The sequence below is a fragment of the Silvimonas sp. JCM 19000 genome (genome assembly GCF_054652575.1).
In genome coordinates this window covers 57,672-103,583 of record NZ_BAAIHC010000017.1, presented here as the reverse complement: position 1 = coordinate 103,583, position 45,912 = coordinate 57,672, and the positions used below count along the sequence as shown (strand labels likewise).

The following is a 45,912-nucleotide window of genomic DNA, read 5'->3' as shown; positions in this document are numbered from 1 at the left end:
CAAGCGGTTAAAGGTTCGTTTAGCGCAAGCTGAACATCAAAACATGCGCCGCAGGCTAAGCGGTAAAAGGTTTGTTCAGCGCAAGCTGAACATCAAAACATGCGCCGCAGGCTAAGCGTTTAAATGGTTTAAAAGTTTGCCCCCCAACATCCAAACCCCCGCCCCAATAAAAAAGCCCTCCCTGGGGGTAGGGAGGGCCAAATCTCACTGCCTTGTCAAAACATTGCTCAGTTGCGGATCGCGCCCATCGCCTTGGTCAGCGTTGCGGTGCTGTCATCGCCATCCAGAGACCACGAGAACATGCCGCCCATACCCTTGGTCTTGGCGTAGTTCACCTTGGTCGCGATGATGGTCGCGTCGTCATAGCTCCACCAGTTGCTGCCGTCGTACTTGTACAGGCCCACCACGGTGTTGTTGTAGTAGACGTTACCGGCTGCGTTCTTCAACACGTTGTAGTTGTTGATGCCCGCTTCCGATGCGCCTGCTGCCGGGCCGGTGGCGGTCTGGTACAGACCGTTGTTGACGTTCTTCACGCCGGTCCAGCCACGGCCGTAGTACGGAATGCCCAGGTTGAGCTTGTTAACCGGGAAGCCGCCTGCGACCAGTTCCTTGACCGCATCATCGGTATCGTAAGTGGCCATCACGCCGCCGCCTGCGATATTCGGACTAGCCGGGTCTTTGTACAGATTGGCATGGAAGTCAGTCGGGCCTTGCGCTTCCCAACCGCCGTGATAGTCGTACGTCATCACGTTCATCCAGTCCATATACGGCGCCAGAGAGCCCAGTTCTTCCTGCGCAATCTTGTCCGAACCCGCACCGGTAGTGGCCGTCAGCAGATAATGCTGGCCCAGCGCATCCATCTGCTTGCGGAACTCAGCCATCAACAGCGTGTAGTTATGCTTGTCGTTGACCGCATCTACCGTGTTGTAGCCGACGCCCTGGATACCCGGGTATTCCCAGTCAATGTCGATCCCGTCAAAGATGCCTGCCAGCACGCCGGTACCACCGGTGGCCGAGCCGGAATCAACCGGGTAGTTGCCCTTCAGGTACATATCCACGCAGCTGGATACCAGGGCCTTGCGATTGGCATCGGTGGCAGCCGCTGCCGAGAAGTACTTGGACCATGTCCAGCCACCCAGCGAAACCAGTACCTTGATGTTCGGGTATTTGGCTTTCAGTTCTTTCAGCTGGTTGAAGTTGCCTTTGACCTTCTGGTCCCAGGCATCGGCCACGCCGCTGACCGAAGTGGCAGCGTCAAAGCCTTTCTGGATATCCGCCCAGGCATCGCCACCGAGACCGGCGCTGGGGCTGGAGGCATCGGTCGAGCCAGGCTCGAGCGCAGTCACCTGACCCTGGCACTTGTAGGTACCGTCGGCTTGCTTGTAGATGTTGTTGAATGCGTAGTTGATGAAGGTCAACTTGGCGGCCGCGCCGCTGGTGTCGATGGTCTTCACGTAATACGCGGTGCTGTAGATACCCCACTGGGCGAAGTACGAACCGACTTGATAGCCGCTGGTGGGCGTCGGCGCCGGGGTGGGCGCAGGCGTCGGAGCGGGAGTCGGCGTTGGTGCCGGGGTCGGCGCAGGCGTTGGAGCCGGAGTCGGTGCGGGCGTCGGCGCCGGTGTGGGGGCCGGAGTCGGTGCAGGCGTCGGAGCTGGCGTCGGCGTGCTGCCGCTACAGTTGCCGGTGGCAGTCCACGGTTGGCCGCTGCCGACCGGGCCAGATGCGGTGGCCGGGCTATTGCCTTGCGTCCACCAGTTGGCCTTGTAATTGATGCCGTTGAGGCTGACTACCGCGCCAGTGCTATACGCAGTGGTCGCGCTCCATACGGCTGCGCAGCCGCTGCTCGGCGTGGGCGCAGGCGTGGGTGCCGGGGTGGGCGCCGGCGTTGCAACCGGTGTCGGCGCCGGAGTGGGTGTTGGGTTAGGCGTCGGCGCCGGTGTGGGGGCTGGCGTCGGTGCGGGGGTGGGGGTCGGCGTAGCGGTGCCCGACGTATCTACGCCCAGATCCTTCCACAGGCTGGGCGTAGAGGCCGGGTTCCAGTTTGCGCCGACGTAATCGGTCTGGGTTACCAGTGCCTGGTAATCATGACCGTTGTAATAAACGATGGTACCTGCGGAATAGGTACCGCCGTCCTGCCAGGCCGGATAAGCAGCAAAAGAATGGGCCGCCACGAGGGCGGCCGGTATCGCCGCGAGTACAAAACGATTGATACGCATAAAAGAAGGGTCTCCATCCTGTCTTGTGCATTGGCGTTATTCACGCGCATGTAATGGTCTGGTCCACCGGCTTGTATGTGTCAGTCGACTGCAAGCAATCGCTGCTATTCCTGGCGGCCAACGGGTGCGTGTTCTGCCCCGCTTTCGACGTGGTGCATTAACCCTCTAATGGCGAATTTGTGTCAACCCCTGGTACTTTTACACAGAAATTGCGTAGTAGTAGTTTTACTTACTACAACTTTTGCGCTTACAGAAACGCACCAAGGTGGATTTGTTGCGATGCAATATATGGCACGCGGATTGGCGATATAGCTAGCAATATTGCGGCGCAGCACCATGTTGCGTCGCATCATTATCATTGCCTGATGTACTTTGCCCGTTTCTTGCGCAGTAATCTCGCACCAGAAAAATACTGAAACGACCCTTGGTCCCCGACAAAAAGCAGACAAACGGCGGACACATATTGAATCAACCGCGCCACACGCAGTCGGGTGGCAGGCGCGGCTATCTGCGCGCATGGGGCGCGCGGTCTCATGAAAGATCGGGTCAGCGTGGGTAGGTGGTTTCTGACATGCAGCAGTGGCAACTGGTATTACGTTGTCATACGCAGCGGTCGTGAATTGGGTTACGTGGTATTGGGTGAACGAGCCCGTACGCATAGGGTGGGTCAAGACCCACCACCCAAAGTGCTATGCCAGGAACAGCGAGGCGAGACATGGTTTTGAATGGTGGGTCTTGACCCACCCTACGGCCGGTTGCCGAGGTTCCAGCGGGCGCAGTACCACTTGGTCTGGTTGTTGGACAAGCCGACCAGCACGCTGCCCGAGAACGACAGATAGCGTGGATACGGCCCGGCGATGGGTTCGAAGTGGGTCGACAGCGTGGTCTCGATGGTTTGTTTGACCTTGTCCACCGGCTGCGCAATCAGCACGCCCACCATCAAGGCGCTGCTAGTCGGCACGTTAACAAACGCTTCGGTGGTGGCAACGCCGCCCAGTTGCGCGTTCTGGCTGCTGAACCACTCGGCATCACCCCAAGTGCGCAGCGGTGCGCCGAGGTAGGAACGGAAATAGCCCCGCCACCACGCCGTCGACCATTCCGAGCGGCAGGTCAGCGCGGCTTCCATTTGCTCGCCAAAGTGGCTGGGCACGGCGGCGGACGCCGTGGCCGCCAATAACAACGCCGCCACAAGCGTCCCCGCCTTGATGTGTACAAGTCGGAGGCTCATGGCGGCGTAGTGTGCCAGCGGCACGGGCCGATCGGCAATCAGCGGTCGCTCAACCCGAGTTGCGCAAGCCGGCGGCGATGCCGTTGATGGTCAAATGCACCGCGTGTTGCAGGTCTTCGCTTTCATCGCCCGCACGCAGGCGCTTGAGCAGTTCTACCTGCAGATGGTTCAGCGGGTCCAGATACGGCAGACGGTTATCCAGGCTGCGCGCCAGCAACGGGTTGTCGCCCAGCAGCGTGGAATGCTCGGTAATGGCCATCACCGCATCCACCGCACGTTGCCATTCTTCTTTGATGCGGCCAAAGATGCGGCGCGCCAGATCCTGGTCGCGCACCAGTTCCGAGTAACGCGCAGCAATCGCGATATCGGATTTGGCCAGCACCATTTCCATATTCGAAATGGTCACCTGGAAGAACGGCCACTCTTTATATTGCTCGCGCAGCACCGCCAGACCAGCTTCGCCGGTTTCGGCCAGATATTCAGCGATGGCAGTGCCAAAGCCAAACCAGCCCGGCAGCATCAGACGACATTGCGACCAGCTGAACACCCACGGAATCGCGCGCAGATCGGCAATCGAATTGGTGTTTTTACGTGCAGCCGGACGCGAACCGATATTCAGGTTCGGGATTTCGTTGATCGGCGTCGCTTCGCGGAAATAGGTGATGAAATCGGGCGTGGCGTAGACCAGATCGCGATAGGCCTGATACGCGCGCAGCGACAGGCGTTCGGCCAGCTTGTGGCGTTCCGGTGTGTCGACGGTGGCTTGCGCTTCGGTCGGGAAGCTGGCTTCCAGCGTGGCGGCAATCATGATTTCCAGATTGCGACGACCCACTTCGCGGTCGGCAAACTTGGAGGCAATGACTTCGCCCTGCTCGGTAATGCGGATCTGGCCAGCAACCGAACCCACCGGCTGCGCCACGATGGCGTCGAACGCCGGGCCACCACCACGACCGACCGTGCCGCCACGGCCGTGGAACAGGCGCATTTTGACGCCGGCCGCTTCAAACACTTTGACCAGATTCAGCTCGGCCTTGTACAGCTCCCAGTTGGAGGTCAGATAGCCGCCGTCCTTGTTGGAGTCGGAATAGCCCAGCATCACTTCTTGCACCATATCGCGGCCCGCCACGATCTGACGCCACTGCGGCAGCGCAAACAGCTCGGACATGATCTGGCCGCAAGCGCGCAAGTCGCCGATGGTTTCAAACAGCGGAATGATGTTGATGCGGGCTTTGACCGCCGGCGCCAGCTGGATCAGGCCGACTTCGTTCATCAGCAAGGCCACTTCGAGCAAATCGGAGGCCGATTCGCAGTTGCTGATGATGTAGTTGGGCAGCACCGATTCGCCATAGCGCGATTGCAGTTCTGCGGCCGCGCTAAAGATATCCAGTTCTTTCTGCACTTCCGGCGAATATTCCAGATACGGGCAGATCAGCGGACGCGGGCTGGCCAGTTCGCGCAGCAGCACCACGCGGCGTGACGCCTCGTCCAGGCGCATATAGTTTTCGAGGCCAGCTTTTTCGAACAGCTCGGCCACGGCCTTCTCATGCATATTGGCGTGCTGACGCATATCCACCGGCGCCAGGTAGAAACCAAACACCGACAGCGCGCGTTGCAGACGACGCAAACGGCCGTTGGCCAGCTTGGCCGCGCCGTGCGATTTCAGCGAATTGGAGATCACTTCCAGATCGTGGGCCAGTTCTTCGGCGCTTTCGTATTCCGGCGCGCGCGCCACGTCGTGCAATTGATGGTGGAACTTGCCGATCTTGACGGCGGTGGCAAAAATCCGCGCGCGCACATGGCCCACGGCCAGACGATACGGCTCTTCGGATTTGCGCTGATCTTCGTTGGCTTGCTCGGCCAGCGCCTGCAACGATTGATCCACTTGCACCAGGCGCGTGGACATCGACAGTTCGCTTTCCAGCTTGGAACACTGTTGATAGTAGTAATCGAGCGCGATACCCGACTGGCGCGACACCGCATAACGCAGCACATCACCGGTCACAAACGGGTTGCCGTCGCGGTCGCCGCCAATCCAGGAACCCACATGATAGAAGTTGGGCAGCTCGACTTTGGTGTTGGTCAGTTCGCTCAGGCGATCTTCCAGGTCCAGATACAGGCGCGGCACTTCGTGCAGGAAGGTATTACGGAAATACGCCGAGCCATTTTCGATTTCATCCTGCACCGTCAGTTTGAAGGTACGGATTTCGCGCGTTTGCCACAGCGTCAGCACCACGCGTTCCAGCGCTTCGTGGTTGGCGCGCAGTTCTTCAGTGGTCAGCGGATAACGGTCGCGCGCTTGCAGCAGATCCGAAATCGCGCGATGGCATTCGAGGATGGTTTTGCGTTTGACTTCGGTCGGGTGCGCGGTCAGGACCGGCGCAATGAGTGTTTCACCCAACAAAGCGAGGATTTCTGCGGGTTTAACGTCACGGGCCAACAAGGCATCAATGGCAGCGGCTATACTTCCGCGCTGAGCGGTGGAACCTTGCATCTTGTGTACGCGACGACGCCGGTTGTGATGCAAGTCTTCTGCAATATTGGATAAATGCGAGAAATAGCTGAACGCACGCACCAACGCCATGGCGCTGGTCAGGTCCAGAGAAGACAAGGTACGTGCCAGCGTGGCGCTGGCTTCGGGATCGCGCCCTTCGACGTAGCGGATGGCCAGGTCACGAATTGCCCCGATCTGGTCCGCTGCGGCATTACCGGTTTGTTCGCGGATGGTGCTGGCTAAGACTTCTGCCAGGGTATCGAGGTCTCGTGCCAGGGGCTGGTCTTTATTCACGGCTATGGGTTCTAGTACAGAAGACATGGCGTTCGCTATCGTGTGACGTTAATCGGGCAGGCGGGACAAACCCGAGCATTGTAACAAATAACAACCTCCATTCGCCGCCGTATTGGCGTAAATGGCAATTGAAAAATGGTAAAAATTCCTTTTCACCTATTGAATGTCTTTGGCGAACGTCGTATGGGCGGTTGCCCCATCGTCGTGTGCGAAGTGCCGCGCTTGCCTGATGCGGCGGTCAGCCAACGCCTGGCGTACCAGTTCAGTGCGCCCGAAACCGTGTTCCTGGAAACCCGCACGCAAGCATGGTCGGCATGGACGCCGCAAATGCCGCTGCCCTATTCCGCCATGGGCGCATTGGGTGCTTCGAGCATTGCGGCGGCCACCTCGATCGGCGCGCCCACCATTGGTTATCGGCGCGACGATTTGTGGTGGGTGCATGCGCCCGCCGCGCATGCCCGCACGGTGCAGATAGATCCGCTGGCCTTTGCCGCTGCGCTGGGCCTGAACCCGGCCGACCTGGGCGGCCCGCTGCTATGGATAGATAGTGATTTCACGCAGTTGGTGGTGCCGCTACGCGCGCGCCAACATGTATTGCAAGTGGCGCCACGGCTGGATTTGCTGATGACGGCGCTGGGGCATCCGCATCATCTGCTGCAAGTGGCCTTGTGGAGCAATGATGGCGAGGTGCTGACGTTGCGCGCGTTTACCGCCGACCCGTTCCATCTGCAGGAAGACTTTGGCGCGGGCTGTGCGGCTGCGGCAATTGGTCACTGGTTTATCGCAAATGGCAATGTGCCGCCGTTCAACTTCCGCATCGAGCAAGGCCATACGATTCATCGGCGCGTGTCGCCGTTGTCGGTGCTGCATCTGGATGTGGATGCGCAACGGCGTATCGCCGTCGGCGGCCGCGTGTGGCGGCTGGGCGGGGGTGAGATTGAGATGGAGATGTAAATCTGCGGGGATGCGGCCACGGCTTGGCCCGCCGCCTCATCCAGCGCGGCTGAATGCGGATGAAGCGTGGGGCCCCTCCCCCTGCGTTGAACCAGCGGCTGAGTCCTGAGCAGATGGCTTTGGCTGGTGGGTCTTGACCCACCCTATGGGTGTTAGATACCCAACCGTTCCATGCGGTAGCGCAACGAGCGGAATGTCACGCCCAGCAGCTTTGCCGCCTGGGTGCGGTTGCCACCGGTTTTTTCCAGTCCTTCCAGAATGGCCGCGCGTTCAACCCGATCCAGATAATCCTGCAGCGAATCGCCGCTATCCGGCCCGCCTTCCTCGCGCCCCGCTTCGCTAGCCGGGCTGATTTGCAGGTCGTCGGCGCTGATCACCTGGCCATCGCACAGCGCCAGCGCCCGTTCCAGCATGTTTTCCAGTTCGCGCACATTGCCCGGAAACGCATAGTGCCGCAGCGCTGCCAGCGCCTCCGGCCCCAGCACCGGCGTGGTCGGCATGCCGTTTTGCTGCGACAGCCGCACCAGCACATGCTGCGCGATCGCCTCGACATCGGCGCCCATTTCGCGCAGCGGCGGCATATGCAGTTCGATCACATTCAGGCGGTAATACAAATCCTGGCGAAACCGGGCGTTCTCAACGCAACGCGCCAGGTTTTGATGCGTGGCCGAGATGATGCGTACATCGACCGCTTCTTCTTGCGTGGCACCCACTTTACGTACTTTGCGTTCCTGAATGGCGCGCAGCAGTTTGACCTGCATCAGCAATGGCAAATCAGCCACTTCATCCAGAAACAAGGTGCCGCCGTGGGCCGCCTGAAAGAAGCCTTCGCGATCGGCATCGGCGCCGGTAAACGCGCCTTTGCGATAGCCAAAGAATTCGCTTTCCATCAAATGTTCGGGAATAGCGCCGCAGTTGACCGCCACAAAGGGCTTGTCGGCGCGGCTGGAGCGCGCGTGGATCATGCGTGCCGCGCGTTCTTTGCCGGAACCGGATTCCCCACTGACATAAACCGGCGCCTGGCTGCGCGACAGCTTGTCGATCAGCTCCAGCACCTGTTTCATCGCGGGCGATTCGCCCAACAACATGCGGTTGCTGACTTCGCCCGCCGTGCCCGGCGCATGGTGTTCTTCGTCGTCATCCAGCCGTAGCGCCGATTTGATCAGTGTGCGCAATTGCTCCAGCGATACCGGCTTGGCCAGGTAATCAAACGCGCCCGCCTTGAGCGCGGCCACGGCGTTCTGCATGCTGCCATAGGCGGTGATGACGGCAATGGGTACGTCCAGCTTGCGTGCCTGGATGTGCTCGATAATTTCGAGGCCCTCACCGTCGCCCATGCGCATATCGGTCAGGCAAAAATCGTAGCGATGCCGGCCCAGCAAGGCGCGGGCTTCGGCCACGCTGCCGGCTTTATCCACCGACAGGCCCATCTTTAATAAAGTCAGTTCCAACAGTTCGGCCAGGTCTGCCTCGTCATCGACGACCAGCACGCGTTTATCTATTCTCGTTTTTCTGCTCATCACTGATCCCGAACGTAATGCAAAAGCTGGCACCTCCCTGGGCAGGGGCCAGATATTCCAGATGCGCCGCGTTGGCAGCGCAGATTTCGCGGGCGATATACAAGCCCAGGCCAGTGCCTTTGGTGTCGGTGGTAAAAAACGGCTCAAATAACTGCGTTTGCGCATCCGCCGGCACCGGCGGGCCGTCGTTGATCACATCCAGCCGCCAATGGCCGCGATGCGCCAACACCTTGAACAGCAGCGCGCCTTCGGCTTTGCTGCAATAGCGCCAGCCATTACGCGCCAGGTTCCACAATACCTGGTGCAAATGTCCCGGATCGAACCGTACCACCACGTCGGGCGGGCACGTGAGCAAAAGCGGCGGAACGATGTTTTCTACCTGACGAAACTCATCCAGAAACGTGTGCAACCAGTCGCCCAGTTCAATATCCTGGCGCACCACGCGGTCACGCCGGTTCAGTTCCAGCACATCGCGCACCATGCGTTCCAGTCGGTGGGTATTGTCGTCGATGATGCGCGTTAACCGTTGCATCAGGGGGTCTTCGGTGGCTTCTTCGCCCAACAGTTGCGCGGCGTGGGCAATCGCGCTGAGTGGATTGCGGATTTCATGCGCCAGGTTGGCCGTCAGCCGTCCCAGTGCGGCCAGCTTGAGTTGCTGCGACTCGCGGCGCAAACGGTCCATGTCCTCAAGATAGATCAGCACATCGGCTTCGGTCGTGTGCTCGGACATCGGCACCATGCGCGGGCGCAGCGTCTTGTGCGCATGGCCCGCCAGCAAGGCCGGCGCTTGCGTGCGGTCCAGCTGCCAGTCGCGCCAGATTACATCCAGCGATGGCACCGCCTGCACCAGGGGCTGGTTGATATTGAGCGGCAGGCCCAGCAGCTCGGTGGCGCGATGATTGAACTGGCGCACATGCCCGGCGGCATCGACCACCACCACGCCATCGGACACATCTTGCAAGATGCGTTGATTCACCTGCGCCAGGTTGGCCAGATCAACACCGCGTTGTGCCGCCAGCGCTTCGCTGGCCTCGGCGTAGTGCGACAAACGATAACCCAGCCACGCCACGGCAAAGCAGGCCATGCACAGCAATGCGGGCGTCAGGTTGTCGTCGGGGCTGACGCCTTCATAGGCCACACGCACCAGTTGCTCGGCCAGCAAGGCCAGACTGGCCATGGCAGCATGAAACAAGGTCATGCGGCCGCGCGAGATCAGCCCGGCCGCCGCCAGATACGGCAGCAGCAAAATGCCGATGCCGCTGCGCACACCGCCAAACAGATGCATGACGAACACCAGAAAAATGATGTCCGTCGCCACCTGGGCGCTAAGCTGGATTTCGAAGGCCGGGCGACGATGGCGAATGCTGAAGCTGAAGCCCAGCGCCAGCAGTACATCGATCCCACACGCCCAGAAGAACGGCTCACGCCCGCCCGAATCGGCCAGCACGCGCGGAAAAATCAGGCTGAGGCCCAAAAACAGCCCCAGCACGCTGAGCGCGCGAAACAGATTGAGCAGCGCCAGCGAGCGCCAGTGCATTTCGGATGTTGCGCGGTCTGTCATCGCCGGGCGGGGTCCTTGCAGCGGGTTAAAGAGCAAGCCTGGATAAAACAACGGCCGGAGCATACGCGCCGGCCGTTGCATCTTACCGAATCAAAAACAACTAAAGATCAGGAACCCCAGCGCCGCGTGGGCACGCTGTCCAGAAACCGCGACAACTCGGACAACGCGGCTTCATACACCCCACGCTTGAACTCGATGACGGCATCGAGTGGCGCCCAGTAATCATTCCAGCGCCATGCGTCGAATTCGGGGTGATTGGTCCGGCGCAAACAGACGTCGGAATCACGCCCTCTCAAACGCAGTAAAAACCAGATCTGCTTTTGTCCCTTATAAGTGCCGCGCCATTCGCGGCGTACCCAGTTGGTCGGCACATCATATTTCAACCACTCGCGCGTCCGGCCGACGATCTCGACTTGCTGAGACGACAGGCCGACTTCTTCCATCAGCTCGCGGAACATGGCCTGTTCCGGTGATTCACCCTGCTTGATACCGCCTTGCGGAAACTGCCATGAATGCTCGCGTACGCGTTTTCCCCAGAAAACCTGATTCCTGTGGTTGAGGATGATGATGCCGACGTTCGGACGATAACCGTCTCGGTCGAGCATTTGGTATTACCTTGTTAAGCTTTGATTACCCCGGATTTTTTCACATCCGGGCGTCATTGGAAACCACGCAATGCATAGTCCTGCGCAGGCGGTGGCGCCGACAGACTGGCGTAATCACAAATCCATGCCGTAAGCCATGCCCAAAGTGCGCTGCAGCCAGCAAACCGCCTGCTGCAGCGGCCTGCGCGCTCGCGTTGCTAGATAAAAAGCTTGCGATCGTTGTGGGTATTCAGCCGGGCCAGGTCGGATACGAACTCGCTGAATTCCAGCCCGTATTGCGCTTCCAGCTTGATGGCGCGCTCTGACAACGCCGCCCAGCTCGGATTATTGAAGCCGCGCTTGAAGCAAAAGGCCATGATGTTGCCCTTCTGCCGCGCTGGCAGCAGCAAGACGCGGCTATCAAATGCCTGCGCCAGCCGGTCGCGATACTGGCCAAAGCGCTTGTCCGAGCCCCACAGATTGACGGCCAGCACACCATCGGCGCGCAGCTTGTCGCGACAGGCGCTAAAGAAATCGACGGTGGCCAGCGGTTCTGCAATGCCGCCGGCCGAATAGGCATCCATGATGATCAGATCGCTGCTGGCGTCTGCCATCTGATACACCCAGGCCGAGCCATCGCCAACCTGCACGTCGAGGCGTTCGTCGTCGGGCGGCAAAAAGAACATCGAATGCGCCACCGCCACCACCTGTGCGTGCAGCTCGACCACAGTCAGACGCGTCTGCGGCATGTGGGCGTGAATCCACTTGGCAATCGAACCGCCGCCCAGGCCAATCAACAAAGCATCGCGCGGTGCCTCGGCCAGCAGCAAAAAGCCAAAGGCACAGCGCGTGTAGGCCAGCACCAGTTCCAGCGGGTCTGCCACTTTCATGGCGCTTTGCGTGTCATCGCCACCAAAGTGCAGTTTGCGGATGCCAAAGTTATCCGACACATCCACCTGCACTTCGGCCGCAGCCGCGCCATTACGTTTTGAGCGAAACAGCATCAGCCTTGGTCTCCGCAACCGCCGTCGTCAGCCGGGCGGCTGGCCAGGATCGAAATGCGGGACGGATCGTTAAAGCTTTCTTTATCGAATGCCTTGTCGCCATCGTCACGCGGCACGCCGTCGGCTTTGATGCCGGCAAAGTCATGCAGCTTGATATCAGCCAGATGCGACGGCACCACGTTTTGCAGCGCGCGCATCATCGATTCAACGCGGCCGGGAAAACGCTTGTCCCAGTCGCGGATCATGTCGCCCACCACCTGGCGCTGCAGATTGGGTTGGCTGCCGCACAAATTGCACGGAATGATGGGAAAGCCGCGCGCTTCCGAATATTTGACGATGTCTTTTTCGCGGCAATAGGCCAGCGGGCGGATCACCACATGGCGGCCGTCATCGCTGACCAGCTTGGGCGGCATGCTTTTAAGCTTGCCGCCGTAAAACATATTCAGAAACAGCGTTTCGAGAATGTCTTCGCGATGGTGGCCCAGCGCGATTTTGGTGGCGCCCACTTCATCGGCCACGCGGTACAGAATGCCGCGCCGCAGCCGCGAGCACAGACTACAGGTGGTTTTGCCCTCGGGCACCAGACGCTTGACGATGGAATAGGTGTCTTCTTCGATAATTCGATATTCCACGCCCAGCGCGCTCAGGTATTCCGGCAGCACGTGCTGCGGAAAACCCGGCTGCTTCTGGTCCAGGTTGACCGCAATGATGGAGAAATCAATCGGGGCCGAGCGCTGCAGATTAAGCAGGATGTCCAGCATGGTGTAGCTGTCTTTGCCGCCCGACAAACAGACCATGATGCGATCGCCCTGCTCGATCATGTTGAAATCATTGATCGCATCGCCCACGGCGTGGCGCAGGCTCTTGTTGAGCTTGTTCAGGTTGTACTGCTGCTTTTTGTCCGTCTGGCTGGCGACATCGGCCTCGGCGGGGGTATGGATTGCGTTCATGGCAAAAGCTCACGGGGCGCCAGGCGCCCCGTTGTAGATAGTTGAATTGGCGTGGATTTTAGCTGATTCGGCGCCCCGACGCGACTGCGTGCGCTGCCGTCACCCCAGCGGGATCACACCGCAAGGCCTGGTCAGATCACGCCGCAGGCGTAGCGCGCACCGCCGCCGCCCAGTGGCATCGGTTCGTCCGAGTGGTTATCACCCCCGGCATGCACCATCAGGGCGTGCCCCTTGATCTGGTCTATGCGCGTCAGGCGCGGAGCCAGCACCGGGTACATCGCCATGCCATCGGCGCCCACATACAAGGCGGGCAGGTCGCCCAGATGGCCATCGCCATACGGCCCTAGATGCTTGCCGGTCTTGTCCGGATCAAAGTGGCCACCGGCCTGGCCTGCGGGCGTGACCTTGCCGTCTTTGACGCTGGGATCGCAACTGCCTTTCTCATGCACATGAAACCCGTGTATGCCCGGTGGCAAGCCGGTCAGATGCGGCGTAAACACCAGGCCGTAGCGCGTTTCCTCGATATGCACGGTGCCCAGATTGGCACCCGCGCCGTCTTCTGTGGCCGCGCGTATGGGCACATCCAGCGTCGCCGCCAGGCTGATACTGGCCAGGCCCAATGCCGCTATCCCGCTCAAAACCTTGATCGTTTGCATGACTTGCTCCGGTTGAGTGTTGCTCAGGTCTAACCCCAGAACTGGACACCGCGCAGGCGGCGTTAGTTCTTAACCTTAGAGCACCACGCTACGGCCGCCATCCACCGGCAGAATGACGCCGGTCACGTAACTGGCTTCGAGCAAATAATGGATAGCCTGTGCCAGATCTTCCGGATTGCCGGTGCGCGCCAGTGGAATGCTGGCTTCGATGCGCTGACGTTCCGCCGCATCAAACACGCCGCCATCGCCTTCTGGCCACAGATTGGTGCCGGGGGCGACGGCATTGACCCGTATCGCCGGGGCCAGCTCGCGCGCCAACGACCGCGTCATCGCCACCAGGCCGGCTTTGGCCACCGTATAGAACGTATGTAAGGGATACGGCCGTTCCACGTGGATGTCGACGATGCTGATGATGGCGCCGTGGCTGGCACGCAAGGCGGGCGCTGCGGCCTGGGCAAGGAACAAGGGCGCCTTGAGATTGGAGCCGAGCAAATCGTCCCACGCGGCCTCGGTAAACTCGCCCAAGGGGGTGGGAAAGAACGAGGAGGCGTTGTTGACCAGTGCATCGAGCCGCCCGAATTGCTGGATTACCGCATCCACCAACTGTGGCAATGCCGGAATCGCCAGCAAATCCTGCTGCAAAGCGCAGGCCGAATCGGGCCGTATGGCATTCAGTTGTGCGACCAGCGCCAAGGCATCGGCGCCTGAACTGCGGTAATGCAAAGCAACGCGCCAACCGCGCGCATGCAGAAAACGCGCCACACCCGCGCCAACACGACGGGCGCCGCCCGTAATCAGAACCACGCGCGCGGGCTGCGGCGCGTCGCCAGAACCATACATCTGCGCCTGCGTCATTTAGAATCGAGCCTTCCCTTCGTTTTTTGCGGATTTTCCCGCCGACATGACCGCCCCGCAACTGCCCACGCCTTCCGCCGACGCTTTGTTGATCAGCCACACGCTGGTCGACCGCATCCGGCAACGTCTTGACGCCAGCAATGGCTGGATTTCGTTCACCGACTATATGCAGCAGGCATTGTACGCGCCCGGTCTGGGCTACTACGCGGGCGGCGCCACCAAGTTCGGCGATGCCGGTGACTTTACCACCGCGCCCGAGATGTCCCCGCTGTTTGGCGCCTGCGTGGCCGGCACTGCCGCGCATGCCTTGCGCCATATCGCTCAGGGCCGCGTGATGGAGTTTGGCGCAGGCACCGGCGTGCTGGCCGCGGAAATCCTGACCGAACTGGAACGGCTGGACTGCCTGCCCACCAGCTACGACATCGTCGATCTGTCACCCGATCTTAAACAACGTCAGCTCACCACCTTGCAAACGCGCGTGCCGCATCTGCTCGACCGGGTGCGCTGGCTGGATGCGCTGCCCGAGCATTTTGACGGCTTTATCGTCGGCAACGAAGTCCTCGACGCCATGCCCTGCGCCCTGGTTTATCGCGACGAGAGCGGCCAGCTGTTTGAACGCGGCGTGGTCTGGCGCGAGCAAGGCCTGGCCTATGAAGATCAGCCCTTGCAATCCGGCCAGCTGTTCGACCTGGCCAGCGCGCTGGATCTGCCGTGCGATTACCTGACCGAAATCCAGCCACAGATGCACGCTTTTGTCCGCAGCGTGGCGCAAAGTCTGCGCCAGGGCGCTTTGCTGCTGATCGATTACGGCTTTGCCGCGCGCGAGTACTACCATCCGCAACGCAATCAGGGCACCTTGATGGCGCACTATCGCCATCACAGCCTGATCGACCCGTTTTATTTGCCCGGCCTGTGCGACATCACCTGTCACGTGGATTTCTCCGCCGTTTATAGCCATGCCGAAGCCAGCGGCCTGCAACTGGAGGGCTATATTCCGCAAGCGCAATACCTGCTCAACACCGGCTTGACGCAAAAACTGGAAGCACTGGGCATCGACAACACCCGCCAATATGTCAGCGCTGCCGCCAGCGTGCACAAACTGACCAGTCCGGCCGAAATGGGCGAACTGTTCAAAGCCATTGCGTTCTCGCGCGGGCTGAATCTGGACACGCTGCTGCATGGCTTTGAGGACGGCGATGATTCGTGGAAACTGTAAATAATCCACGCCGAAGGCTTGACAACCCGGTCGTCTCACGCCAGAATCGCCGACTCTTATGGCTATGTAGCTCAGTCGGTTAGAGCACAGCACTCATAATGCTGGGGTCACAGGTTCGAGTCCCGTCATAGCCACCAGATAATCTTTGTTGCGTCAGCAACAAAGTACAGAAACCCCCGTCAAGCGATGCTTGCGGGGGTTTTTTGTTTGGCGGCTTATTGCAGCGTCATGACTTTCGACAGTTCTTGCATATCCACGTAATTGGCAAACTCCCTGACTTCCATCATCACCGCCGGGTTACTCATCAGCTCCGTCATGGCCACGCGCCCCATCGATGAAAACGCCTCAGTGACGGCGCCCTGGCCGTCTTGTGCAACCGCTGCGCGCACCTGGTTCGGACAATCCTTGCTGAGTAAGCGCGTCATTAACGCAGCAGTCTGGCGCGATGCGTCTTCGCGGATTTGGGGAGTGACGGTCGAGAGCGCGGCCATTTCGGGATGCGCCGCCATACTGATGAAAATCCAGCGGGCCATCAGCTTGCGGTCTTTGCCGTTGGTGCTATCCGCCAGGCAACCGGCCAGCGTAGTGGTGGCCGGACCTGCCACGGCATGCGGTGCCAGCAGCGCAGACAGCAGCAAGGCGGTGACTGCTTGTATGAATTTGTTTTTGAGAACAGCGCGCATCAGATTGCTCATGAAGTGAAAGGCCAGCGGGCACCGTAGCGACCACACTGGCGCATTTCAAGTTCGTTGGCATCTGTGCTGCTCGGGCCTACAAACAAAGCCTGCAAATGCGTAAAAACTGTGGGGTTTACGCAAATCCGGGGCGGCGTTCAGTCACCCGTCATCCGGCTATGGCCACGCGGGGCGGGGCGGCTGCCATCCATGATGTCCAGCACGCCGGTCATGGCGCGGGTGCTCTCTCTGCGTTGCGTCAGTACGCGATCGCGGCGTAGATGGCGAATTTGCAGTACCACCGCGGCAAAGGCCAGCACCCCCACCAGGCTGTGCGCCACGCTCAAGCGCCATTCACCGGCAAACATCGCTGCGAATGCCGCCAGCAAGGCAACCGTGAGGATGGCGCCGATGGCGTTCCAGGCATGCGGCACCACTTTGGCGGTGGCGCTGGCATAGTCGGCTTCAAGCCGGGCTTTGGGTTGGGCGGTGGCGCGGGGGTCGAGCGCGTTGGCGCGACCAGCGCGTTGGTGCGCGGGCGTATGCAGGTGGTCGATATGGGTGGCCATGATGTTGCATCCCGGAAATGGATGCCCCAATTGTGCTGGCGCCGGCCGCCGCGCGTTGCCAGCGCAGTGATCAAGCGCGTGTAGGTCTGCGTGCCATTCGCAAGCCGGTTTGGCAAAACGCACATGGGCAGAGGCTTACAGCGCCACGTGGCTGGGGCTAGAATCCGGTATTAGGATTTTTCTTACGACGCAACCATGCCCAGCCAGATTATTACCGTGACCGACTACGGTTCCTCCTTTGCGCCCGCCCGCGATCAATTAGTGGCGGCGGCGGAATCGGGTCAGGTTTTGTATTTTCCGAAGCTGGGCTTTAGCTTGCAGCCTGATGAGCTGCGTTTGCTTGATCCCGCCATTGCCGACCCCAAGCGCAAGAACATCAGCCTGGATCCGGCTGGCGGCAAATTGCATGGCGTGCTCAATCCCGCCGATGAGTCTGCCGTGCGCGGGCTGGTCGAACGTTATCAACACGCGGCCAACGATCTGGTCTCGCGTCTGTTCCCCGAGTACCTGGGCCAGTTACGTGCGGCCCCCACCAGCTTGCGTTTGCATCAGGTCGAAAACCGGCAAACCTCGTGGCGCAAGGATGACAGCCGTTTGCATGTCGATGCGTTTCCGTCGCGGCCCAACTATGGCGAACGCATTCTGCGTGTGTTCACCAATATCAATCCGCATGGTGCGCCGCGGGTCTGGCGCGTGGGCGAGCCGTTTGAAGATATGGCGCGCAAATTATTGCCGCGCGTGCCGCGTCAGTGGCCGGGCTCAGCGGCCGTGCTGGCGGCGCTCAAGATTACCAAGCGCCCGCGCAGCGCCTACGATCACATCATGCTCAATCTGCATGACGCGATGAAAGCCGATATGGAATATCAGCGCAGCAGCCCGCAAGAAACCATGCCGTTTCCGCCCGGCTGTGGCTGGATCTGCTTCTCGGACCACGCCTCGCATGCGGTGATGTCGGGTCAGTTCATGATGGAACAGACCTGGTTTTTGCCGGTCAACGCCATGGTTGAGCCCAGCCGCGCGCCTTTGGGCGTGCTGCAAAAACTGACCGGCCGCGCCCTGGTTTAAGCGCCAGCGGTTGCTTTGGCCGCGACCGCCCCCACTTAGGCAGACACAGCAAATTTCTGACGCGTAGCCTGGCCGGGCCGACGCGCGAAAAGGCAAGCTGGCTTATTGTGATAAAATCACCTGTTTTTCAACGGGATAACGGTATGCGCAAGCCCCTCGCTTTACTGCTGTTGTTGTCTACCCTGCTGCTGTCGAGCTTCAGTTTTGCCGCACGTGTGTTGCCCGCCAACGGCAAGCTTGGCGTGCTCGACCATTACCAACTGAACGCCGTTTCCATCGACGGCAGCGCGCAGCCCGTGGCCGCCGCCATCCGCGTATATGGCACCAACAACCTGCTGCTGGCCCCGCAGCAAGTGCCGGACAACAGCAATATCTGGTACACCACCGAAGCCAACGGCAACGTATGGAAAATCTGGTTGCTCAGCGACGACGAGCTCGCGCTGATCAAGCAGCAACTCAAGAATCAACAGAACTGATCAGCATGAGCAAAAAAGTATTTATCAAGACCTTCGGTTGCCAGATGAACGAGTACGACTCGGACAAAATGGCCGATCTGCTTGGCGCCACCGAAGGCATGACCAAGACCGACAACGTGGAAGAAGCGGACGTCATCCTCTTCAACACCTGTTCGGTGCGCGAAAAAGCGCAGGAAAAGGTATTCAGCGATCTGGGCCGCATCAAGCATCTGAAGGCGCAGAACCCTGGCCTGGTGATCGGCGTGGGCGGCTGCGTGGCCAGCCAGGAAGGCGCCGAGATCGTCAAGCGCGCGCCTTATGTCGACGTGGTGTTTGGCCCGCAAACGTTGCATCGCTTGCCCGCGCTGATTGAAGAGCGTCGCGCCAGTGGCCGCAGCCAGGTGGATATTTCTTTCCCCGAAATCGAAAAATTCGACCATCTGCCGCCCGCCCGGGTTGAAGGCGCGACCGCGTTTGTGTCGATCATGGAAGGCTGTTCCAAGTTTTGCTCGTTCTGCATCGTGCCGTACACGCGCGGCCAGGAAGTGAGCCGTCCGTTTGAAGACGTGCTGGCCGAAGTGGCTGGCCTGGCGCAGCAAGGCGTTAAAGAAGTGACGCTGCTGGGCCAGAACGTCAACGCCTATCGCGGCAAGATCCTCGATGGCGCGGAAGAAGGCGAAGAGCCGGAAATCGCCGATTTCGCCACGTTGCTGGAATATGTGCACGAAGTGCCGGGCATTGAACGCATTCGCTACACCACCAGCCACCCGCGTGAAATGACGGCGCGCATTGTCGAGTGCTATCGCAAGCTGCCCAAGCTGGTCAGCCATCTGCATCTACCGGTGCAAGCGGGTTCGGATCGCGTGCTGGTGAACATGAAGCGCGGCTATACCACGCTGGAATACAAATCGCTGGTGCGCAAACTGAAAGAAGCGCGTCCGGATATCTGCCTGAGCTCGGACTTTATCGTCGGCTTTCCCGGCGAAACCGAAGACGACTTCGAACGCACCATGAAGCTGATCGACGATGTCGGGTTTGATGCCAGCTTCAGCTTTATCTACAGCCGTCGCCCCGGTACCCCTGCGGCAGACCTGGCCGATGATGTGCCGGATGACGTCAAGTCCAAACGCCTGATGCGCCTGCAAGCGCGCATCCAGCAACTGGCCGACGATGTGAACCGCAATATGCTGAACACCGTGCAACGTGTGCTGGTGGAAGGCGTATCAAAGAAAGACAGCAATCAGCTGGCTGGCCGCACCGACAACAACCGCATCGTCAACTTTGACGGTTCGCCGCGCCTGATCAATACCTTTGTTAATGTGCGCGTTACCGACGCCCTGCCGCATAGTTTGCGCGGAGAGATTGTCACACGCGAAACCGTCGCCATCTGATAACGCTCATGATCCTCAGCACAATCGATCACTGGTCAAACACGCAGGCGGCCTTTCCGGCGCCGGTGAATACCGCCTTGTCGATGCTGCGCGAGCGCGATCTGCTGGCCTTGCCCGCAGGGCGTTATGCGCTGGGCGATGATCCGCGCATGTTCTTTCTGATCCAGACCGCCACCACCGAGCCGCTGCACAAGCAGCGGGCCGAAGCGCATACCCGGCATGTGGACATCCAGTGGTTGCTGGCTGGGGCCGAGCGTTATGGCGTTGCGCAGAAAGACGCGAGCACGCAGATCGAAGAGGATCTGAGCGAGAAGTACGACGTGGCGTTTTATGCCGCCCCGGCGCGTGAAACGCAGATCGATTTTTACCCCGGTTCGTTTGGTGTGTTTTTCCCGAGCGACATCCACCGCGCCACCGGCCAGGTTGATCAGCCAGTGGCGATCCACAAGGTGGTGGTCAAACTTCATCGCAGTCTGTTTGGGCTGTAACCCCTCATTACCAAGGAATTGCCATGCCCTCGCCAAGAGACAGCGAATTACTCGCACAAATGACTGAAGCCGATCTGGACGAACTGTCGACTTTTCTGGAGTCAGACCTGGCGCCGATCCAGTCGATGGATCTGTCGATGCTGCACGGCTTTCTGACCGCGCAACTGGTCGGCCCTACCGAACTACCGCCCGAGCGCTGGTTTGGCCTGGTCTGGGGCGAACACGGTGAGCAGCCAAAATGGAAAAGCGCGCATCAGCGCGAAAAGATCGAAGGCCTGATCCTGCGTCTGTACAACCAGTTGGTGGACGAGCTTAATCAAGACCCGCCCAGCTTTACCCCGATGGTGTACGTGGACCAGGAACGTCAGCTCGATATCGTGCAGCAATGGTGCTACGGCTTTATGCTCGGCACCTCGCTCAACGCCGAAGGCTGGCAGCCGCTGCTGGACGACGAAGACAACAGCAACCTGATCGCGCCGATCCTGGATTGCGCCGATGAAGAAGCGCGCGATGCCGCTGAAGCCGAAGGCGAAGATCTGGCCCAGTTTGAGCACAACATCGCCCAGGCGCTGCCCGAAGTGATTCCGGCCATCCGCGAATACTGGCAGCAGCACGGCGATGACGACGGCCTGCCCGAGCCGACCAAGCGTCCCGGCCGCGCGCAACGTCGTCACTGATCCGCCTTATTAATACGCAAGTCTTGATTACGGAAACCAGCGCCTCTTGAATACCCAAACCGTCTCGTTTACGCCGGTAGACAATCGCCGGCTGTCCAACCTGTGTGGCGTGCTCGATGAGAACATCAAGCAGATCGAAAACGCGCTTGATGTGACCATCGCGCGCCGCCAGGAACACTTTAAAGTCAGCGGCCCCGGCAAAAAAGTGGAGCTGGCCGTCACCGCGCTGGAACACTTCTACAACGAAGCCGACAAGGAACTTGGCCTCGATGATGTGCAACTGGGCATTATCGAGCTGACCAATCCGTCGACTGAAGGCGGCGTAGAAGAAGGCACGCCGATCCTGCGTACCCGGCGCAATGATCTGCGCGGCCGTACGCCGCGGCAGACGCTGTATATCAAGGCTATCCAGGAACACGACATCACCTTTGGTATCGGCCCGGCCGGTACCGGCAAAACCTATCTGGCCGTGGCCAGTGCGGTGGATGCGCTGGAGCGTGATCTGGTCAAACGCCTGGTGCTGGTGCGCCCGGCGGTTGAAGCCGGCGAAAAGCTGGGCTTTCTGCCGGGCGATCTGATCCAGAAAGTCGACCCGTATCTGCGCCCGCTGTACGACGCGCTGTATGACCTGATGGGCTTTGACAAGGTCACCAAGATGTTTGAGCGCGGCGTAATCGAAATCGCCCCGCTGGCGTTTATGCGCGGCCGTACGCTGAACCACAGCTTTGTGATTCTGGATGAAGCCCAGAACAGCTCGCCGGAACAGATGAAGATGTTTCTGACGCGGATCGGCTTTGGCTCCAAGGCCGTCATCACCGGCGACCCGACGCAGGTGGATTTGCCCAAGAACCAGAAATCCGGCCTGGTCGATGCGCAAGAAGTACTGCAAGACGTGCGTGGCATTGCGCTGCATTACTTTAATAGCGAAGACGTGGTGCGCCATCCGCTGGTGCAGAAAATCGTCGACGCGTATGACCGCGCCGGCAAGCAGCGCGACGCCGAAGCGGCCCAACGCAAAGCCGAACGCGAAGCCCAGCGCCGCGCCGAACAAGCCACCCATCAAGACGATCACCCGAAATGAGCAAGAAACTGAAACTGGCGCTGCAGTTGGCCACCACGGCCACTGACGCGCCGGGCAAAGCGCAGATCAAAACCTGGGCCGAAGCCGCATTGCGGCCCAGCGTCAAGCAAGCCGAAGTCACCGTGCGCATTGTGGATGCCGAAGAAGGCCACGCGCTTAATCGCGAATATCGCGGTAAGGATTACGCCACCAACGTGCTGACGTTTACCTTTGACGAAGACGGCGACATGCCCGAGATTGCCGGCTTGCCGTTGATGGGCGATCTGGTTTTGTGCGCGCCCGTGGTCGCCCAAGAGGCCGCCGAGCAAGGCAAACCGCTGCTTGCGCACTACTGTCATCTGGTCGTGCATGGCATGTTGCATCTGCAAGGTTATGACCATCTGGAAGACCAGGAAGCCGAAGAGATGGAAGCCCTGGAGACGCAAATCGTCATTTCTTTGGGTTATGATGACCCGTATCTGACTGATCCGGAGCTGTAAGCCCTATGGACGACGACGCGCAGCCGTCCCCTGCCCCGAAGGCCTCCTGGCTGGAGCGCCTGACCCACTTTCTGTTACGCGAGCCGGAAAACCGCGGCGAGCTGGTCGATATTCTCCACTCTGCTTTTGAGCGCCATCTGCTGGATGCCGATGCACTGGCCATGATCGAAGGCGTGCTCAACGTCGGTGACATGCAAGTGCGCGACGTCATGGTGCCGCGCAGCCAGATGGACGTGATCGACATTTCCACCCCGCCCGACGAATTCGTACCCTTTGTTATCGAAGCCGCGCACTCGCGCTTTCCGGTCATTGATGGCAGCAAAGACGATGTGCTGGGCATCTTGCTGGCCAAGGATTTGCTGCGGTATTACGCGCTGGAAGAAGAATTTGATGTGCGCGACATGCTGCGCCCGGCCGTGTTTATCCCCGAATCCAAACGCCTGAACGTCTTGCTGAAGGACTTCCGCAACAATCGCAACCATATGGCGATTGTGGTGGATGAATACGGCGGCGTGGCCGGGCTGGTCACCATCGAAGACGTGATGGAACAGATCGTCGGCGATATCGAAGACGAATACGACTACGACGAATCGGAAGACAACGTGGTGCTGGATCGGCGTGGCCATTGGCGCGTCAAAGGCGGCACCGAGATTGGCGACCTGAACGAAGCCATCGGCGCCAGCTTTAATGACGAAGAATTCGATACCGTCGCCGGCCTGGTCACCAACAAGTTTGGCCACGTGCCCAAGCGTGGCGAAGCCATTGCCTTTGATGGCTATCGCTTTCAGATCGTGCGCGCCGATAGCCGTCGCGTGCACAGCGTGCTGATCGAAAAAATCCCGCAATTTACTCCCACCGTGGGCGACGACTGACCGCCCCGATGGCTTGATGCCCCCGCCCTGCTGCGGGGGCCGCCTTCACAAGATCTTTATGCGCCTCTCCCTCCGCCCGTTTGTATTGCCCGCCGCGCTGGCCGCCGTGGGTGCCTTGTCCGTGCTGTCGTTTGCGCCGATTAATGCGTTTCCCTTGATGTGGCTGGCGCTGGCCGCGCTGAGCTGGAGCATCGGCCAGGCGGGCAGCGCCAAACGCGCATTGGCCTTGGGTTATGCATGGGGCCTCGGTTTTTTCTGCGCCAATATCTACTGGATTTACATCAGCCTGCACACGTTTGGCGGCATGCCTGCGTTGATGGCGGCAGGCTGTGTGTTTTTGCTGTCGATGTATATGGCGCTGTTCCCCGCGCTGGCCACCTGGGCGGCGCGGCGCTGGATTGGCCATCGCGTCTGGCGCATGACGCTGGGCTTGCCGGCACTGTTTACGCTGACTGAATGGCTGCGCGGCTGGCTGTTTACCGGTTTTCCGTGGGCCAACGTCGGCAACTCGCAAGTGCCGATGACCCCGCTGGTGGGCTATTTGCCGGTGGTGGGCGTATACGGCGCGGGGGGCTTGTTGCTGCTGTCGCTCGGCGCCTTGATGGCGATGCGCGGTTGGGAACGCTGGGCCACCGGCCTGGGCGTGTGGGCCTTGGGCGGCCTGCTGATGCTGATGCAATGGACCTACCCGGTCGGCGATCCGGTCAGCGTCAGCCTGGCGCAGGGCAATATCCCGCAGGATGAGAAATGGGCCGAGGCGCACTATCTCGACAATCTGCGCACCTATCTCAATCTGACCGCGCAAGCACAGGGCGATATCGTCATCCTGCCCGAGACCGCCATTCCATCGTTTATGAGCGATACGCCGACGTGGTACCTCGAGCGGCTGGTGAAAGTGGTGCAGCCGCGCACGCTGGTGACGGGCGTACCGCTATCGGGCCCGCATGCCGAGGAGTACTACAACTCGGTGACGGTGCTGACCAACCCGAAACTGCCGATGTACAGCAAGCGCCATCTGGTGCCGTTTGGCGAATTTGTGCCGCTGCCGTGGTTGTTTGGCTGGATGTATCACTATCTGAATATGCCGCTGTCCGGCTTTACCTCGGGCGCAGCAGAACAAGCGCCGTTTGTGATCGGCAAGCACACGCGGCTGGCGCCGGATGTGTGTTACGAGGATGCGTTTGGTCGCGAAATCATCAAGGCATTGCCCGACGCCACCCTGCTGGTCAACGTGTCGAATCTGGCGTGGTTTGATGGCTCATGGGCGGCCTGGCAGCAAACGCAGATGTCGCAAGCGCGCGCCATCGAAACGGGTCGCTACATGCTGCGCGCCACCAATACCGGCGTGACGGCAATCATTGATGAGCGCGGCCATGTGCTAAGCCAGTTGCCGCAAAACAGCCGCGGCGTGCTGGAGGGCAAAGCGCAGAACTTTGCCGGCACCACGCCCTACGTGGTGTGGGGCGACTGGATGACTTTAAGCCTCAGCGGGCTGTTGCTGCTGTGCGCGTGGTTGTTTGGGCGCAAACAATAAGCGGGTGCCAGCCAGTCGGTCGTGCAGAAACTGGCGGTCCCGATCCAGATAGGCCCACACAAACGGCAGAATGCACCAGGCCAGCGACAAGCGCGCCCACGGTATCCACGCTGCGTTGTGCCAGGCGCCAAACGTCAGCGGCAGCACCGGACCAAAGCACAGCAGCGCCACGCCAAAGCGGATCAGGATGGCGCGGCGACCGGGCGAGTTGCCGGTCGCGCTGTCGACAATGCGGATACGCCAGGCTTTCATGGCCAACGTCTGCCCGCCGCGCTGCCAGCACAGGCCAAAATAGGCCAGCATGCTGGCCAGCAAGGCCACAAACAATCCCCACGATGCCGGTCGGCTTTGCGAGAGCTGGTCCACCGGCAATTGCGTCAGCAAGGCAAACAGGCCCTGGTAAATCAGCGCCACAATCAACAACACCGGAATCAACAGCAGGATTTCATACCACCAGGCAAAAAAACGCCGCCACCAGCCCGCGCGAACCGGCGCGGAAGTTTGCTGCAACGAACTGGTCAACGTGTTTTCCCCTGATGGCCTTTGACTTGTTGCACCACGCGCGCCCGGGCCTCGGGCGACATGGCTTTAAAGCGCTTGTAGTTTTCCCGCGCGCGTTCGCGTTCTTCGTGCGTCATCGACGCCCAGCGCCCGATGCGCTCACGCACCCGCGCTTGTTCTTCTGCATTCAGTTGGGGGTAGCGCTGCGCGATATGCAGCAACATCTCTTGCGAATCGTCCGGCAGCTGATCCCACTGCGTGCCGACGGGCGCCAGCAACTGTTTTTGTGCGGGAGTCAACGATTGCCAGTCCGAAGGCTCGGCCCACGCCGCTGCCGGCAAAGCCAATGCCAGCAACAAGGAGAGGCGAGCGAAATTTAATCGCGCAGGGTATCTGGGGCGGTTTGCCATTGTTCGAAACGGACGTCAGTAAAGGTATCCAGCGGGGCTTCATCCGCCAGCAGTTGCACATCGAGTGCATGATCGGGAGTTGCGGTTTGCAGATGCCACCAACCGCCCACAGTCAGCGCCACGGCAAACGCCACACCCGCGCTCCAGGCGGCCGGATGTGCATGCCAGCGGTCAGACATCCAGCCCGACAAACCCGCAACGCGATTGACCAGCACCGGACGACGTTGACGTGCGGCCGCATGCGCCACCGCCGCCTGGCGGGCTTGCGCCAGCCGCGTTTGCGCGTGGGCGGACAGCGGGCTGTTATCCAGCACCGACGCCACTTTTCGACCGAATTCGTGTTCTGTTCCAGACGGACGTTCCATCTCAGGTCCCTCCCCGTATGCCTGACCAAACGATACCTTGCTGCTTGAGCCGTTGCGCCAGCGCGTGTGTCGCGCGGGAACAATGCGTCTTGACGCTGCCTTCCGAACAGCCCATTGCGGCTGCGGTTTCGGCAACGTCGAGTTCTTCCCAATAACGCAGCATGAAGGCCTCACGTTGACGGGCTGGCAGTTGTGCCACGGCGTCTTCGATGGCGGCCATGGTGCGAGCCTGTTCGTGCTCGTCTTGCGGGCTGGGCGCCTGTTCCTGGTTGGGCAGCCATTCCAGCGGATCACCGGCGTCGCCGTCGTCATCCTTGCTCTCAAACGCCGAAAACAGCGTTACCCAGAAACCACGCACCTTTTGCCGACGGAAATGATCCCGGATGGCGTTTTGCAAGATGCGCTGAAACAGCATCGGCCATTCTTCGGGCGGCTTGTGTGCATAGCGCTCGGCCAGTCGCATCATGGCGTCCTGCACGATATCGAGCGCGGCGTCTTCGTCCTGAACGGCATAGTACGCCTGCTTGAATGCGCGGCGTTCTACCTCGGCCAGAAATGCCGCGAGCTTGTCCGTCCCTTTCAGAATACGTCTCCGTGGCGCGTCAACCCGAACCCTGGCGACATCGGCACCAGGCACTCAGTAAATTGAAACAGGCGCGAATGGTAACAAACGGCCCAGGCCGTGTCCTTTGTTTATTCCGGGGCTCCGGCAGACGGCGGCTGCCGCCGATGACCGCCCTGCGCTGGTGCGCGATACACACGCAAAATTGAAAAGCTTGCCACATCTGGTGCGTTTTGGTAGCGTCTGGGGTTCTACACCCAGTCTTTTAAAGCGTTCGGGCCTACTCAGCCCGCCCGCGCCGAACGGCAACCGCCAGCGCACTTTTTATCTGGTCGTCACTTTTGCGGGCCACAAGCCTTGCATGTAGGGTTGCAAAACGGTTACTCCGTGGTTTTCGAAGTCGCAATTCGCCGCTGATACGCACACTGGCACACCCGCCCGTTTGCACGTCTGCATCGCGTGTTATGCCTTCACGGCCATGGCCTTGACCTTTTGCGTAGCTCTTTGACGGCGGCAAGCCCGGTACATCAATCAGGATCGCAACGCATGCACCTGGTCGTGATGGAATACATACATTGCATCCAGCCATGCGCGGGTCATTCCTGGCGTATTTGTTGTCGCACACCGCGTTCACATCATGTAACCGTGTTGCCCATTTGCGCCGTCGTCCCTGCGATCCCGACATCGTTAACTCGTTCGCACAAAGGTTGACCCATGGAGATTTCGGGCGCAGAGATCGTAACGCGCTGTCTGCAGGAAGAAGGCGTTGAATTCGTCTTCGGCTATCCTGGCGGCGCCGTTCTTGAAATTTACGATGCCATCTTCAAGCAAGAGGTATTCAAACACGTGCTGGTGCGCCACGAACAAGCCGCGGTGCATGCCGCTGATGCTTATTCGCGCTCCAGCAACAAAGTCGGCGTGGCGCTGGTCACCAGCGGCCCGGGCGCTACCAATGCGCTGACCGGCATTGCCACCGCATACATGGATTCGATTCCGCTGGTGGTGATTTCGGGCCAGGTGGGCACCAATGCCATCGGCCTCGATGCCTTCCAGGAAGTGGATATGGTCGGCTGTTCGCGCCCGATCGTTAAACACAACTTCCTGGTCAAAGATATTCGCGATCTGGCCACGACCTTCAAGAAGGCGTTCCATATCGCCGCAACGGGCCGACCGGGCCCCGTGGTCATCGACATCCCCAAAGATGTCACGATGAACAAGACCACGTTCAGCTATCCGTCGTCGGTCAGCATCCGCAGCTACAACCCGCCTACCAAAGGCCATCCGGGTCAGATCAAGAAAGCAGCCAATCTGATCGCCGAAGCCAAGCGTCCGTTCCTGTATGTGGGCGGTGGCGCCATTCAGGGCGGCGCGGGCAAGGAAGTGACTGATCTTGCCAATCTGCTGAACCTGCCCACCACCAATACGCTGATGGGCCTGGGCGCGCTTGATGGCACCCACCCCAATTTTGTTGGCATGTTGGGCATGCACGGCACTTACGAAGCCAACCTGGCGATGCAGTATTGCGACGTGCTGATTGCCGTCGGCGCACGCTTTGATGACCGCGTGATTTCGGTGCCCAGCCAGTTCCTGGCCTCGCCCAAAAAGATTATCCATATCGACGTTGATCCGTCCTCGATTGCCAAGCGCGTCAAGGTCGACATTCCTATCGTGGGCGACGTCAAGCACGTGCTGACCGATCTGCTGGCGCAATTGCGCGAAAGCGGCCAGAAGCCCAATGCCGAAGCACTGGCCAACTGGTGGAAGCAGATCAACGAATGGCGCAAGCCCAACAGCCTGCTGTACACGCCGTCCACCGAGGTGATCAAGCCGCAGCACGTGATTGAAACGCTGTGGAAAGTCACCAACGGCGAAGCGATTGTCACATCCGACGTCGGCCAGCATCAGATGTGGGCGGCGCAGTACTACAAGTTCCGTCGTCCCAAGCAGTGGATCAATTCCGGCGGTCTGGGCACGATGGGCTTTGGTTTGCCGGCCGCGATGGGCGCGCAACTGGCCAACCCCGATGCGCAAGTCGCTTGCGTGACCGGCGAAGGCTCGATCCAGATGAACATTCAAGAGCTGTCCACCTGCAAGCAATACCACACGCCGGTGAAGGTGCTGAGCCTGAACAACCGCTACCTGGGCATGGTGCGGCAGTGGCAGGAATTCTTTTACGGCACGCGTTATTCCGAGTCGTATATGGATGCGCTGCCTGACTTTGTAAAAGTCGCCGAGGCCTATGGCCACGTCGGCTTCAAGGTCGAAAACCCCGCCGATGTCGAGCCGGTGCTGAAAGAAGCGTTTGGCCCCAGCCTGAAAGAACGCCTGGTGTTTATTGATTTCCGTACGGATCAAACCGAGAACGTGTTCCCGATGATCCAGAACGGCCGTGGCCTTAACCAGATGGATCTGCCGCCGCACATGCGCGACTATCAGCAAGTGCCTTTTGAAAACAATCGCGACTACGGCAACCTGAGCTAAGGGGACGAACAATGCGCCACATTCTGTCCACCCTCCTCGAGAACGAAGCCGGTGCGCTCAGCCGCGTGACCGGGCTGTTTTCGGCGCGGGGTTATAACATTGACTCGCTGACCGTGCAGACCACGGAAGACCCGACGCTAAGCCGTATGACCATCGTTACGCATGGTTCGGACGAAGTGATCGAACAGATCACCAAGCAACTGAACAAGCTGATCGAAGTGGTCAAGGTAATCGACCTGAACGAATCCGAGCACATCGAGCGCGAGCTGATGCTGATCAAGGTTCGGGCCACCGGCAAAGAGCGCGAAGAAATGAAGCGGATGGCGGATATTTTCCGCGGTCGCATCATCGACGTGACTGAAAAAACCTACACGATCGAACTGACCGGCCCCGGTGAAAAACTGGATGCCTTCATCAAGGCGATCGATAGCACCGTTATTCTGGAAACCGTCCGCACCGGCGCCTCGGGCATCGGCCGCGGTGAACGCATTCTTAAAATCTGAGTGAGGCGTTCGCCGTGCGGCATGCCGCGCGGCCACCTCACGTCTCACAAAGCCAAGTCAGGAGCACTACACAATGAAAGTTTTCTACGATAAAGACGCCGACATCTCCCTGATCAAGGGTAAACAAGTCACCATCGTCGGCTACGGTTCGCAAGGCCATGCCCACGCGCTGAACCTGAAAGACAGCGGCGTTAACGTCACCATCGGTCTGCGCAAGAATGGCGCTTCGTGGTCCAAGGCCGAGAACGCCGGCCTGGTGGTTAAAGAAGTGGCCGAAGCCGTCAAAGCCGCTGACGTGGTCATGATTCTGCTGCCGGACGAAAACCAGCCCGACGTGTACAAAAACGACATCGAGCCGAACATCAAGCAAGGCGCCGCGCTGGCGTTTGCTCACGGCTTTAACGTGCATTACAACCAGATCGTGCCGCGCGCGGATCTGGACGTGATCATGGTTGCCCCGAAAGGCCCGGGCCACACCGTGCGTTCGGAATACCTGAAAGGCGGCGGCGTGCCGAGCCTGATCGCGGTGTACCAGGACAAGTCGGGCAAGGCGCGTGACGTGGCGCTGTCGTACGCCGCAGCCAACGGCGGCACCAAAGGCGGCGTGATCGAAACCAACTTCCGCGAAGAAACCGAGACCGATCTGTTCGGCGAACAAGCCGTGCTGTGTGGCGGTGCGGTTGAACTGGTGAAGGCAGGCTTCGAAACCCTGACCGAAGCCGGCTACGCCCCGGAAATGGCTTACTTTGAATGCCTGCACGAACTGAAGCTGATTGTTGATCTGATGTACGAAGGCGGCATCGCCAACATGAACTACTCGATCAGCAACAACGCTGAATACGGCGAATATCTGACTGGCCCGGAAGTCGTGACCGCTGCGACCAAAGAAGCCATGAAGAAAGCGCTGTATCGCATCCAGTCGGGCGAATACGCCAAGCAGTTCATCCTGGAAGGCAAAACCAACTACCCGGCCATGACCGCGCGTCGTCGCCTGAACGCGGAGCACCCGATCGAGAAGGTGGGCGCGCAACTGCGTGGCATGATGCCGTGGATTGCCAAGAACAAGCTGGTTGATCAATCCAAGAACTGATCAAGGTTGTTGGGCTGCCGCGCTGCGGTCAGCCCCACAGCATTGCAAAACACCGTCTGCCTCTGCAGACGGTGTTTTTTTTGGGGGGCCGCTAACGCAGCGTCAGCCATAGCCGCAGATCAAACTCCAGCTGGTGGTAGTCCGGTTCCATATGGCTGCACAGCTGATAAAACGCTTTGTTGTGGTCTTTTTCTTTGAGATGCGCCAGTTCGTGCACGACGATCATGCGCAGAAATTCCGGTGGCGCCTGGCGGAACAGGCTGGCGATGCGGATTTCGTTTTTGCGTTTGAGATTGCCGCCCTGCACGCGCGCGGCAAAGGTGTTGGTGCCCAGCGTGCCGCCGGCCAGCACCATCTGGTTATCAAACAGTACCTTGGCCAGCGGCGCGGCGTTCTTTAGATAGCGTTGTTTCAGTTCGATGGCGAAGTCGTACAGCGCCTTGTCGGTCTGCACGCTGTGCTTTTCGGGATAGCGTTGCGCCAGCCAGGGCGCCAGCGTGCCCTCCGAGAGCATGGCGCTCACGCGTTCCAGCACGTGCGGCGGATAGCCGTTGAGATATACCAGATCAGTCATGCGGCGCATTGTACCGCGCCGCATCTGATCCATCATGCCCGCTCAGGCCCTGGCGCCATCAGGCCAGCACCGAGCAACAGCCCCACGCAATGGCCCCGCCGATCAGACCCAAAGCGGCCAGACGCGGGCCGTGCAGACGGCTCCACAACAGAAAACCGGTGATGCATAAGGTGACCAGTGCGCCAGCCAATGTGTCCACCAGCAGCACCCACGCCACGCCCGCGCCCACACCTTTATGCAGATTGGTGATGACGCCCCAGAAATTGGTATCGCTGCGTTTGACTTCAACCAGCTGGTTGCCCTGGGTATAGGTGGCGCTAAACGAATAGTTGGGCCTGGCCAGCGTGACTTGCCACTCGGCGGGCTTCTGCACCGGCATATTGTTCCAGACCACTTGTTTGGCCGGGCTTACCCGCGTGCGAGCGTGGCCGCCCAGCCGGGTATAGCCGGAGAACCATTCGGCAAAGGCCTTGGGATCGGTGCGCGCGGAGTCGGGCAGCGCCACTTGCACGGTGTTTTCCACCGGCGTCACTGCGTTGATCTTCATTTGCGCGCGATGGTTAAGCAGAAAGCCCGACACGCCAAACATCAGCCCCAGCGCGGCACCCCACAAACCCAGCCACGCATGCACGCGCTTGAGCCATTTTAAAAAACTGCCTTTGCGCAGACTGTCGGGCAAAAAACCCTTGTGATTTTCTTCAAGCAAACCGGCGATCATGTATTTCCCCAACAACAAATAAACAGACAGCCACCGTTGCTGATGGCGTGTTACGGCCCTGACCGATGCAAACGTGCCTGGCCAGGTGGCAGTGCGCGCGAGCTATTTTATGTGGGATCGACCGACGGCTTTTACGCAACTTGTACCGTTCAAATGTCTTAACTTTGCAAATGCGAAGCGTTCGCATTATTATTGTCGGCTGTTTCCAATGCAAGTAGTTCTCATTAACGATGAACCACCAGACCGCAATCCGGCTGGGCGTAGTAAGCGGTGCCCACCTGTTGGTAATCGGTGCGCTACTGCATACGGTGCAAGCCACGCCGCCCGTGCCGCCCAAAGAAATTATTGTCACGCTGGAAACGCCGGCGCCCTTACCCGTGGTTGCGCCGCCACAGCCCAAGCCCAAAATCCAGCCCCCGCCGCCGCAACCGCAGCCACGTCCGGTGGTCAAGCATCAGCCGGTTCTCAAGCCGATCGCCCCCATCCCCGTGGCCCGGCCCGACGAAGTCGCCACTGAGCCGCAACAACCTAAAGCAGAACCCGTCGCGCCGCCGACGCCCGCCGCGCCCCCCGCACCGGCGCGTCCGGCAGAACCGGCGCCGATTTCGCAACCGCGCGTCGACGCCAATGCCAATGGCAACGTCAAACCGCCGTATCCCGCCATCTCGCGCAAGCTGGCCGAAGAAGGCACGGTAATGCTCGAAATCTACGTGCGCGCTGATGGCCTGGTGGGCGATCTGCGTGTGAAGCAAAGCAGCGGCTATTCGCGCCTGGATAATTCCGCACTCGAAGCCGTGCGCAAATGGAAGTTCACCCCCGCCAGACAGAACGGCCAGCCGATCGCGCTCTGGTACGTGATGCCCGTCAAATTCTCGCTGGACGCCGCGTAACCGCGCCCGCGTACACGAACCGCCAAACAAGGAGATTTTCATCATGCAAGCGCAGCAATTCAGTCTGTCCCACCTGTGGGATCAGGGCGATTTCATCACCCATACCATCGCCGCCATCCTGCTGATCATGTCGGTGGCCAGTTGGTACGTGATCGTGACGCACACTTTGCGCGTCATCGCCAACCGTCGCCGCGCGGCTGCCGCGCACGGTTTCTGGCACGCTCACCGCTTTGACGAAGGCCTGGCGCTGCTGACCGGCAAGGCTGAGGACAATCCCTTCCGCCTGCTGGCACTGGAAAGCCAGGCCGCCGTGGCGCACCACAAAGAAAACCAGGCCGATCTGCACGGCCAGCTGGCACTGTCGGACTGGTTGATCAGCTGCCTGAATGGCGCGATCGAGGAAGGCACCGAGCGCATGCAACGCGGTCTGTCCATCCTGGCTTCGGTGGGTAGCACTGCGCCGTTTGTAGGCCTGTTCGGCACGGTGTGGGGCATTTATCACGCACTGATCGGCATCTCCGCCGCCGGTGCCGCCAGCATCGACAAGATTGCGGGCCCGGTGGGCGAATCGCTGGTGATGACGGCATTTGGTCTGGCCGTCGCCATCCCGGCCGTGCTGGCCTATAACGCGCTGGTGCGTGGCAACCGCGCGGTGGTGGGCAAGCTCAACCGCTTTGCGCAAGACCTGCACGCCTACTTTGTGACCGGCGCCCCGGTCGCGCGCGAACAGCAAGGCAGTCGGCCGCAACTGGCGGTGGTCAACGGCCAAACCAAACGCGCGGAGTAAACCGTTATGGCATTCAGCAAATCTATTGGTGACAACAGCGAGGTGATGAGCGAAATCAATATGACGCCGCTGGTCGACGTGATGTTGGTGCTGCTGATCATCTTTATGCTGACCGTGCCGGTGCTCACGCACGCGGTCAAAGTCGACTTGCCGCGCGCGGCCAATCAGCCGGAAATCGTCAAGCCGGAGACGGTGAATATCTCGGTAGTGACGGATGGCTCGATCTATTGGGATGAAGCCAGATTAAGCGACGCCGAGTTCAAGACCAGACTGGCCGCGATCGCGCGCAAAGACCCGCAACCCAATATCCGCCTGCGCGGTGATCGCAAAGTGCCCTATGAATTTGTGGCGAAAGCCATGGCGGCCATCCAGTCGGCCGGGGTGCAGAAGCTGGGGTTTGTGACTGAACCTGATCCGCAGTAAAGCTTTGGCACATTGTTAAAAAAACGCCCGTCTCCGGGCGTTTTTTTGGCCATACGAACTTAACCCTGGCTGGCAAGGATGGTCACGCGCGGCCAGCGTTCTTGATAACGTTTGCTGGCAACACGGCGTTGATATTCCGCCGCACTTGCGCGCGTTGGATTGTGGCGCACGACCATGCCAAACAAATCATCCAGTCCATGCGGCGCGACGATATCTAGCGTTGCATCGGCCTGTAATTGCACGGCGACACAGGTCGCGTATTCCGGCCATGTGGCCACAGCCTCGCTGATTGAGGTCAAGGCAGGCACTGCAAAGCCAAAGTGCTGCTGGTACCAAAGATGGACGCGCGCCTGGTTGGTCACTTCCCATGGCAAACGAGGCACCGTGTGGCGCAGTTGCTCGGCATAGCGTGCTTCCGTCACGGCCGACAAGTCGCTCGCATCGAAATAGATCAAGTCAATATCGCCTGGCGGCAACCGGGTGCTTATCCCATGCAGATGATCCCAAACCAGGGCGCGCAGGGCTCCCGCGCCGATATACCAATCTGGCGCGGCAACCTGGCGTGCGGCATGTAGCATGGCCATAAAAGCACTCGACTGCCGGATGAGCTGTCGCAGCTGCGTAGCGTGGTCTGGCATGGCGAATCCGTTCCTTCCAACAAAGAGGCAGTCTAGCGCCCCGCCCCACGTTGCATAGCCCTCCGTTGCAACAAGCCCTGGCGCAGCCGCAGCAAAGGCTGGATTTGTGTAGCTGGGTCCGGATGCGTTAAGGCTGTTTCAAAGGGCTGGCGTCCGGCAGTCCGGCCTCGTTCTTTGCGGCGTAAGCAAAGCTGCGGCGGGGCGACGAACTGGCCGCGGCGTTCTGGGTTGATGTTGATGACCGTCAACAAACGCGGAGAGCAACGCGGACAGACTGCGTTTTCCGCCCCTCCCCCGCCGATCGTTTTCCCGCGAGACATTCCATGACCCAGAACCGCACGCTACGGCTGTTTGAAGAAGAACCCACGCTGATGGAGGCGCATGCCCACGTGTTGGGTTGTCGGGCCGATGGCGGCATCGTGCTGGATCGCACTATCTTCTGCCCGCGCCATGCCGATCTACCCGGCGACGTGGGCTGGTTGCATAACGCGGACGGGGGCGCTGTGCGTATTGTTGATACGCGGCTGGATCGTGATGAGCCCGGACTGATCGTGCATATGCCGGAACAAGCCGTGCTGGGTCTGGCCCCGGGGGCAAGCGTAACCCTGCAAGTGGACTGGATCCGCCGCCTGCGGCACATGCGCATGCACACGGCGCTGCACCTGCTGTGCGCGGTGGTGCCGACGGAAGTGCAAGGCAGCGCAATTGCCTCGGGCATGGGCTATGTCGATTTTGCCCAACCCCAAGGCCCGATCGACAAGGCCTCGCTCACCGAGAAAATGAACGAGCTGATCGCTAAAGACCTGGCCGTGCGGCCGCGCTGGCTGGAACACAAACAGGCCATGAAAAAACCCACCATCGCGCGTTATCTCAGCAGCGCCGAGCAAATGGGCAGCGACCCCATCCGCGTCGTCGACATTGCCGGCCTTAGCGTGTTGCCTTGCGGCGGCCCCCATGTCAAACGCACCAGCCAGATCGGTCGAGTGCGTTGCTTTGGCATCGAACGCGTGAATAACCGTGCGGTGCGGGTGACGCTGGGCTTTGAAGACGATCAGGAAGAGTGAGGGGCAGAGACCCGCTTGAAGCAGCTCAGGGTTGATGCGCGCCGCATCAGCCCGGCAGTGTCGCCAGCTCCAGCTGAGTTAGCCAGCGCAAGGCCGCAGGCGCGCTATCGCCACACATTTCGGTAGAAGGCTGCAGCCCGGCGCAAAACGCGGGCCGCTCCGGTTGGCCGAAGATGCCGCAGCGCGCATCCGGCAACAAATTAATGCAGGCCACACCAGCGGGCTTGCCATGCGGCATGCCGGGAATGGGGCTGGTGATGGAAGGGGCGATGCAGCAGGCGCCGCAGCCCGGTCGACAGGATAAAGACATGGGCGCGATTGGACCGCGCCGCTGGCGCGCTGGCAAGTGCCATCCATCCAGCCCTGCACACCATTGCACGCAACACATGCGCAGCTGACATGGCTTGGTGTACGCTTGCCAGCACAAAAAAAGCCGTCTTGCATGTTGGAGCATGCAGATGGGCATGATAGAAAGCCGGACGTAATACAAAAGCAGAGCGCGCAGATCGGGATACCCGGCACGCGACTCTACAATCCCGGCAAATCAGGAGGATGGATCATGGGCATGATTGCCCTTGGGCTTACGCTCGCGCTGCTTTGGGTCAACCTGGCAGGGCTGGCGCACCTTGTGCAGCGGCGGCTACCAGACATTGATCTGGCGCGCGCAGTCGGGGTGCTGGCGCTCTGCCTGGCGCTGTTTTTTGTTGAACACTTTGTCGGACTGGGTTCGCTCGCGTGGGCCTGGCCGGTCTGCACCGTGCTCAGCGTGATTGCGCTGCGCAAGGTGGCGCGTGCTGCCGCGTGGTGGGAGCAGCACTATGCCTTTGTGCTGGCCTTTCTGCTGGCGCTGTCATGGCGCTTTGTGTTTCCTGATCTGGATGCCCAATCCGAGCATCTGACCGATCTCTTCTTTATCGCCAATTACCTGCCGGGCCAGACCCTGCCGCCGCCGGATCAATGGCTGCCCGGCTACCGCTTTGACATGTATTACGGCTTTCTGCATTACGCCGCGGCGTTGCAGGCGCGGTTTTTACATCTGGATGCCGGCCGCGCCATGAACCTGGGTTTCTGCACCACCTTTGGTTTGATCGGCTCGCTGGTGTGGAGCCTGTCGCGCCGTTGGCTCAGCGGCCGCGCCCCGCGCGTGCTGCTGGCGGCTGCGGTGCTGATCGGGGGCACCGGGGTCGCGCCGCTCATCCCGCTGATCTATGACTTGCCCCATGACGATGCCAGCGCCGTCACGCGCTTGTGGAGCAATACGCGCTTTGTGGGTTTGTACGATCAGCAAGTCAATACATCGCTCGGCCAGGCTTTGTTCCCCCGCGCCGAAGCGGGCACAGAACCGCGCGATCTGCCACTGGAAACGCTGTCGTATTACACCTATCTGGGCGATCTGCATCCGCCACTGGGCGGCTTTGCGCTGTTGTTCCTCACGCTGGGTTTGATGGGTGTGCTGGCGTGGCGCAACCGCCCCGATGCCGGGGATGCACTACCGCCTGCGACCACCGCCGCCCCCAGCGCCAGCACGCTTACTTTTCTGATCGGACTGGCGCAGCCGGTTTTGTTGGCGCTCAACCCATGGACCTTGCCGTTGCAAGGGCTGTTGGTGCTGGGCTGGGCAGTCTGGCAACACCGCGCCCCGCAGGGGCTGGCCTGGCATGCTTTGCTGGCCGGTCTGATCGTCGGCGCGCTGGCCATCTATCCCTTCCTCACCCACTTTGCCCCTAACGCCCTCGGCACGCCGATCCGCCTGGTGCAGCCGGAAGACCACACCCCAGTCCGTCAGTTTCTTGCCCTGTGGTGGCCGGTGTTGTGGCTGCTGGCAATTACGCTCAGTGCCGGACCCAAAGCGCGCGGCAGTTGGTGGGCGGCGTGGGGCGTGATCGTGTTGTTGGCCATCACCGAAATCGTGTTTGTTGATGACCCCAACGCCGGGCGCTACAACCGCTTTAACGCGGTCATTAAATGGTGGTCATGGTTGTATCCGGCGGCACTGGCGGTGCTGGGCATTTTTGCTTTGGCGCTGCCGTGCAAGCTGCGGCGGGTGCTGGCGTGGATGCCCTTGCTGGCGGTCTGCCTGTATGTGATTCCGCAAGCGCAATACTGGGCGTTTCATCCCAAAACCCATGCGGGCCGACTGGCTGGCGAAGGCTGGCTCTACGAGCAGCAAGGGGCGCGCAGCATGGTTACTTATCTGCGCAATGCGCCGCGCGGGCTGGTGCTGGAAGGGCTGGATGCTGGCAGCTACAGCGTGCATGGCGCCTATGCCCTGCACAGCGGCCAACCGTCGGCACTGGGCTGGCCTGATCACGAAGGCCTGTGGCGCAATCAGCCATGGTTTATCGGGCGCGATGCCGATATGGTGCGCGCGCTTTACCACGGCGGCTTGCCCGATGCCGGGCGCTGGGCGGCCGATCATCGCATCCGTTATATCGTCTGGAGCCAGACCGACCAGCAACGCGATGCCGCCGCGCTTGAGCGCATGAAAACCGCGCTGGCGGGCCAGTACATCTGGCGTGCCTTCAATAACAATAACGGGCAGGAAGTCGGCCTGTGGGAGCGCCGCTGATGGCGATGATCTTTTTGCTGGGCAGCCTGGCTTTGTTGTGGCTGCATCTGGCGGGCGTCACTTTGCTGTTTGGCCGTGTGCTGCCCTATCCGCTGGCGCGCGTGGTGGGCGTGCTCAGCATCACGCTGCTGGTCTGCGCGTTTGAGCATTTCTGCGGCTTGGGCAATATCAACTGGGCGTGGCCACTCACTGCCGCCATCGCCGCCGCCATCGTGTGGTGGGAACGCCCACGCTGGAATACCTCGGCGTTCTGGCGCGGCGAAGTGGTATTGGGCGTGGCCTTTGCCTACGGGCTGATCTGGAAATTCCTGTTCCCCAGCATCTACCCGACTTCCGAGCGCGTTACTGATCTGTACTTCATGCAGAACTACTATCCAGGCGACACCTTGCCGCCGCTGGATATCTGGTACCCGCCGCATCGCTTTGATTTCTACTACGCGTTCGAGCATTACGGTGCCGCCTTGATGGGCCGTTTGCTGGGCTGGAATGCCGGCTTTGCCTACAACATCGCCTTTGTGCTGGTGATGGCGCTATCGGCCACGCTGGCCTGGGATTTCGCCAGCCGCCTGATCAAGAACCGCTTGCCACGCCTGGTGTTGGTGGCCGCGGTAATGATAGGCGGCACCGGCATTTCGCCGCTGATCCATCTGGTGGTCGATGACAAACCGGCCAATCCGCCCGAGTGGAACGCCAACGATCATATGTGGGCCAGCGCCCGCTTTATCGGCAGCTACGATGCGCGCATCGCCGACTACGGTACGGCGTTGGGCCGCAGCGTGTTTCCGCCACTCACGCCCGAAACCAGACCGACGCCAGACTTTGAGGCGCGCGATCTGCCGATGGAGAACTTCGGTTATCAATATTTTCTGGGCGACTACCACCCGCCGCTGGGCAGCTTTTTGCTGCTGTTCTTGCCGCTGGCCTTGCTGGCCTGGCTGGAAGTCGCACCCGCCGCCTGCCGGCATCCGCGTCTGGCGCAAGCCTTGTTGCCCGCCACCTTGCCGCTGATGTTGATTACCAACACCTGGATTTTTCCGTTTGCCCTGGTGCTGCAAGCGGCGTGGGTCGGCTGGCGTTATCTGCAAAAACGACCACCGGATTGGGCCGCGCTATTGGCCGGTGGCCTGATCAGCGCCTTGCTGGTCTACCCCTACCTCAGCGGCCTGGCCAACCAGGCCATCAACACGCCCATCCACCTGGTCAAATGGATGGATCACACGCCCTGGCTGCGCTATGTGGCACTGATGTGGCCACTGCTGCTGTTGCTGCTACTGGCTTTGTTTGAGCGCCGGACCCGGCCGTTTGCGTTGATGCTGGTGCTGGCGTTTGGCGCGATGCTGATCCTGAGCGAATTTATCTACGTGCAGGACCCGTCCGGCGGCAAGTTCACCCGCACCAATACCACGATGAAATGGTGGGGCTGGATGTGGAGCGGCGCCTTGCTTGCGCTCGGGGCCATTGCGCTGGCCAGTGCCCGGCGCTGGATACGTGGCGTGGCGCTGGCGGCGTTGCTGTTGATTACCGTCTGCTACGGCTACGACACCGTCTATTACTGGTGGGCCACCCCCAAGGGCGATATGGGCCGCATGAATGGCGCCAGCGGCTTTACAGGCGACCCACCGATGCGTGACATGGTTAACTTTCTCAGCGTGGCGCCGCGCGGCATTCTGCTGGAAAACGTCACGGGTGACGCGTACACCAATCAGACGCTGTTGCAGTTGTTCTCGGGTCAGATCGAAATGCAGGGCTGGCCCAACCACGTCAGCCTGTGGCATGCGGCGCCGGCCGATGTCTGGATGCAATCGGACCGGACCAAGGCTTTTTATAAAGGCACGCTGCCCGATGCGCTGGACTGGCTCAGCGTGAATCACGTGCGCTATATCGCGTGGACGCGGGTGGATTCCGCCGCCGGGCTGGCCGCCTGGCAGACCATCAATAACAGCATCGGCAGTCAGTACAGCTGGCACCCGTTCTTTGCAGATAGCAACTCACAGGTAGGCCTATGGATACGTCGGTAAACGCGCCGCGCCCCCTGCTGTCGGTGGTGGTGCCTTGTTATAACGAAGACCCGGTCATCGCCGAAACCGCGCGCCAGTTGCGCATGTTCTGCGACAGCGTGGCTGCCGATACCGACACCGAACTGGTGTTTGTCGATGACGGTAGCCGTGACGGCACACGCAGCATACTCAAGCTGCTGGGCGAGCAAGATGCACGCATCCGCGTGGTCGGGCTGGCGCGCAACTTTGGCCACCAGATTGCGGTAACCGCAGGCATGGACGCGGCACGCGGCGATGCCGTCATCATCATAGATGCCGACCTGCAAGACCCGCCCGACGTCATGCGTTTGATGCTGGCCAAATGGCGCGAAGGCTACGACGTGGTCTACGGCACTCGCACCGAACGCCCAGGCGAATCCATCTTCAAACTGGCCAGTGCGCGCCAGTTCTATCGCTTGCTCAACAAGCTATCCGACGTGCCGATTCCGCTGGATACCGGCGATTTCCGTTTGATGAGCCGTCGCATCGTCGATGTGTTGCGCGCCATGCCGGAGCGTGATCGCTTTGTGCGCGGCATGGTCAGCTGGGCGGGCTTCAAGCAGATTGCCTTGCCCTACCAACGTGCACCGCGCCTGGCCGGCGTCAGCAAATATCCGCTGCGCAAAATGCTGCGCTTTGCCACCGACGGCGTGCTGTCGTTTTCCACCAAACCGTTGCAACTGGCTATCGGCCTGGGCATGGCGGCCGCGGCGCTGTCGATGCTGGGCATCATTTATGCGCTGCTGCTGCGCATGTTTACCAATATCTGGGTGGAAGGCTGGACCGCGCTGATGATCGCCGTGCTGTTCCTTGGCGGCGTGCAACTGGTGTGCGTCGGCATCCTGGGCGAATACATCGGGCGCATTTACGGCGAGGTCAAACGGCGGCCGCTGTATGTGGTGCAGGAATACATCGGCTACGCCAGCCGAGCCGAGGAACCCATGCTCAGTCGCAGCCCGGTGGGTGACCGGCGATGACGGTGCCGGATTACAGCGGCCCCGCGGCCAGCACAGCGCCCGCCAAAGCGCGTAAATCCAGACTGCGCCTGCTGCTGGGCACGATCATCGCGTTGGCGTTTGTCTGGCTGATTGGTCGCAATGTCAATCCGGGCCAATTGCTGCATGCCTTTGCCACCGCCAATCCGGTGGACGTGCTGGCCGCGCTGCTGCTGTTTGGCATCGGCTACACGCTGCGCATTGCACGCTGGCAAACCATGCTGAAACCGGCGCGGCCCGATATCGCCTGGTGGCGTTGCGCCGGTCCCTTTATGGCCAGCTTTGCCGCCAACAATGTGCTGCCGCTGCGGGCGGGCGATGTGCTGCGTGCATTTGGTTTTAACCAGCGGCTGGGAGTGAGTCCGGGCGGGGTGCTGGCCACCTTGTTGGTAGAGCGGTTGCTGGATTTGCTGTTGCTGTTGCTGATGCTGGGCCTGGCGCTGGCCGTGTTCGGGCTGGAGGCCTCCAGCTTTGCCGGGGTCGGCGCGGGCTTTTTGCTCGGCGTGGCGCTGCTCATCCTGGTCATCCTGGTGTTTCCGCAAGCGTTTGCCCCACTCGCGCGCGCTGCGGTTGCGCTGATCGCCCGCTTTGCCCCACGGATCGCGGCCAGACTGCGCGCCGAAGTGGACCTGGGCCTGCACACGCTGGCGCAACTGGCCAAAGGCGGCACCATGTTGCGTTTGCTGGCTTTGTCGCTGGGCGCGTGGTTGTGCGAAGGCTGCGTGTTCTGGTTTGCGGCGCGCGCCCTGGCTGATCTGACCACTCCGGCGGCGGCCTGGCTGGCCTTGCCGGTGGGCACGCTGGCCACACTGATCCCGTCCACGCCGGGTTACGCCGGCACCTTTGATTACTTTGCCATCCACGCAATGACCACGCTGGGCAACGCCGCTACGCCTGCCACTGCGTTTGCCTTGCTGGTGCATTTGCTGCTGTGGCTGCCGCCGACGCTGATCGGCGGGCTGTATCTGATCATCCGCCCCGTGGCCAAAGCCCGTCCTACTGGAAAGACCTCGTGACCGCACTCCCCGCTTCCACTCGCGTCGCCGTTATCGGCGGCGGCTTCACTGGCCTGTCCGCCGCCTGGGAACTGGCGCGCGCAGGTATCGCCGTAACCGTGCTCGAAGCCGACGCCGAACTCGGCGGCCTGGCCGGCGCCTTCGACGTACAGGGCCACAAGCTGGATCGCTTCTACCATCACTGGTTTACCAATGATGTCGAAGTGATGACCTTGATCGACGAGTTGGGCCTGCATGATCGGGTATCGATCAATCCCACCAATACCGGCGTCTGGTATGGCAACCATTTTTTCAAACTGTCGACGCCGATGGATTTGCTGCGCTTTACGCCGCTGCCACTGGCCGACCGCGTGCGGCTGGGCTTGCTGGCCTTGCGTGCGCGCAAGGTCGAAAACTGGATGGAGCTGGAACACAAAACTGCTTCGCAATGGCTCAAGGAGCTGGGCGGGGAAAAGGTCTATCGCGTGGTGTGGGAACCGCTGCTGAAAGGCAAGTTCGGCGCGGTGGCCGATCAGATTTCGGCCGTGTGGTTCTGGAACAAGCTCAAGCTGCGCGGCAGCAGTCGCGGTAAAGGCGGCGAAGAGCGGCTGGCGTATTTCAAGGGTGGCTTTGTGGCGTTGGCCGAAGCCATGGCCGAGGGCATTCGCGCCGCCGGTGGCCAGGTGCTGACCAGCACCGCTGTGCAGCGCTTTACGCCGCAAGCGGGCGGCGGCTTCCGGCTGGAGACCAGCGCGGGCGAGCTGGTGGCCGAACAACTGATCGCCACGCCGGCCTTGCCGCTGATTGCCGCTATGGCAGACGACTGGGCGCCCGCGCCGTGGCTGGCGCAGATGCGCCGCATCAACTATCTGTCGAATGTGTGCCTCGTGCTGGAACTGGAACGCAGCTTGTCCACCACCTATTGGCTGAACGTCAACGATCCGACTTTCCCGTTTGTGGCGGTGATTGAACACACCAATTTTGAGCGCCCCAGTGAATACGGCGGCCGCCACATTGTTTATCTGTCCAGATATCTGCCACATACCGACGCCATGTACGGCATGAGCGCCGACGAAATGCTGGCCTTTGCCACGCCGTGGCTTAAAAAGATGTTCCCGGCGTTTGACCCGGCGTGGGTGCTCAAGCATCACGTATGGCGCGCGCGCTATTCGCAACCGGTGGTGGAGCAGCATTACAGCAATCTGATCCCAGCCAGCGAAGGCCCGGCGCCGGGGCTGACCATAGCCTCAATGGCGCAGATCTACCCCGAAGACCGCGGCACCAACTACGCCGTACGCGAAGGCCGCAAAGCCGGGCGCGCGGTTGCGCTGAAGTTATAGGGTGGGTCAAGACCCACCATTCAGAGCCATTGAGCAGAACTGATCGACGTGCGGGCTTGTTCTTTGCGGCTTTGCCAGGTGGGTCTAGACCCACCCTATGAAACCGGACTGTGGCGCGGAACGTACAGGTGCGGCGGCAGTCGGTATCAAGCGATCGGACCGCACATCGGTCACGGCGGCTTCTTTCGTGACGTTAATGCCTTCCTGGCCTATCGATCCGCGCTGTAAGCCTTTCCCGCAGCACCGCAGCCGACACACCGCGATACAGCCCCAGCCTGACAGCCCCGTCGGCACTGGCTTCCCACTGGTTTTGTTGCCGCCGCAAACATCGGCATATACCCGGGTCGGCAGCGTAAGCCGTGTGTCCGTCAGCGCCGGCGCTGACCATCCGGTCGCCGCCCATCCCGCAGGTCTGACCGTTCATTCCAGCGCCCACAAACACCCCGACAAAACCGGGCATCCTGCCGCCCGTACCGCTCGCAACACCGCGCGCTTATTAGTCTTGTCTTATTTGAGAAGGCGTCGGTATCATCCTGCGAACAAGGAATGACCATTGCATATTTGCGTGGCCGTTACGGGCTTCAAACGCTCAAAACCGCGCAGCGGATTTCGTTAGATCAATAAAGCAGTGGCATCGCATCAGGAGGAGTTCCATGTCGAGTCTTGCCGGCGTCAAGGTGATGGTGATCGATGACAGCAATACCATCCGCCGTAGCGCAGAAATCTTCCTCGGCCAGGCAGGTTGTGAAGTGATCCTGGCGGAAGACGGGTTTGACGCGCTGGCCAAAGTCAGCGACCACCTGCCCGACGTGATCTTTGTTGATGTGATGATGCCGCGTCTTGACGGTTACCAGACGTGTTCACTGATCAAGAAAAACCCGCGCTTCAAGGCGACGCCGGTCATCATGCTATCTTCCAAAGATGGCCTGTTTGATCGGGCACGCGGGCGCATGGTGGGATCAGACCAGTATCTGACCAAGCCTTTTACCAAGGACAGTTTGTTGACCGCAGTAGGCGAACACGTTCGCACTGCGTAGCCAGCTTTCCCGAAATCCAAGTTACAAGAGTGAACACAGACCCATGTCTATCAAAAAAGTACTGATCGTGGATGACTCCCCTACCGAGCGTCATTTTCTGGGCGAGCTGCTGACCAAAGCGGGCTACCAGGTACTGACCGCCGAATCGGGCGAAGAAGCCGTGGCCAAGGTCAAAGACATCATGCCCGACCTGATCCTGATGGATGTGGTCATGCCCGGCATGAATGGTTTTCAGGCCACGCGCACCATCACCCGCGACGAAGTCACCAAGCATATTCCGGTGATCATGTGCACCAGCAAGAATCAGGAAACCGACATGGTCTGGGGCAAACGCCAGGGCGCGGCGGAATACATCGTCAAGCCGGTAGACCCGCAAGAACTGTTTACCAAGATCGCCGCACTGGGCTAAGCCCGGCCCGATCATCAGCAGAACGCACAGAGAACAGCACAGTCATGGCCAAGCGGATCAGTTTGCGCGAGTACCAGGAAGGCGTGGTCGCGCGCCTCAAGACGGCAGCCGCCACCGCGCAAGTGGATGCGCGCCTGGGCGTACGCATCGGTGGCCATAACTGGCTGCTTGATCTGGGCGATGTGGCCGAAGTCATGCCGCTGCCCACCGTGTCAGAAGTACCGCTGGCGCAGCACTGGTTTCGCGGCGTGGCCAATATCCGCGGCAACCTGGTCAGCGTGACCGATCTGGCCGCATTTTTTGGCGAAGCCCCGCTGGTGCCCAGCGCTGCATCCCGCCTGATTTTGCTGCACGCCAAACATATCCTGCATGCCTCGGTACTGGTTGAGCGCATGCTGGGGCTGAAGCATCTGGCCGATATGACCGTGGTGCCCGCCAGCATGAACCACCCCTGGGTGGGTGAACATTATGCCGACGCCGCGGGTGGCGCCTGGCACACGCTCGAAGTAAGCCGGTTGTCGCAAGACGCCGCCTTTCTGCAAGCCGGGCTGCACTAAGGCAACACGTCGTACCCAAGCAATACAGGCACTGGCCAGACCCGCCGCATGCGGCTTTTTTTGGCACTGGCCCTGTCAGGGAATCAACAAAAACGTAAGGCGCCCGGCAAAGTATCGGGCGCTGGCAGCAAACACTTTTAGACCGGTGATT

General features: G+C 60.4%; 46 protein-coding genes and 1 tRNA gene. 27 read left to right on the top strand and 20 right to left on the bottom strand.

Going from position 1 to position 45,912, the window contains the following annotated elements:
- Positions 1 to 227: 227 nt before the first annotated feature.
- The 3 genes from ACYQ1A_RS15300 to ppc all read right to left on the bottom strand — a co-directional run bounded on the left by ACYQ1A_RS15300 (position 228) and on the right by ppc (position 6,259).
- Complete coding sequence (locus ACYQ1A_RS15300) at positions 228 to 2,219, bottom strand: glycosyl hydrolase family 18 protein (RefSeq protein ID WP_499363327.1); 1,992 nt, start codon at positions 2,217 to 2,219, stop codon at positions 228 to 230.
- A 745-nt stretch (positions 2,220 to 2,964) separates the two neighbouring features.
- Positions 2,965 to 3,447: a hypothetical protein gene (locus ACYQ1A_RS15295; RefSeq protein WP_499363326.1), complete on the bottom strand. Its 483-nt coding sequence runs from the start codon at positions 3,445 to 3,447 to the stop codon at positions 2,965 to 2,967.
- A gap of 49 nt (positions 3,448 to 3,496) precedes the next feature.
- Positions 3,497 to 6,259 carry a phosphoenolpyruvate carboxylase gene (gene ppc, locus ACYQ1A_RS15290; protein ID WP_499363324.1) on the bottom strand — a complete coding sequence of 921 codons (2,763 nt, stop codon included), beginning with the start codon at positions 6,257 to 6,259 and terminating at the stop codon, positions 3,497 to 3,499.
- Between the two features lie 108 nt (positions 6,260 to 6,367).
- Here ppc and ACYQ1A_RS15285 point away from each other — a divergent pair, with 108 nt between their 5' ends.
- Positions 6,368 to 7,186 (top strand): hypothetical protein, encoded by an 819-nt coding sequence (locus ACYQ1A_RS15285; protein WP_499363322.1) that lies wholly within the window; start codon positions 6,368 to 6,370, stop codon positions 7,184 to 7,186.
- 152 nt (positions 7,187 to 7,338) lie between these two features.
- On the opposite strand, the gene ACYQ1A_RS15280 is transcribed toward ACYQ1A_RS15285, so the two are convergent.
- The 7 genes from ACYQ1A_RS15280 to ACYQ1A_RS15250 form a co-directional block, all read right to left on the bottom strand.
- Positions 7,339 to 8,706, bottom strand: coding sequence for a sigma-54-dependent transcriptional regulator (locus ACYQ1A_RS15280; protein ID WP_499363321.1), 1,368 nt, complete (start codon positions 8,704 to 8,706; stop codon positions 7,339 to 7,341).
- Complete coding sequence (locus ACYQ1A_RS15275) at positions 8,681 to 10,267, bottom strand: sensor histidine kinase (protein ID WP_499363320.1); 1,587 nt, start codon at positions 10,265 to 10,267, stop codon at positions 8,681 to 8,683. The genes ACYQ1A_RS15280 and ACYQ1A_RS15275 overlap by 26 nt, the downstream gene beginning before the upstream one ends.
- A 107-nt stretch (positions 10,268 to 10,374) precedes the next feature.
- Positions 10,375 to 10,872: an RNA pyrophosphohydrolase gene (locus ACYQ1A_RS15270; RefSeq protein ID WP_053939766.1), complete on the bottom strand. Its 498-nt coding sequence runs from the start codon at positions 10,870 to 10,872 to the stop codon at positions 10,375 to 10,377.
- 197 nt (positions 10,873 to 11,069) lie between these two features.
- The gene (locus tag ACYQ1A_RS15265) at positions 11,070 to 11,855 is read right to left on the bottom strand and encodes a fused MFS/spermidine synthase (protein WP_499363318.1); all 786 of its coding nucleotides are present in this window, start codon (positions 11,853 to 11,855) and stop codon (positions 11,070 to 11,072) included.
- On the bottom strand, positions 11,855 to 12,805 hold the full coding sequence (gene ttcA, locus ACYQ1A_RS15260) for a tRNA 2-thiocytidine(32) synthetase TtcA (protein WP_499363316.1): 951 nt from the start codon (positions 12,803 to 12,805) through the stop codon (positions 11,855 to 11,857). Before ttcA ends, ACYQ1A_RS15265 begins: the two co-directional genes overlap by 1 nt.
- 131 nt (positions 12,806 to 12,936) lie before the next feature.
- Positions 12,937 to 13,461 (bottom strand): superoxide dismutase [Cu-Zn] SodC, encoded by a 525-nt coding sequence (gene sodC / locus ACYQ1A_RS15255; protein ID WP_499363314.1) that lies wholly within the window; start codon positions 13,459 to 13,461, stop codon positions 12,937 to 12,939.
- Positions 13,462 to 13,536: 75 nt separating this feature from the next.
- A complete protein-coding gene (locus ACYQ1A_RS15250; RefSeq protein ID WP_499363312.1) occupies positions 13,537 to 14,316 on the bottom strand; it encodes a pteridine reductase in 780 nt (259 codons plus the stop codon).
- Between the two features lie 46 nt (positions 14,317 to 14,362).
- On the opposite strand from ACYQ1A_RS15250, the gene ACYQ1A_RS15245 reads away from it, so the two are divergent.
- Both ACYQ1A_RS15245 and ACYQ1A_RS15240 read left to right on the top strand, forming a co-directional pair.
- Positions 14,363 to 15,532 (top strand): class I SAM-dependent methyltransferase, encoded by a 1,170-nt coding sequence (locus ACYQ1A_RS15245; RefSeq protein WP_499363310.1) that lies wholly within the window; start codon positions 14,363 to 14,365, stop codon positions 15,530 to 15,532.
- Between the two features lie 60 nt (positions 15,533 to 15,592).
- Positions 15,593 to 15,669 (top strand) — tRNA-Met (locus ACYQ1A_RS15240).
- 78 nt (positions 15,670 to 15,747) lie between these two features.
- On the opposite strand, the gene ACYQ1A_RS15235 is transcribed toward ACYQ1A_RS15240, so the two are convergent.
- Together ACYQ1A_RS15235 and ACYQ1A_RS15230 are read right to left on the bottom strand one after the other, a co-directional pair.
- Positions 15,748 to 16,215, bottom strand: a complete 468-nt coding sequence (locus ACYQ1A_RS15235; RefSeq protein ID WP_499363308.1) for a hypothetical protein — start codon at positions 16,213 to 16,215, stop codon at positions 15,748 to 15,750.
- Between the two features lie 149 nt (positions 16,216 to 16,364).
- Positions 16,365 to 16,775, bottom strand: a complete 411-nt coding sequence (locus ACYQ1A_RS15230; RefSeq protein ID WP_499363306.1) for a hypothetical protein — start codon at positions 16,773 to 16,775, stop codon at positions 16,365 to 16,367.
- A gap of 195 nt (positions 16,776 to 16,970) precedes the next feature.
- Here ACYQ1A_RS15230 and kdoO point away from each other — a divergent pair, with 195 nt between their 5' ends.
- From kdoO to lnt, 9 genes are all read left to right on the top strand, one after another.
- Complete coding sequence (kdoO, locus tag ACYQ1A_RS15225) at positions 16,971 to 17,840, top strand: Kdo hydroxylase KdoO (protein ID WP_499363304.1); 870 nt, start codon at positions 16,971 to 16,973, stop codon at positions 17,838 to 17,840.
- 143 nt (positions 17,841 to 17,983) lie between these two features.
- Positions 17,984 to 18,316, top strand: a complete 333-nt coding sequence (locus tag ACYQ1A_RS15220; RefSeq protein ID WP_062221827.1) for a hypothetical protein — start codon at positions 17,984 to 17,986, stop codon at positions 18,314 to 18,316.
- A gap of 5 nt (positions 18,317 to 18,321) precedes the next feature.
- Positions 18,322 to 19,686 carry a tRNA (N6-isopentenyl adenosine(37)-C2)-methylthiotransferase MiaB gene (miaB, locus tag ACYQ1A_RS15215; RefSeq protein WP_499363302.1) on the top strand — a complete coding sequence of 455 codons (1,365 nt, stop codon included), beginning with the start codon at positions 18,322 to 18,324 and terminating at the stop codon, positions 19,684 to 19,686.
- 8 nt (positions 19,687 to 19,694) lie between these two features.
- Positions 19,695 to 20,174: a NanQ anomerase/TabA/YiaL family protein gene (locus ACYQ1A_RS15210; protein WP_499363300.1), complete on the top strand. Its 480-nt coding sequence runs from the start codon at positions 19,695 to 19,697 to the stop codon at positions 20,172 to 20,174.
- A gap of 23 nt (positions 20,175 to 20,197) precedes the next feature.
- Entirely contained in the window at positions 20,198 to 20,851 is a 654-nt protein-coding gene (locus tag ACYQ1A_RS15205; protein WP_062221831.1) for a UPF0149 family protein, read from the top strand.
- A gap of 46 nt (positions 20,852 to 20,897) precedes the next feature.
- The gene (locus ACYQ1A_RS15200) at positions 20,898 to 21,932 is read left to right on the top strand and encodes a PhoH family protein (protein ID WP_499363298.1); all 1,035 of its coding nucleotides are present in this window, start codon (positions 20,898 to 20,900) and stop codon (positions 21,930 to 21,932) included.
- Positions 21,929 to 22,411, top strand: coding sequence for an rRNA maturation RNase YbeY (gene ybeY / locus ACYQ1A_RS15195; protein ID WP_062221833.1), 483 nt, complete (start codon positions 21,929 to 21,931; stop codon positions 22,409 to 22,411). The genes ACYQ1A_RS15200 and ybeY overlap by 4 nt, the downstream gene beginning before the upstream one ends.
- A gap of 5 nt (positions 22,412 to 22,416) precedes the next feature.
- Positions 22,417 to 23,283 carry a CorC family transporter gene (locus ACYQ1A_RS15190; protein ID WP_499363296.1) on the top strand — a complete coding sequence of 289 codons (867 nt, stop codon included), beginning with the start codon at positions 22,417 to 22,419 and terminating at the stop codon, positions 23,281 to 23,283.
- Positions 23,284 to 23,341: 58 nt separating this feature from the next.
- Positions 23,342 to 24,817: an apolipoprotein N-acyltransferase gene (gene lnt, locus ACYQ1A_RS15185; RefSeq protein ID WP_499363294.1), complete on the top strand. Its 1,476-nt coding sequence runs from the start codon at positions 23,342 to 23,344 to the stop codon at positions 24,815 to 24,817.
- On the opposite strand, the gene ACYQ1A_RS15180 is transcribed toward lnt, so the two are convergent.
- The 4 genes from ACYQ1A_RS15180 to ACYQ1A_RS15165 are packed head-to-tail and all read right to left on the bottom strand — an operon-like array spanning position 24,761 to position 26,730.
- Positions 24,761 to 25,339 (bottom strand): RDD family protein, encoded by a 579-nt coding sequence (locus ACYQ1A_RS15180; protein ID WP_499363292.1) that lies wholly within the window; start codon positions 25,337 to 25,339, stop codon positions 24,761 to 24,763. The two genes, lnt and ACYQ1A_RS15180, sit on opposite strands and share 57 nt — an antisense overlap.
- Positions 25,336 to 25,665: a DUF3106 domain-containing protein gene (locus ACYQ1A_RS15175; RefSeq protein ID WP_499363291.1), complete on the bottom strand. Its 330-nt coding sequence runs from the start codon at positions 25,663 to 25,665 to the stop codon at positions 25,336 to 25,338. The genes ACYQ1A_RS15180 and ACYQ1A_RS15175 overlap by 4 nt, the downstream gene beginning before the upstream one ends.
- 29 nt (positions 25,666 to 25,694) lie before the next feature.
- Entirely contained in the window at positions 25,695 to 26,093 is a 399-nt protein-coding gene (locus ACYQ1A_RS15170; RefSeq protein ID WP_499363289.1) for a DUF3619 family protein, read from the bottom strand.
- A 1-nt stretch (position 26,094) separates the two neighbouring features.
- Positions 26,095 to 26,730 (bottom strand): RNA polymerase sigma factor, encoded by a 636-nt coding sequence (locus tag ACYQ1A_RS15165; protein WP_499363287.1) that lies wholly within the window; start codon positions 26,728 to 26,730, stop codon positions 26,095 to 26,097.
- Positions 26,731 to 27,369: 639 nt separating this feature from the next.
- Between ACYQ1A_RS15165 and ilvB the strand changes: the two genes are divergently transcribed.
- The 3 genes from ilvB to ilvC all read left to right on the top strand — a co-directional run bounded on the left by ilvB (position 27,370) and on the right by ilvC (position 30,729).
- A complete protein-coding gene (ilvB, locus tag ACYQ1A_RS15160; RefSeq protein WP_499363285.1) occupies positions 27,370 to 29,136 on the top strand; it encodes a biosynthetic-type acetolactate synthase large subunit in 1,767 nt (588 codons plus the stop codon).
- 11 nt (positions 29,137 to 29,147) lie between these two features.
- Entirely contained in the window at positions 29,148 to 29,639 is a 492-nt protein-coding gene (gene ilvN, locus ACYQ1A_RS15155) for an acetolactate synthase small subunit (RefSeq protein WP_053939744.1), read from the top strand.
- 73 nt (positions 29,640 to 29,712) lie between these two features.
- A complete protein-coding gene (gene ilvC / locus ACYQ1A_RS15150; RefSeq protein WP_053939743.1) occupies positions 29,713 to 30,729 on the top strand; it encodes a ketol-acid reductoisomerase in 1,017 nt (338 codons plus the stop codon).
- 91 nt (positions 30,730 to 30,820) lie between these two features.
- Here the strand turns inward: ilvC and ACYQ1A_RS15145 are convergent, their stop codons facing one another.
- Positions 30,821 to 31,303 carry a M48 family metallopeptidase gene (locus tag ACYQ1A_RS15145; protein WP_053939803.1) on the bottom strand — a complete coding sequence of 161 codons (483 nt, stop codon included), beginning with the start codon at positions 31,301 to 31,303 and terminating at the stop codon, positions 30,821 to 30,823.
- A 58-nt stretch (positions 31,304 to 31,361) separates the two neighbouring features.
- Positions 31,362 to 32,051 (bottom strand): PepSY-associated TM helix domain-containing protein, encoded by a 690-nt coding sequence (locus ACYQ1A_RS15140; protein WP_499363331.1) that lies wholly within the window; start codon positions 32,049 to 32,051, stop codon positions 31,362 to 31,364.
- A 200-nt stretch (positions 32,052 to 32,251) separates the two neighbouring features.
- On the opposite strand from ACYQ1A_RS15140, the gene ACYQ1A_RS15135 reads away from it, so the two are divergent.
- From ACYQ1A_RS15135 to ACYQ1A_RS15125, 3 genes are read left to right on the top strand one after another with little or no spacing between them, the layout of a single operon-like run.
- The gene (locus tag ACYQ1A_RS15135; protein ID WP_499363282.1) at positions 32,252 to 32,911 is read left to right on the top strand and encodes an energy transducer TonB; all 660 of its coding nucleotides are present in this window, start codon (positions 32,252 to 32,254) and stop codon (positions 32,909 to 32,911) included.
- A 43-nt stretch (positions 32,912 to 32,954) separates the two neighbouring features.
- The gene (locus ACYQ1A_RS15130; protein WP_499363280.1) at positions 32,955 to 33,698 is read left to right on the top strand and encodes a MotA/TolQ/ExbB proton channel family protein; all 744 of its coding nucleotides are present in this window, start codon (positions 32,955 to 32,957) and stop codon (positions 33,696 to 33,698) included.
- Positions 33,699 to 33,704: 6 nt separating this feature from the next.
- On the top strand, positions 33,705 to 34,121 hold the full coding sequence (locus ACYQ1A_RS15125; RefSeq protein ID WP_062225212.1) for an ExbD/TolR family protein: 417 nt from the start codon (positions 33,705 to 33,707) through the stop codon (positions 34,119 to 34,121).
- A 59-nt stretch (positions 34,122 to 34,180) separates the two neighbouring features.
- On the opposite strand, the gene ACYQ1A_RS15120 is transcribed toward ACYQ1A_RS15125, so the two are convergent.
- Positions 34,181 to 34,705, bottom strand: coding sequence for a nucleotidyltransferase family protein (locus tag ACYQ1A_RS15120; protein WP_499363278.1), 525 nt, complete (start codon positions 34,703 to 34,705; stop codon positions 34,181 to 34,183).
- A gap of 377 nt (positions 34,706 to 35,082) precedes the next feature.
- Between ACYQ1A_RS15120 and ACYQ1A_RS15115 the strand changes: the two genes are divergently transcribed.
- Positions 35,083 to 35,823 carry an alanyl-tRNA editing protein gene (locus ACYQ1A_RS15115; RefSeq protein WP_062225213.1) on the top strand — a complete coding sequence of 247 codons (741 nt, stop codon included), beginning with the start codon at positions 35,083 to 35,085 and terminating at the stop codon, positions 35,821 to 35,823.
- A gap of 46 nt (positions 35,824 to 35,869) precedes the next feature.
- Here the strand turns inward: ACYQ1A_RS15115 and ACYQ1A_RS15110 are convergent, their stop codons facing one another.
- Positions 35,870 to 36,133, bottom strand: coding sequence for a YkgJ family cysteine cluster protein (locus ACYQ1A_RS15110; RefSeq protein WP_499363276.1), 264 nt, complete (start codon positions 36,131 to 36,133; stop codon positions 35,870 to 35,872).
- A 249-nt stretch (positions 36,134 to 36,382) separates the two neighbouring features.
- On the opposite strand from ACYQ1A_RS15110, the gene ACYQ1A_RS15105 reads away from it, so the two are divergent.
- From ACYQ1A_RS15105 to ACYQ1A_RS15070, 8 genes are all read left to right on the top strand, one after another.
- Entirely contained in the window at positions 36,383 to 38,392 is a 2,010-nt protein-coding gene (locus tag ACYQ1A_RS15105; RefSeq protein WP_499363274.1) for a hypothetical protein, read from the top strand.
- Positions 38,392 to 40,410 (top strand): DUF2298 domain-containing protein, encoded by a 2,019-nt coding sequence (locus tag ACYQ1A_RS15100; RefSeq protein WP_499363272.1) that lies wholly within the window; start codon positions 38,392 to 38,394, stop codon positions 40,408 to 40,410. Before ACYQ1A_RS15105 ends, ACYQ1A_RS15100 begins: the two co-directional genes overlap by 1 nt.
- Positions 40,395 to 41,405 (top strand): glycosyltransferase family 2 protein, encoded by a 1,011-nt coding sequence (locus ACYQ1A_RS15095; protein WP_062225056.1) that lies wholly within the window; start codon positions 40,395 to 40,397, stop codon positions 41,403 to 41,405. Before ACYQ1A_RS15100 ends, ACYQ1A_RS15095 begins: the two co-directional genes overlap by 16 nt.
- Complete coding sequence (locus ACYQ1A_RS15090) at positions 41,402 to 42,439, top strand: lysylphosphatidylglycerol synthase transmembrane domain-containing protein (protein WP_499363268.1); 1,038 nt, start codon at positions 41,402 to 41,404, stop codon at positions 42,437 to 42,439. Before ACYQ1A_RS15095 ends, ACYQ1A_RS15090 begins: the two co-directional genes overlap by 4 nt.
- On the top strand, positions 42,436 to 43,758 hold the full coding sequence (locus ACYQ1A_RS15085) for an NAD(P)/FAD-dependent oxidoreductase (RefSeq protein WP_499363267.1): 1,323 nt from the start codon (positions 42,436 to 42,438) through the stop codon (positions 43,756 to 43,758). Before ACYQ1A_RS15090 ends, ACYQ1A_RS15085 begins: the two co-directional genes overlap by 4 nt.
- Before the next feature lie 653 nt (positions 43,759 to 44,411).
- A complete protein-coding gene (pilG, locus tag ACYQ1A_RS15080; protein ID WP_499363265.1) occupies positions 44,412 to 44,795 on the top strand; it encodes a twitching motility response regulator PilG in 384 nt (127 codons plus the stop codon).
- A 43-nt stretch (positions 44,796 to 44,838) separates the two neighbouring features.
- Complete coding sequence (locus ACYQ1A_RS15075) at positions 44,839 to 45,204, top strand: response regulator (RefSeq protein ID WP_062224755.1); 366 nt, start codon at positions 44,839 to 44,841, stop codon at positions 45,202 to 45,204.
- Positions 45,205 to 45,248: 44 nt separating this feature from the next.
- Positions 45,249 to 45,761: a chemotaxis protein CheW gene (locus ACYQ1A_RS15070; protein WP_499363263.1), complete on the top strand. Its 513-nt coding sequence runs from the start codon at positions 45,249 to 45,251 to the stop codon at positions 45,759 to 45,761.
- The last annotated feature ends 151 nt before the right edge of the window (positions 45,762 to 45,912 follow it).

Excerpts from the sequence above, each read along its gene's own strand:
- ACYQ1A_RS15300 (WP_499363327.1), bottom strand. The coding sequence starts at position 2,219 with ATGCGTATCAATCGTTTTGTACTCGCGGCGATACCGGCCGCCCTCGTG.
- ACYQ1A_RS15295 (WP_499363326.1), bottom strand. The coding sequence starts at position 3,447 with ATGAGCCTCCGACTTGTACACATCAAGGCGGGGACGCTTGTGGCGGCG.
- ppc (WP_499363324.1), bottom strand. The coding sequence starts at position 6,259 with ATGTCTTCTGTACTAGAACCCATAGCCGTGAATAAAGACCAGCCCCTG.
- ACYQ1A_RS15285 (WP_499363322.1), top strand. The coding sequence starts at position 6,368 with ATGGTAAAAATTCCTTTTCACCTATTGAATGTCTTTGGCGAACGTCGT.
- ACYQ1A_RS15280 (WP_499363321.1), bottom strand. The coding sequence starts at position 8,706 with ATGAGCAGAAAAACGAGAATAGATAAACGCGTGCTGGTCGTCGATGAC.
- ACYQ1A_RS15275 (WP_499363320.1), bottom strand. The coding sequence starts at position 10,267 with ATGACAGACCGCGCAACATCCGAAATGCACTGGCGCTCGCTGGCGCTG.
- ACYQ1A_RS15270 (WP_053939766.1), bottom strand. The coding sequence starts at position 10,872 with ATGCTCGACCGAGACGGTTATCGTCCGAACGTCGGCATCATCATCCTC.
- ACYQ1A_RS15265 (WP_499363318.1), bottom strand. The coding sequence starts at position 11,855 with ATGCTGTTTCGCTCAAAACGTAATGGCGCGGCTGCGGCCGAAGTGCAG.
- ttcA (WP_499363316.1), bottom strand. The coding sequence starts at position 12,805 with ATGAACGCAATCCATACCCCCGCCGAGGCCGATGTCGCCAGCCAGACG.
- sodC (WP_499363314.1), bottom strand. The coding sequence starts at position 13,461 with ATGCAAACGATCAAGGTTTTGAGCGGGATAGCGGCATTGGGCCTGGCC.
- ACYQ1A_RS15250 (WP_499363312.1), bottom strand. The coding sequence starts at position 14,316 with ATGACGCAGGCGCAGATGTATGGTTCTGGCGACGCGCCGCAGCCCGCG.
- ACYQ1A_RS15245 (WP_499363310.1), top strand. The coding sequence starts at position 14,363 with ATGACCGCCCCGCAACTGCCCACGCCTTCCGCCGACGCTTTGTTGATC.
- ACYQ1A_RS15235 (WP_499363308.1), bottom strand. The coding sequence starts at position 16,215 with ATGCGCGCTGTTCTCAAAAACAAATTCATACAAGCAGTCACCGCCTTG.
- ACYQ1A_RS15230 (WP_499363306.1), bottom strand. The coding sequence starts at position 16,775 with ATGGCCACCCATATCGACCACCTGCATACGCCCGCGCACCAACGCGCT.
- kdoO (WP_499363304.1), top strand. The coding sequence starts at position 16,971 with ATGCCCAGCCAGATTATTACCGTGACCGACTACGGTTCCTCCTTTGCG.
- ACYQ1A_RS15220 (WP_062221827.1), top strand. The coding sequence starts at position 17,984 with ATGCGCAAGCCCCTCGCTTTACTGCTGTTGTTGTCTACCCTGCTGCTG.
- miaB (WP_499363302.1), top strand. The coding sequence starts at position 18,322 with ATGAGCAAAAAAGTATTTATCAAGACCTTCGGTTGCCAGATGAACGAG.
- ACYQ1A_RS15210 (WP_499363300.1), top strand. The coding sequence starts at position 19,695 with ATGATCCTCAGCACAATCGATCACTGGTCAAACACGCAGGCGGCCTTT.
- ACYQ1A_RS15205 (WP_062221831.1), top strand. The coding sequence starts at position 20,198 with ATGCCCTCGCCAAGAGACAGCGAATTACTCGCACAAATGACTGAAGCC.
- ybeY (WP_062221833.1), top strand. The coding sequence starts at position 21,929 with ATGAGCAAGAAACTGAAACTGGCGCTGCAGTTGGCCACCACGGCCACT.
- ACYQ1A_RS15190 (WP_499363296.1), top strand. The coding sequence starts at position 22,417 with ATGGACGACGACGCGCAGCCGTCCCCTGCCCCGAAGGCCTCCTGGCTG.
- lnt (WP_499363294.1), top strand. The coding sequence starts at position 23,342 with ATGCGCCTCTCCCTCCGCCCGTTTGTATTGCCCGCCGCGCTGGCCGCC.
- ACYQ1A_RS15170 (WP_499363289.1), bottom strand. The coding sequence starts at position 26,093 with ATGGAACGTCCGTCTGGAACAGAACACGAATTCGGTCGAAAAGTGGCG.
- ilvB (WP_499363285.1), top strand. The coding sequence starts at position 27,370 with ATGGAGATTTCGGGCGCAGAGATCGTAACGCGCTGTCTGCAGGAAGAA.
- ilvN (WP_053939744.1), top strand. The coding sequence starts at position 29,148 with ATGCGCCACATTCTGTCCACCCTCCTCGAGAACGAAGCCGGTGCGCTC.
- ilvC (WP_053939743.1), top strand. The coding sequence starts at position 29,713 with ATGAAAGTTTTCTACGATAAAGACGCCGACATCTCCCTGATCAAGGGT.
- ACYQ1A_RS15145 (WP_053939803.1), bottom strand. The coding sequence starts at position 31,303 with ATGACTGATCTGGTATATCTCAACGGCTATCCGCCGCACGTGCTGGAA.
- ACYQ1A_RS15135 (WP_499363282.1), top strand. The coding sequence starts at position 32,252 with ATGAACCACCAGACCGCAATCCGGCTGGGCGTAGTAAGCGGTGCCCAC.
- ACYQ1A_RS15130 (WP_499363280.1), top strand. The coding sequence starts at position 32,955 with ATGCAAGCGCAGCAATTCAGTCTGTCCCACCTGTGGGATCAGGGCGAT.
- ACYQ1A_RS15125 (WP_062225212.1), top strand. The coding sequence starts at position 33,705 with ATGGCATTCAGCAAATCTATTGGTGACAACAGCGAGGTGATGAGCGAA.
- ACYQ1A_RS15120 (WP_499363278.1), bottom strand. The coding sequence starts at position 34,705 with ATGGCCATGCTACATGCCGCACGCCAGGTTGCCGCGCCAGATTGGTAT.
- ACYQ1A_RS15115 (WP_062225213.1), top strand. The coding sequence starts at position 35,083 with ATGACCCAGAACCGCACGCTACGGCTGTTTGAAGAAGAACCCACGCTG.
- ACYQ1A_RS15110 (WP_499363276.1), bottom strand. The coding sequence starts at position 36,133 with ATGTCTTTATCCTGTCGACCGGGCTGCGGCGCCTGCTGCATCGCCCCT.
- ACYQ1A_RS15105 (WP_499363274.1), top strand. The coding sequence starts at position 36,383 with ATGGGCATGATTGCCCTTGGGCTTACGCTCGCGCTGCTTTGGGTCAAC.
- ACYQ1A_RS15100 (WP_499363272.1), top strand. The coding sequence starts at position 38,392 with ATGGCGATGATCTTTTTGCTGGGCAGCCTGGCTTTGTTGTGGCTGCAT.
- ACYQ1A_RS15095 (WP_062225056.1), top strand. The coding sequence starts at position 40,395 with ATGGATACGTCGGTAAACGCGCCGCGCCCCCTGCTGTCGGTGGTGGTG.
- ACYQ1A_RS15090 (WP_499363268.1), top strand. The coding sequence starts at position 41,402 with ATGACGGTGCCGGATTACAGCGGCCCCGCGGCCAGCACAGCGCCCGCC.
- pilG (WP_499363265.1), top strand. The coding sequence starts at position 44,412 with ATGTCGAGTCTTGCCGGCGTCAAGGTGATGGTGATCGATGACAGCAAT.
- ACYQ1A_RS15075 (WP_062224755.1), top strand. The coding sequence starts at position 44,839 with ATGTCTATCAAAAAAGTACTGATCGTGGATGACTCCCCTACCGAGCGT.
- ACYQ1A_RS15070 (WP_499363263.1), top strand. The coding sequence starts at position 45,249 with ATGGCCAAGCGGATCAGTTTGCGCGAGTACCAGGAAGGCGTGGTCGCG.